Origin of the sequence: Hydrogenophaga sp. (assembly GCF_018780385.1) — a bacterium.
GTDB lineage: Bacteria > Pseudomonadota > Gammaproteobacteria > Burkholderiales > Burkholderiaceae_C > Hydrogenophaga.
The window spans coordinates 1-57,671 of sequence record NZ_JADMJO010000048.1 but is presented as its reverse complement, the minus strand read 5'-3'; the positions used below and the strand labels follow the sequence as shown (position 1 = coordinate 57,671).

General features: G+C 61.4%; 50 protein-coding genes and 1 pseudogene (1 of these 51 running past the window's edge). 35 read left to right on the top strand and 16 right to left on the bottom strand.

From position 1 onward, the window contains the following. Positions 1-622, top strand: the 3' portion of a protein-coding gene (locus tag IV113_RS16055; RefSeq protein ID WP_291086917.1) for a hypothetical protein. 332 nt of this gene lie to the left of the window's left edge; only the last 622 of its 954 coding nucleotides appear in the window; the start codon falls outside the window, past its left edge; its stop codon occupies positions 620-622. Positions 623-992: 370 nt separating this feature from the next. On the opposite strand, the gene IV113_RS16050 is transcribed toward IV113_RS16055, so the two are convergent. Then, entirely contained in the window at positions 993-1,616 is a 624-nt protein-coding gene (locus IV113_RS16050) for a tyrosine-type recombinase/integrase (protein WP_291086916.1), read from the bottom strand. A gap of 543 nt (positions 1,617-2,159) precedes the next feature. Here IV113_RS16050 and IV113_RS16045 point away from each other — a divergent pair. The 9 genes from IV113_RS16045 to IV113_RS16005 all read left to right on the top strand — a co-directional run bounded on the left by IV113_RS16045 (position 2,160) and on the right by IV113_RS16005 (position 15,443). After that, positions 2,160-3,380: a hypothetical protein gene (locus tag IV113_RS16045; RefSeq protein WP_291086915.1), complete on the top strand. Its 1,221-nt coding sequence runs from the start codon at positions 2,160-2,162 to the stop codon at positions 3,378-3,380. Further along, positions 3,380-4,462: a CsgG/HfaB family protein gene (locus IV113_RS16040; RefSeq protein WP_291086914.1), complete on the top strand. Its 1,083-nt coding sequence runs from the start codon at positions 3,380-3,382 to the stop codon at positions 4,460-4,462. The genes IV113_RS16045 and IV113_RS16040 overlap by 1 nt, the downstream gene beginning before the upstream one ends. Before the next feature lie 185 nt (positions 4,463-4,647). Next, a complete protein-coding gene (locus IV113_RS16035) occupies positions 4,648-4,824 on the top strand; it encodes a hypothetical protein (RefSeq protein WP_291086912.1) in 177 nt (58 codons plus the stop codon). A 664-nt stretch (positions 4,825-5,488) separates the two neighbouring features. Further along, positions 5,489-6,262, top strand: a complete 774-nt coding sequence (locus tag IV113_RS16030; protein ID WP_291086910.1) for a TIGR02594 family protein — start codon at positions 5,489-5,491, stop codon at positions 6,260-6,262. 693 nt (positions 6,263-6,955) lie between these two features. Further along, complete coding sequence (locus IV113_RS16025) at positions 6,956-8,860, top strand: patatin-like phospholipase family protein (RefSeq protein ID WP_291086908.1); 1,905 nt, start codon at positions 6,956-6,958, stop codon at positions 8,858-8,860. A gap of 175 nt (positions 8,861-9,035) precedes the next feature. After that, positions 9,036-9,893 (top strand): hypothetical protein, encoded by an 858-nt coding sequence (locus IV113_RS16020; RefSeq protein WP_291086906.1) that lies wholly within the window; start codon positions 9,036-9,038, stop codon positions 9,891-9,893. A gap of 230 nt (positions 9,894-10,123) precedes the next feature. Then, positions 10,124-11,203 (top strand): hypothetical protein, encoded by a 1,080-nt coding sequence (locus IV113_RS16015; RefSeq protein WP_291086904.1) that lies wholly within the window; start codon positions 10,124-10,126, stop codon positions 11,201-11,203. Positions 11,204-11,215: 12 nt separating this feature from the next. After that, the gene (locus tag IV113_RS16010; protein ID WP_291086902.1) at positions 11,216-12,232 is read left to right on the top strand and encodes a hypothetical protein; all 1,017 of its coding nucleotides are present in this window, start codon (positions 11,216-11,218) and stop codon (positions 12,230-12,232) included. Positions 12,233-13,442: 1,210 nt separating this feature from the next. Next, positions 13,443-15,443: a hypothetical protein gene (locus tag IV113_RS16005; RefSeq protein WP_291086900.1), complete on the top strand. Its 2,001-nt coding sequence runs from the start codon at positions 13,443-13,445 to the stop codon at positions 15,441-15,443. A 1,128-nt stretch (positions 15,444-16,571) separates the two neighbouring features. Here the strand turns inward: IV113_RS16005 and IV113_RS16000 are convergent. From IV113_RS16000 to IV113_RS15990, 3 genes and pseudogenes are all read right to left on the bottom strand, one after another. Beyond that, positions 16,572-16,937, bottom strand: a pseudogene (locus IV113_RS16000) (IS3 family transposase); the annotation flags it as partial. Positions 16,938-17,048: 111 nt separating this feature from the next. After that, a complete protein-coding gene (locus IV113_RS15995; RefSeq protein WP_291086898.1) occupies positions 17,049-19,823 on the bottom strand; it encodes a reverse transcriptase domain-containing protein in 2,775 nt (924 codons plus the stop codon). A 193-nt stretch (positions 19,824-20,016) separates the two neighbouring features. After that, positions 20,017-22,188 carry a hypothetical protein gene (locus IV113_RS15990; RefSeq protein WP_291086896.1) on the bottom strand — a complete coding sequence of 724 codons (2,172 nt, stop codon included), beginning with the start codon at positions 22,186-22,188 and terminating at the stop codon, positions 20,017-20,019. Positions 22,189-22,428: 240 nt separating this feature from the next. Here IV113_RS15990 and IV113_RS15985 point away from each other — a divergent pair, with 240 nt between their 5' ends. Continuing rightward, positions 22,429-23,802 carry a DUF2235 domain-containing protein gene (locus tag IV113_RS15985; RefSeq protein WP_291086894.1) on the top strand — a complete coding sequence of 458 codons (1,374 nt, stop codon included), beginning with the start codon at positions 22,429-22,431 and terminating at the stop codon, positions 23,800-23,802. A gap of 365 nt (positions 23,803-24,167) precedes the next feature. Here the strand turns inward: IV113_RS15985 and IV113_RS15980 are convergent, their stop codons facing one another. Next, the gene (locus IV113_RS15980; RefSeq protein WP_291086892.1) at positions 24,168-24,449 is read right to left on the bottom strand and encodes a transposase; all 282 of its coding nucleotides are present in this window, start codon (positions 24,447-24,449) and stop codon (positions 24,168-24,170) included. A gap of 78 nt (positions 24,450-24,527) precedes the next feature. Beyond that, positions 24,528-25,013 carry a hypothetical protein gene (locus IV113_RS15975; protein ID WP_291086890.1) on the bottom strand — a complete coding sequence of 162 codons (486 nt, stop codon included), beginning with the start codon at positions 25,011-25,013 and terminating at the stop codon, positions 24,528-24,530. Between the two features lie 849 nt (positions 25,014-25,862). Here IV113_RS15975 and IV113_RS15970 point away from each other — a divergent pair. After that, entirely contained in the window at positions 25,863-26,000 is a 138-nt protein-coding gene (locus IV113_RS15970; RefSeq protein WP_291086888.1) for a hypothetical protein, read from the top strand. Between the two features lie 22 nt (positions 26,001-26,022). Here the strand turns inward: IV113_RS15970 and IV113_RS15965 are convergent, their stop codons facing one another. Continuing rightward, complete coding sequence (locus tag IV113_RS15965) at positions 26,023-26,685, bottom strand: hypothetical protein (RefSeq protein WP_291086886.1); 663 nt, start codon at positions 26,683-26,685, stop codon at positions 26,023-26,025. A gap of 278 nt (positions 26,686-26,963) precedes the next feature. On the opposite strand from IV113_RS15965, the gene IV113_RS15960 reads away from it, so the two are divergent. Together IV113_RS15960 and IV113_RS15955 are read left to right on the top strand one after the other, a co-directional pair. Beyond that, on the top strand, positions 26,964-27,170 hold the full coding sequence (locus tag IV113_RS15960; protein WP_291086884.1) for a hypothetical protein: 207 nt from the start codon (positions 26,964-26,966) through the stop codon (positions 27,168-27,170). A 43-nt stretch (positions 27,171-27,213) separates the two neighbouring features. After that, complete coding sequence (locus IV113_RS15955; RefSeq protein ID WP_291086882.1) at positions 27,214-27,696, top strand: GreA/GreB family elongation factor; 483 nt, start codon at positions 27,214-27,216, stop codon at positions 27,694-27,696. Positions 27,697-28,180: 484 nt separating this feature from the next. Here IV113_RS15955 and glmS read toward each other — a convergent pair whose 3' ends face one another. After that, positions 28,181-30,049, bottom strand: coding sequence for a glutamine--fructose-6-phosphate transaminase (isomerizing) (gene glmS, locus IV113_RS15950; RefSeq protein ID WP_291086880.1), 1,869 nt, complete (start codon positions 30,047-30,049; stop codon positions 28,181-28,183). A gap of 136 nt (positions 30,050-30,185) precedes the next feature. Between glmS and IV113_RS15945 the strand changes: the two genes are divergently transcribed. Together IV113_RS15945 and IV113_RS15940 are read left to right on the top strand one after the other, a co-directional pair. After that, on the top strand, positions 30,186-30,683 hold the full coding sequence (locus IV113_RS15945; RefSeq protein ID WP_291086878.1) for an Lrp/AsnC family transcriptional regulator: 498 nt from the start codon (positions 30,186-30,188) through the stop codon (positions 30,681-30,683). A 163-nt stretch (positions 30,684-30,846) separates the two neighbouring features. After that, positions 30,847-31,635 carry a DUF2726 domain-containing protein gene (locus IV113_RS15940; RefSeq protein ID WP_291086876.1) on the top strand — a complete coding sequence of 263 codons (789 nt, stop codon included), beginning with the start codon at positions 30,847-30,849 and terminating at the stop codon, positions 31,633-31,635. A 27-nt stretch (positions 31,636-31,662) separates the two neighbouring features. On the opposite strand, the gene glmU is transcribed toward IV113_RS15940, so the two are convergent. Continuing rightward, the gene (gene glmU, locus IV113_RS15935) at positions 31,663-33,063 is read right to left on the bottom strand and encodes a bifunctional UDP-N-acetylglucosamine diphosphorylase/glucosamine-1-phosphate N-acetyltransferase GlmU (RefSeq protein WP_291086874.1); all 1,401 of its coding nucleotides are present in this window, start codon (positions 33,061-33,063) and stop codon (positions 31,663-31,665) included. Between glmU and IV113_RS15930 the strand changes: the two genes are divergently transcribed. The 6 genes from IV113_RS15930 (at position 33,062) to IV113_RS15905 (ending at position 37,823) form a co-directional block, all read left to right on the top strand. Then, on the top strand, positions 33,062-33,982 hold the full coding sequence (locus tag IV113_RS15930; protein ID WP_291086872.1) for a DUF6279 family lipoprotein: 921 nt from the start codon (positions 33,062-33,064) through the stop codon (positions 33,980-33,982). The genes glmU and IV113_RS15930 overlap by 2 nt on opposite strands. A 177-nt stretch (positions 33,983-34,159) precedes the next feature. Continuing rightward, complete coding sequence (locus IV113_RS15925; protein WP_291086870.1) at positions 34,160-34,921, top strand: GntR family transcriptional regulator; 762 nt, start codon at positions 34,160-34,162, stop codon at positions 34,919-34,921. Beyond that, positions 34,918-35,712, top strand: a complete 795-nt coding sequence (locus IV113_RS15920) for a transporter substrate-binding domain-containing protein (RefSeq protein WP_291086868.1) — start codon at positions 34,918-34,920, stop codon at positions 35,710-35,712. Before IV113_RS15925 ends, IV113_RS15920 begins: the two co-directional genes overlap by 4 nt. A 27-nt stretch (positions 35,713-35,739) precedes the next feature. Further along, positions 35,740-36,411, top strand: coding sequence for an amino acid ABC transporter permease (locus tag IV113_RS15915; RefSeq protein WP_291086866.1), 672 nt, complete (start codon positions 35,740-35,742; stop codon positions 36,409-36,411). Beyond that, entirely contained in the window at positions 36,404-37,054 is a 651-nt protein-coding gene (locus IV113_RS15910; protein WP_291086864.1) for an amino acid ABC transporter permease, read from the top strand. The genes IV113_RS15915 and IV113_RS15910 overlap by 8 nt, the downstream gene beginning before the upstream one ends. After that, on the top strand, positions 37,041-37,823 hold the full coding sequence (locus IV113_RS15905; RefSeq protein WP_291086862.1) for an amino acid ABC transporter ATP-binding protein: 783 nt from the start codon (positions 37,041-37,043) through the stop codon (positions 37,821-37,823). The genes IV113_RS15910 and IV113_RS15905 overlap by 14 nt, the downstream gene beginning before the upstream one ends. Here IV113_RS15905 and IV113_RS15900 read toward each other — a convergent pair. From IV113_RS15900 to IV113_RS15890, 3 genes are all read right to left on the bottom strand, one after another. After that, on the bottom strand, positions 37,820-39,109 hold the full coding sequence (locus IV113_RS15900) for an anion transporter (protein WP_291086860.1): 1,290 nt from the start codon (positions 39,107-39,109) through the stop codon (positions 37,820-37,822). The two genes, IV113_RS15905 and IV113_RS15900, sit on opposite strands and share 4 nt — an antisense overlap. 90 nt (positions 39,110-39,199) lie before the next feature. Next, positions 39,200-40,180 carry an MBL fold metallo-hydrolase gene (locus tag IV113_RS15895; RefSeq protein WP_291086858.1) on the bottom strand — a complete coding sequence of 327 codons (981 nt, stop codon included), beginning with the start codon at positions 40,178-40,180 and terminating at the stop codon, positions 39,200-39,202. A 69-nt stretch (positions 40,181-40,249) separates the two neighbouring features. Continuing rightward, entirely contained in the window at positions 40,250-40,861 is a 612-nt protein-coding gene (locus IV113_RS15890; protein ID WP_291086856.1) for a TetR/AcrR family transcriptional regulator, read from the bottom strand. Between IV113_RS15890 and IV113_RS15885 the strand changes: the two genes are divergently transcribed. Next, positions 40,860-41,258, top strand: a complete 399-nt coding sequence (locus tag IV113_RS15885) for a TfoX/Sxy family protein (RefSeq protein ID WP_291086854.1) — start codon at positions 40,860-40,862, stop codon at positions 41,256-41,258. The two genes, IV113_RS15890 and IV113_RS15885, sit on opposite strands and share 2 nt — an antisense overlap. A gap of 6 nt (positions 41,259-41,264) precedes the next feature. Here the strand turns inward: IV113_RS15885 and IV113_RS15880 are convergent, their stop codons facing one another. After that, complete coding sequence (locus tag IV113_RS15880) at positions 41,265-41,768, bottom strand: DUF2917 domain-containing protein (RefSeq protein WP_291086852.1); 504 nt, start codon at positions 41,766-41,768, stop codon at positions 41,265-41,267. A gap of 126 nt (positions 41,769-41,894) precedes the next feature. Between IV113_RS15880 and IV113_RS15875 the strand changes: the two genes are divergently transcribed. Continuing rightward, positions 41,895-42,926, top strand: a complete 1,032-nt coding sequence (locus IV113_RS15875; RefSeq protein WP_291086850.1) for a LysR substrate-binding domain-containing protein — start codon at positions 41,895-41,897, stop codon at positions 42,924-42,926. A 69-nt stretch (positions 42,927-42,995) separates the two neighbouring features. After that, entirely contained in the window at positions 42,996-43,913 is a 918-nt protein-coding gene (locus IV113_RS15870; RefSeq protein ID WP_291086848.1) for a DMT family transporter, read from the top strand. Between the two features lie 31 nt (positions 43,914-43,944). On the opposite strand, the gene IV113_RS15865 is transcribed toward IV113_RS15870, so the two are convergent. Beyond that, on the bottom strand, positions 43,945-44,904 hold the full coding sequence (locus IV113_RS15865) for a tripartite tricarboxylate transporter substrate binding protein (protein WP_291086846.1): 960 nt from the start codon (positions 44,902-44,904) through the stop codon (positions 43,945-43,947). A 121-nt stretch (positions 44,905-45,025) separates the two neighbouring features. Then, the gene (locus IV113_RS15860; RefSeq protein WP_291086844.1) at positions 45,026-45,778 is read right to left on the bottom strand and encodes a FadR/GntR family transcriptional regulator; all 753 of its coding nucleotides are present in this window, start codon (positions 45,776-45,778) and stop codon (positions 45,026-45,028) included. A gap of 136 nt (positions 45,779-45,914) precedes the next feature. Between IV113_RS15860 and IV113_RS15855 the strand changes: the two genes are divergently transcribed. Further along, on the top strand, positions 45,915-47,018 hold the full coding sequence (locus tag IV113_RS15855) for a lactonase family protein (RefSeq protein WP_291086842.1): 1,104 nt from the start codon (positions 45,915-45,917) through the stop codon (positions 47,016-47,018). A 55-nt stretch (positions 47,019-47,073) separates the two neighbouring features. On the opposite strand, the gene IV113_RS15850 is transcribed toward IV113_RS15855, so the two are convergent. After that, a complete protein-coding gene (locus IV113_RS15850; RefSeq protein WP_291086840.1) occupies positions 47,074-47,727 on the bottom strand; it encodes a 5-formyltetrahydrofolate cyclo-ligase in 654 nt (217 codons plus the stop codon). Positions 47,728-47,823: 96 nt separating this feature from the next. Between IV113_RS15850 and IV113_RS15845 the strand changes: the two genes are divergently transcribed. The 9 genes from IV113_RS15845 to IV113_RS15805 form a co-directional block, all read left to right on the top strand. Further along, the gene (locus IV113_RS15845) at positions 47,824-49,782 is read left to right on the top strand and encodes a lytic transglycosylase domain-containing protein (RefSeq protein ID WP_291087163.1); all 1,959 of its coding nucleotides are present in this window, start codon (positions 47,824-47,826) and stop codon (positions 49,780-49,782) included. Between the two features lie 23 nt (positions 49,783-49,805). Further along, on the top strand, positions 49,806-50,759 hold the full coding sequence (locus IV113_RS15840) for a complex I NDUFA9 subunit family protein (protein WP_291086838.1): 954 nt from the start codon (positions 49,806-49,808) through the stop codon (positions 50,757-50,759). Positions 50,760-50,885: 126 nt separating this feature from the next. Further along, a complete protein-coding gene (locus IV113_RS15835) occupies positions 50,886-51,212 on the top strand; it encodes a metal-sensitive transcriptional regulator (RefSeq protein WP_291086836.1) in 327 nt (108 codons plus the stop codon). Between the two features lie 107 nt (positions 51,213-51,319). After that, positions 51,320-52,009, top strand: coding sequence for a glutathione S-transferase family protein (locus tag IV113_RS15830; protein WP_291086834.1), 690 nt, complete (start codon positions 51,320-51,322; stop codon positions 52,007-52,009). A 17-nt stretch (positions 52,010-52,026) separates the two neighbouring features. Then, entirely contained in the window at positions 52,027-52,533 is a 507-nt protein-coding gene (locus tag IV113_RS15825; protein ID WP_291087161.1) for a DinB family protein, read from the top strand. A 60-nt stretch (positions 52,534-52,593) separates the two neighbouring features. Beyond that, positions 52,594-53,886, top strand: coding sequence for a multifunctional CCA addition/repair protein (locus tag IV113_RS15820; protein ID WP_291086832.1), 1,293 nt, complete (start codon positions 52,594-52,596; stop codon positions 53,884-53,886). Between the two features lie 105 nt (positions 53,887-53,991). Beyond that, entirely contained in the window at positions 53,992-54,732 is a 741-nt protein-coding gene (gene otsB, locus IV113_RS15815; RefSeq protein ID WP_291086830.1) for a trehalose-phosphatase, read from the top strand. Then, positions 54,729-56,558, top strand: coding sequence for a glycoside hydrolase family 15 protein (locus IV113_RS15810; protein WP_291086828.1), 1,830 nt, complete (start codon positions 54,729-54,731; stop codon positions 56,556-56,558). Before otsB ends, IV113_RS15810 begins: the two co-directional genes overlap by 4 nt. 11 nt (positions 56,559-56,569) lie before the next feature. Continuing rightward, positions 56,570-57,671: trehalose-6-phosphate synthase (locus IV113_RS15805; RefSeq protein ID WP_291086827.1), on the top strand; the 1,102-nt coding region annotated here is incomplete at its 3' end.

Below are 57,671 nucleotides of genomic sequence, written 5' to 3'. Positions count from 1 at the left end.
GCTTCGTATGAATCTTGTGACGGCTGTGCCCAGAGTTTCAGGTGCGACAAACGCTTGGTTGAAAACTGCCGATATGCACCTCAAGCACATTGCCGAGGCTAGAGGGTTAAAAAACCTTCAGGGAATCAACGACAAGCGGCTTAGCAGCGAGGAACAGCAGGCCGTTGTCTCAATGACAAACAAGCGCGTGGGCCCTCTGTTTAGTGAAATCGCTGATTGGATCGAGTCCGACGTCCTCTCGAAAATCAATGCCGTGACGCCCTTTTTGCTAGCACACCTCGGCTCTGAGGATTTGCGCGGCGACAAGTCACGCATAAGGCAGTGGCTACAGGCACAAGGCGGCGTCATCTTCGCTTTGGGCCCGCTTCGTGCGTGCAATCACATCGAGGCTATGGGCAACGTAGCGCAATCGTGCGGCCGGCTAGAGGAGCTCCTAGGCGACAAACACCTAGCGGAATACGAATACGTTTTGGGACTCGTGAAGATGCTTTCGCGGAACGCGGAGTCAGTAATGGAGGCGGTCAAAGGGCACATCGATTTCCAGGGAGTCGTCGACACCTGGGGGAACCCTGCATACATGAAGGGTCAGGTAGAGCCGGGAGTGAGCGTCGTCTCCGCTTGACCAATCGCCGCGTGGCAGCCTCACGGTTGGGTATGGCTGACTCTGGAACCCCGAATAAATCGCGATAGTGGGCGCGCTCGCTGCGAAGTACCTGCCGGAAATCTCTACCACGAGGCTTTGCTTATGTGGGTACTGAGTCATTCAGCCGTTACTTGGTGCGGTGTGGTGGCGGGCATGACCGCTTAAGACTGGTCTCAGTCATTCGTTGTCGAGGCATTGATGCGAAAGGGCGGCGCCTTCCGGTCGTTGCGGCAAGCGGCGCTCGAACGGCGGCAGGTCCTTCGAAACCTGTCCTTCAACGGGCTCGATCTACTGGGACATCCGAGCACGGCTTGCGACGATGGATCACTGCGGCGTGCGCCGCAACTGATTAGATCTCCGTCTGCTCGGAGATCTCGAGCGCGTCATCAACCTCGATGCCTAGGTATCTCACGGTCGACTCCAGTTTGGAGTGTCCAAGAAGCAGCTGGACCGCGCGAAGGTTCCTGGTGCGCTTGTAGATCAACGTCGCCTTAGTTCTGCGCATCGAATGAGTTCCGTAGTCGGCGCGGTCGAGCCCAAGGTCATTTACCCAGTGTCCGAGGATTCGTGCGTATTGCCGGGTTCCAAGGTGGGGCGAATCGTGCAAGCGACTGGGGAACAGGAAGTTCTCCGGCTTCAACCCAGCTTGCTTGACCCAAGCCTGCACGGCCTCCCTGGCGGCTGGTGTGATTTCGAATTGAACCGGGCGCTGGGTCTTGAGTTGCATGACGGTGGCTCGCGTCGCGACTTGGTCGCCGTGACAGACATCCCGGACCTTGAGGTTCACGAGATCGCATCCACGCAGCTTGCTGTCGATTCCGAGGTTGAAGAGGGCGAGCTCGCGGACCCGTCCCTCCATCTGCAGACGCACGCGTAACGCCCAAATATCCTTGACATTGAACGGCGCCTTCTGGCCAACGATCTTGCCTTTGTTCCACGGCTCGCGATGAATACCATTTGCTGCGGTTTCCATGATGGTCTCCCATCTAGTTGAGGGCCATACAGCATGCGCTTGGAATCCGCGGATCGGTGGTTCAACTTACCCCATTTGGAGTGGACACAACTCTCGGGTAGAACGTATCCTGCTCCCGTGAAGCGCTGAACTGGCGCTTTCGGCCAGAAGCGAAAGTTGCGCAGGAAGGAAACATGCGGGTATTGCCTCTGAATCATCGCGCGTCAGTGCCCAGTGCGGCGGGTGTTGTGCAGACCTTCCCTAAGCGGTCGCGGCACCTCTGAACAGTTGGTGCTATTCAATGGCGGCTGACGAAGTCAATGAAACAAGCAACTCCGCCAAAAAAAGTGTCCTCGCCAACTGTAGATTACGTATCATCATGTAACGACGCGCATGTCGTGACGTGAAAGGCACCATGAAATCAGCAATGCTTATTCAGATACTGGAAGTGTTGGCTGGCCTCTTGTTCGTTGCAGTTGCTGCATGGCGATTGATCATCTTGGCACGGCGATCTGAGCGCACCAATACGTCCGGCCCCTCAAAAAAGCCAACCGAGCTTGATAGATGAACGCAAGACTCGGCGCATGGATTCTTCTTGGTCTTGGTGGGCTCTTGCTCGCGTGGGGCGTAGTGCCCATCTTTGCCAAAGTGGCGGGCATGAACATGGGCGAAAGCGTCGTCGGGGAAATCAAGCTTGCCACCGACCTGAATCCATGGGTAGAAAAGATCCTACTTACGACAATCGGCGTTGTCGCCGCCACAATCTTCGTCAAGTGCAACCTGACTCTATCTTGGCGGAAGCAGTTGATCGGCATGGCTGCCACAGGCGTCATCTGGATTGCCGCATACGGATTCCTAGCCTTTAAGACCAGTGACCCTGTTGACGGTCCGTGGTTCAACACCGAGGGCGAGCCGCTGCGCTGCTACGTTCTGGACACGGACGGAGTGCGGTTGCTGTACATCGTTAAAAGAGATCCGCGCACGGGTCAACCATGCAAGCCGGTAACGCCGGAACTCGAGCCCCGGTTGCGCCCTTGGATGGTGGCCCAACGCGACGCTGGCGGGAAGTTGCGTCTGAAGCCCGTAGCGGAGCCCGCTGATTTTTTCGGCGCCAACGGCGGACCACTTTTGTGGTTCTATAAAAGGCCGAACAGCACTTGCGAGTACTTCGAACTTCCTGGCGTTCACCCGATGATTGGGGAGGTGCTAAGGCCAATTACCAAAGAGGATGGCGCGCTATGTCGTGCCGCGGAGGAGCGTGTAAAGCGAGAGAGAGACCGCGAGAACGCCACTAAAGCTGCTGCGGAAGAACAAGTCGCACGCCGGTCGAAATATGTAGGCGTGCCAGTTCAGAGGGGGTCGACGATTGTGGCCACTTCCGAACTGGGAGGGCTTGACGATTTGGTCCTTGAAGTTTTGCGAGAGCGCGGCAACGTAATAGCGCTTAAACCATCATTCGTTGCTGAGGGACGGTTCAACGCGGTGTGGAACGGTGGTCACGATTTGGCGACGCTGGGCTTGGAGCAGAGTGGTGGTGCGGTCCTGTTGCGCCCTGCGTCTGCAGTTCATGTAGTACGTAGCCCGGATCTCGGAGGACTAACGTTTTTTCAGCAGAAGTTTTCCCTGCTGGTCATCCGTCCTCCCTACACCGTACATGTGCAGTCTGCAGGGTTTTCGGCAGAAGGGCGGGGCTTCAGTGACGAGGCTGCGCGTGCCAAGTTTCGCACCGATTTCGCCACCAAACTGCGTAGTTCATTAGGCGACAAGCTTCAGAAAGGAAAGTGATGTCTTCTCCCATGCTAAGAAGTTATTGGGTGTCACCGCTTTTGTTGTTGACAGTAGTCGGAATGATTGCCGGATGCGCGGCGCCCGTGACGAAGGTGGGCGTCAATGTGCTCGAGCCAGCAAAAAGCTCAGAGGCCACCCGAATTCGGCGTGTGGCGGTCATGCAGTTTGAAGCCAAGGATCGCGTGGACGTTACGGGCGACATTGAAACAATGCTTGCAGGAATCTTGGTCGATGAGCGGCGCTACTTCGAAGTGGTCGAGCGACGTCAGCTCAACGCCCTGCTTGGGGAGTTAAGGCTGGGCGAACGCGGCCTTCTGGAGAATTCCACGGTGTCGCAGGTGGGGAAAATGCTTGGCGCCAACGGTGTTTACCTGGGCAAAGTCACAAGCGCTTCGTGGTCCGATCAACGCAGCAACGAGCGTCGCTCCGTCTGCTCGCAGCGCGAGATAAAGCGGGACAAGAAGGGCAAATCCTACGACGCCGGTTGTGCTCGTTGGAGGGAGACGTCCGCGAGCTGCACGACCCGTATCGCTACCTTTGAATTCCTTCCCAAGCTAGTCTCGATAGAGACGGGAACGATCGTGTACTCGCGCGCCCACTCTGGCGAGGTGACCTCCAAATCTTGTCGCGAACCCGATACAGGCGCTAGCGCACCAATTACTAGCGGAGAGCAACTCCTTCTGAATGCCAAGATGGTTGCAATGGATAGCTTTAGACGGGATGTTGCACCTATGGCGACTGCACGCACGCTTGATGTGCTTGGGCCAGGCGAACGCATCGGTGCGCCGCAAATGAGGGAGCGCTTCAACAATGCCTCAGCCTTCGCGAAGGAGGGGAGATTGGACCGTGCGTGCGAGATGTGGCGAGATGTCGCCGTTTCTGAGCAGAATTCACCGGAGCTTTTCTATAACCTGGGGGTCTGCGCTGAGGTGACAGGTGACTTGGAAAGCGCTAGCAATTTCTACGCAAGAGCCGACAGATTGTTGACTCAGCCCAACAAATCCATCAGTGCGGCCTTGGTTCGTGTTCAAGCCGATCAAGCTTCGCGAGCAAAATTAAGAACTCAGCTGCAGCGATGATTGAGCTCATGATTCTTGGTCCTGACGAGCGGAGAGCGTGAAGGGCTAGGACTGATAAGCATTCGGAGAGACATCTTCGCCGAGTCTGTGTATGAACCACTAGACAGCTTCCCATGTTTCAACACTATGTATACCTCAACGTTGTCGTTACACCCCAGCGTTTTAATCTCGAGAAAAGGACTGAAATGAAATCAACCGAAAACCTTGTTGACATGGCCGTCGCATCGATGGAGTCTGCTTCTGATGACGATAACACCTTAGATCGAACAGTTTACTTTAGTAACAAGGCGATCTTAACAATGCTCTCCGCAGTAGTCGTTGAATTGCGAAATATTCGTCAGGCGATTGAGAATGTGAAATGAGCGGAGTTGTCTCCTCGGTTAACTCAAGCGCGGGTCTACTTGCTTCAACAAGTCGATGGAAGGTTGTTGAAGACCTAATCTTGCTGCCTAACCCATTGGAGTTTAATCTAGGACAGGGGTGTAGGTAGATTCGCGTCTCATCACTGAATTTCTTGCCAATCACATCCGTTTCCACGGGCAGTTGCCCGTCGTCTGCGAAGCGGATTGGCGCTACCAAGCGTTTGAGGCCCCACCATGCAGAACGATTCACGCCTTCGGTTCGGCTGAGAGCGCAAGATCTATTCAGAGTGAAGTCAAAGAAGTTGCCTTGAACTTAACTCGGGAGGTCAAGGTCACGACTAGGTGAGAGATGCCCAGCGCGAGGGGCACCGATATCGATCGGTGCGTGATTGCGAAAGTAAGGGCTGTTGATATCCAGTGCAGCACTGACGTAGTAAGAAGACTTGGCTGCTTGATCCCGGCGGCCCAGCGCAAGCCTCTGACGGAAACGCCCGCCACGAAGCGGTCCAAGGGTGGAGGGGCCTGGTTCAAGGTGCTCGAACTGCAGCCGGCCGACAGCTACCCCCCGCAACTGCGCGGATCACTCGGGACCGGGGAGTCCCTTTGTTTCGTTAGGCGTCAAGTCACAGTTTATTGGCGAAACTTTATGTTTTCAGGAGAAACCATGGCAACAGAACAGCCTCGCGCCGATGGGGACTTGCGTAATTCGTCTAAGGGCCTAATAGTCGCAATAGCCAGTGTCGTCGCGGCTCTTGCTTTGTTCATTGGAAACGTAGATAAAATCTGGACGGTTTTGTCCGGGTGGGTCAGTGGCAAGAATGAGCCGTTGCCCCCAGCCATCATCATTCAGATATCAGCCCAGACTCTAGTAGACGCCGCAGCGGAGGCCTCTGCGGTCGCAAGTGCGGCTTCTGGCTCGGTGAGCGTAGAGGCGGCCCGCGAGGCAGCCAATCTCAAAACTGCAGCAGAGAATCTCAAGGCACCGATTGCCCTTGGCTCATCATTAAATCCAATACCCCCATGGCTTGCTATTACCTTCAGGGAAATTGGACAGAAAGAGATTGAAGGATCCCAGCATAATCCTCGAATTCTCGAATACATAGCGTCTGTGGACCCAAGTGCAGTCAGTCACGGTGATGAGCTTCCATGGAGCACTTACTTCGTCAATTGGGCCCTAACCCAAGCCGGCAAAACAGGAACAAGGAGTGGAGCTGGTCGAACGTTTTTGCAGTGGGGTATGGAATTACAAGTTCCAAAGCCAGGTGCGATCGCACTCTTTGGGCGATCTGGACGGTCAACGGCAACCCACGCATGCCTTTACGTCGGCGATGCTGGCGATCAGATTCTTTGCTTGTCTGGCAACGTTAGCAACTCCGTGCAGATTTCAGCTATGCCGAAGGCAGGATTGCTCGGTTATCGCTGGCCTAAGGACGCCTGACTACAGCCTGCAGCCGACTGGCCCGCCGTTAGACCTTAGATGAAAGACGGATCGCTGATAGCTTTTTTAAGTAAAGTGAAACTGACCGACGCCATAGCTGCCGTGACTGCAACATCCGACCAAACAGGCGGATCGTGCCAAGATGTAAGGTGATGGCGTCCATTACGCCATCAGGGAGGCGCGCGCTACATGGAGCTCGGGTACCTACGTTCTGCAGCAGAAGCTCGCCGGCAAAGCTAAAGTTTTCACGTCCCTCGGTGTTGGAGACGGAGTTCCTCAAGTGGCACAGCGGGGTAGCCGGTCTGGCAAGAGCAAGGGCGAACACAGTCCGTCAAACGAGATAGAGAGGTAGATTTTAGGGTTGCCCTGAGTCGCCCTGGTAATGGAGGCACCAGATCGGTCTGCGGCCAGAGCGCAGGTTCGTTCTGCGCGTGTTGACGGTGCAGGAGGTGCAGGTCATGCTGGGCTTGTGCCTCGCCAGATCGGCGAGTCCGAGGCAATTTACTACTCATGGAAGAAAAGGTTCGGTGACCTTGGAGTGACCGAGCTCAAGCGCCGTTCCACACCCTTTTCGGGGCGCTGAAGGCAGGTATGCCTCAAAAAGGGGATGACGAAAATCAACCGATCCGAAATGATGGGTTTACGTCTTTGTTGATACAAGCTCAGAAGGCCCGGGTCTTTAGGAGGAAGCAGATGAACACGACCGCCAACTCGAACCAACCGCCTGTCGACCGCTATTGCGACTTGATCATGAAGGGCGGAATTACTAGCGGTGTTGTTTATCCAGTGGCGATCAACCGGCTCTCGCGTAAGTATCGTTTCAAGAGTATCGGCGGCACCTCTGCAGGTGCCATTGCAGCAGCAGTAACGGCTGCGGCCGAGTACCAGCGACGGAACAACGACTCAAGCTCAGGTTTTGAACGCTTGGCCCGCCTTCCTGACGAATTAGGACAAGATATCCCCGAAGCGGGTGCACGCCGACTCCTAAGCCTGTTCCAGCCCCAAGATGGAACTCACCGGCTTTTTTCGGTGCTGGTCAATGTGCTCAACAGCAGGAGCACCTCAAGTCGTATTGGCAACATCGTGCTGGGCTTGCTCAAGGCATATTGGCCTGCGGCTTTGCTGAGCGCATTGATCGCCGTTGCCGTCGGCTACTTATTCGCAGCTTGGCTCGCATCGCTTCTGCTAGGTGTAATCCTGGTTTTTGTTAGTGTAGGAATGTGGCTTTATCGAGATGTGGCGGGCCCATTGGTGGTTAACGGCTTTGGCATGTGCAACGGAATGCCTGGTAAGGCCAGCCGCACAGAAGCGATAACTCCATGGCTGCACAGATTGATACAGGAGGCTGCTGGGCGCCCCAACGGCGCCCCTCTAACTTTCGGTGACCTCTGGCGCCCTAAGGGGGCGACGGAGACACCGAAAGCACCAGGCGAAGACGCGATAGTCCTGAAGATGTTCTCAACCAATCTTGCGCATGGACGACCTTACGTTTTTCCGCTGAACGAACTGGTCGACAATGCTGATAGGGAAACTAGCTTTCGATCTAGTGAGCGTCTGTTCTTCAATCCTGACGAGTTACGCCCTTATCTGCCACAAGACGTGCATAAGTGGTTAGTTGACCACGCACGCAACTACACAGCGGAACCGCACCGAAAGGGGAAAGACCCCAGCGACGCCCGGGCTAAAGCGCTAGGCCTTATGGAACTTCCACCGCCGCACGAGTTTCCGATTCTGCTGGCCGCGCGAATGAGCTTGAGTTTTCCATTGCTTTTTTCAGCTGTGCCACTTTGGGCCATCAACTATGACCTCCCACCGGGAAGGCGAGATTTTCACCGCTGCTGGTTCTCAGATGGGGGAGTCAGTTCAAACTTTCCTATGCATTTGTTCGATGGACTTGTTCCCAGGTGGCCGACATTCGGGATCACTCTTGAGCCAGAGATCGAAGGCCGCTTAAACATGATTTACCTTCCTCAGTCTTATCGCGAAGGGTATGGAGAGCGCTGGGACTTGTTTGACAACAAGGTTGACGGAATTGGCCGCTTTGGCGGCTTCATAGGTGCGCTTGTCAGCACGATGCAGAACTGGAGCGACAACTCGCTCTCTCGTATGCCTGGCTTCCGTGATCGAGTGGTGCGGTTGCGATTGAAGCCCAATGAAGGAGGCATGAACTTAAACATGGAGCCAGAAAATATTGAAGCGATGGCAACTCGTGGTGCAGAAGCGGCCGAGGCATTGCTTGCGCGGTTCTCAAACGCTTCCGAGTCCTGCGCGCAAGCAACCGGCTGGGACGAACATCGCTTGGTGCGCCTTAACGTTCTCTTGAAGATGGTTGAAGCTCGTGCCGCAGGCGTAGTGCATGCGCTGTCGCCTCAATGTCCTCACGCCACGCCGATAGAAACTCTCATCGACGCCATGCTGGGCACCAATGCGCCAGGGTACGAATACCCCCTCGCTAGCGAGCAAGTTCAAAACTTGCGTGATTTGATAAATACGCTGCATTCGCAGATGGCAACATTGGACAAAATCTCACACAGACCGAATCCCAACCCTTTTGTACCATTGCCCAGTCCGGAGTTGCGCGTTCGCCCACCACTTTAGTATCTGCGGAAGAATCTGCAAAGCATCTCCCGTCGCGTCAAGGGCAAACCGAATGGTTATCAAGGTTAGTTCCAGATTTTAGTTGCGCTATTTCTTCCTCCGGTCTATATAGATACTGATTAATTGGCGGCATGGTTTAATTTGGATATATTTTGAATTGAAGGACAAATGTACTATGTCCAGTATTATTATGTATGGAAACGAATACGATGGTCAATTGGCCAATGGGTTGGCTCCTCAGCAGTTCAAATATCGATTCCTTGTTGAGGGTGACTCTTGGATGGATCGAAGTTCTATGTTCCATACATCTCTTTTACAGTGTTTGGCGCCTGAATTTGATAGAGTCCATGAGGATGTGATGTTCATCAATATTTCCATGTTTGGCGACACAATGCGGCGGATCGGCACTCAAGCGAGGCGCGATTTTGCCAGTTGGTTGAACACTGATTTCCCATGGAGGTTCGACGCAATACTGTTGAGTGCTGGAGGCAACGACTTCATTGATGCGGCGCGTGATCCAAATCCGGGTAAGGGGATACTGAAAAATCTAGCTGGGCAGACTGCACCTAACACGGGTCACGAATGTGTCAACCCTGATGCGGTCGGCGAATTAGTCACCCAATGGTTGGATCCAAATTTTCAACGTATTTATGAAGTTGTACAGAGAAGCCGATTCTATACAGATATCCCTATTTTTATCAATAATTACGATACTCCTGTAGCGCGAAATGCACCAGCATTCGTAAATGGCAGGGCTTGGCTTTATGATGCATACCGAAAGAATAGCATTCCAGTCGGTTTGTGGCCAGAAATAACTGACAGTATCTTCAGTAGTCTGCAAACCACTATTGCCGGCTGGACAGTCGGGCGTCCGAATGTCTTTAGCGTCCCTACAGATGGCATCCTATCGGCCGCTGCGGCAGATTCAAAAGGTGATGATGGGGACTGGTTAAACGAAATTCACCCGAACGCATCCGGCTGGAGAAAATTGTCGAAGGTTTGGCATAGTAAGATTAAAGAAGTATTGATATAAGTTATTTCTTTCCAAATCCCGTGCCGCCCTATCTGCGACGTCAGTCCGATCGAGGTGTGTGTATCTAGCTTCCTCTTTGAAGCGGCCACCTAGTGCGTAACCATTAGCGCGGATGCCCAACCATAGGCCCACTCTTACGATTTCATCCCGATGTAAAGCGAGCGTGCAACATGTGTACCAAGCGACTCCTAACCCTATCGGTCTCTCTCATCCTCGGAGGATGCGCCGGAGTGCCAAAGCCCCAGCTGCAGGCCTACGCGACGACCTTCGATGAGGTCAAAGCGTCGGCAACTCTCGTGTATGGAGATGCGGCGCCGGCGCTTGCGCAAGCACGCGGTACCAGCGCGACGTCGCTCGAGTTCCCTTTGACGCTGGGCCCCGGAAGTTTTGACCGAGAAGGGTGTGGAAGGCTTATTGCGTCCGATGTCGACCTGAGGACGCGTTGCCAGGCTTTGCTGGCAATCAAGGGGTACAACCAGGCACTCCTCGATATCAGCAGCGGCAAGAGTCAGGAGAAAACAAAGAGTCTGATCTCCAACGCCATGAAAAGCGCTCAGACGGTGCTCGACTTGGTGCCCGCAAGCGTTGCGGTTGGATTGCCTGTAGCGGCGATCGGAGCAGCCTTTGGGCCGATCCAGATCATCCTTGGCGAAGCACTCAAGGCTCAGGACCGTGAGACACTGCTTGCGATATTGCTCAAGGGTAAGCCCCAGGTGAAAACTGCTATCGAGGCGCTGCGCAAAGACGTCAACGGTCTTTACAAGCTTCAGCGTGCCTACGCGGTTCAGCAGCTTGTCCGCATTAGCAACGGCATGAACTCGCAGCTGCAGCTAATCGTGAGGCGAGTTGAGGGGGCCGCGCCACCGACAGATCCTCTCGCGATCGGTCTATATGGCGCGTTGAGCGAGAAGTTTGAGCGTGTGTTCTCCACGCCTGAGCCGAGCGTTCGTAGTGAATATCGGATCAAGAATCTGCGCTTCAACTCTCAAGCGCCTGCTGCACATGTTGGTCCTCTTGGCCCCGCCCCCGTTCTTGATGCCGCCGCAATCCAGCTTATGGATAGCCAGCTGGGTAATGCGGCCGAGTACGTAACCAGCTTCAAGGAGGTTGGAACTCGTTACGGAGCTAGTGTTCAGGCCTTGGCGGGCTTCGATGCGCTCCTGACGAGTTGGGATCAATCCTTCGAGGCGCTAGTGACCGCGTCGCAGCAGGTTTTTGCAACCGGTGGCGGCACTGAACAGGCGTTGCAGAGCCTTGCCGTTTTAAAGGATCAAGCCCGCGCGATACGCGACATTCTCGACAACAAGTAAGGAGGCCGGACCATGGCCACAGAACTTTCACCCGAGCTCCGCGCTCAGATTGAGTCCTTGCAAAAGCTCGGCCTCGCGCAATTGATGGCAATTTCCGAGGACTTCTCGCATCCAGACGAAGTCTTGAATGCTGCCCGAGTGCTGGCGGAAAAGCTGGCTCAGAGCAAGCTGGAGGCGGCAGCTGGAGTTTTCCAGGAAAACACATCTGCTTTTGCTGGACTCGTTACGGATTTTGTTGCCGTTACCACGATCGCGCGCAAGCACCCTGGCGGCGATGCTGTGGCGCTGCTAACGCCGACGCTGCGTAAACTAGGGCAGATCCAAGCGACGCTATCTGATTTCGCTTCCGAAGTCGCACCAAGTGCAGGGACCTCTGTCGCGGATCCTGAAGTACCTGTGGCCCACATCAAAGCCGCTGCCGGAGCGCCGGCTCCGAACACAGCCAGCACGAGCAAGAGCCTTAAAGACATCGCTAGCGAGTACCTGGCGATGTTTGACGCGGCTGTTGTCGCGCCAGCTCGATTGGCAGAGGCTGATAGGCGCGCGAAAACCTTAGCGTCTTTTCGTAGCACCTATGAATCGCTAGGCCTGACGGTTAAGGTGCCCTGGTACTTCATCGGACTGATCCACTGCATGGAGTCGAATTTCAACTTCGGCACCCATCTTCACAATGGCGACACTCTAATGCACCGCACCAGCCATGTCCCGGCGGGCCGGCCACTTTCGGATGTCGCCGATCCCCCGTTCTCCTGGGTGACAAGCGCGACGGACGCGTTGACCATGTTGGGATTCAATATCCATTCTGACTGGTCGCTGGCTGCGGTGCTTTACCGACTTGAACGCTACAACGGTTTTGGCTACCGTATCCGAGGACTTGCGACTCCGTACCTATGGAGTTTCTCAGATCGGTACAGCAGTGGGAAGTTCGTTCAAGATGGCGTATTCTCTTTTGAGGTGGTGTCCAAGCAGTGCGGTGCCGCCGTCATCTTGAAGCGTCTGATTGCCTTGGGGATAGTTCAGCGGCCCTGAGTCTCATGAGCGCGGTAGGCCCGCGGCTCTCCTTGGATTGATGCCGCCACTTGCGCATCCGTAGGTTTTAGTCTTTTGAAGGAAAGTAGAGGGTCGCCGGCTGAGATCCAGAGGAATGGGTTCTGCCAGCTGCGGTCCTGTTGACCCTTGGCTTCCGGTTAAAGCCTGCTCCCGGGCAGCGATTGCAATCTGCTTATGAGGTCAAAGGAAGTTGGGCATATTGGACTGGCGAACCAATCCCGAAGAGTTTCGGCACGTCGAAATGTGGCGGTGCGTTTACGTGGAAACATCGTCGTCCAATCCTTGTTGGCATTGAGGGGTGTCATGACAGACAAGACCAATCAAGGTGAGCGGCCAAAGAGAAGTGGCATGCCTGACCCGAATTCTTCAGCGAGGGCTGAGCCACCAGGGGATGCGCAGCCCGCGTACGGTACGGCCAAACCAGATTCGCCTTCGTTTCCCGGCCAGCAGGTGGAGCCGGAAGCTTCACGACCTGAAGGGACGACCCAGATTGCTCCGCGTACTGAGTCATTGCTCGCAATAAAAGCTACACCCTCCACCAACCCGCTAATTGAGCAGACCGCTCAGTCACCTGAAGCTGCGCCCACTAAGAAGCCTCTGCTTGAATCAAGCGGGCAGGCAGCACTGGACAACCCGGCGGCCGTCGATGCGCTAGTGGCAGACGTCCCTCCGACCTCTATTCAAGAACTGTCCCCGGCGGATGCCATGGAGTCTGAAGTGCAGGTGCACGACTCGCCCGCCAAGGCTTTGCCCCTAGAAGACCTCGACGCCACAGCTTTTCGAAAGTCTGAGCAAGCCGGGCAGCGTATCCTCAGCGATACGTCAGCGTCGGATGTGCAAGTTAATCTTGCGGAGCAACGCGCTAAGGAGGCCGCGACAGACCAAGCAGCACAACCGGCCCTTGTGCAACCGATCGCGAAGCCGCTTGGTGCTTTCAAACTTTGGACTGTCGACCACAACGGCATTTTCGTAAATGCCAAGCCAGACGTGAATGGCGTCAGGGTAAAGCCCACGCCAGATCCTGATGCTCCTGAAGCGGTAGACGCAGCACCTGGCCAAATCGGTCGTGTATTGTTCCTACGGCACCGAACGAATCCACGAAGTTGTGGATCCATGCGCCCGCCTTTAGGCGATTTCGACTCCGGCGGTAGATACTGGAATGTGAGTACCAAAGCGAGGAGAGCTCGAAATGCAAATATTTGGCTGGATGTTGCGCGCGGTCGGGTTAGTGTTGCTATGTGTGCTTCTGCTGCTGGGCCTGATCGGGCTGTCAGAGCTGCTATCGGAGGACCCAAAGCTTGCACTGCTGTCTGCGACCGCGGCTCGCGTCTGGTTTGTCGTGCTCACTGTGGTCGTAGCACTGGTTCTATTCTGGTTGGTCTGGCGATTGCTTCGCGCAGTGGTTGTGACAGTGGCGACGGGTTCGCTCTTCGGTGACACCGCTGCTGCGCGTCTCATTGGCCTAGGTGTCACAGCGCTCCTGTTTCAGCAAGCTACCTTAGCTCTGCTCAGTGCCCCGCTGATCGCGCTTACCGAACTCCTCCGCAACCTGCCGGAAAACACACGCGCCGTTATCTCGTCACTGTATAGGAGCGGTGACAGCGAGTCGATAAGGCTCGAAGCGGTGTTCATCCGCCTGACTGATCTGCTGGTTCTGATCGGCTCTGAATTAGCTCGGACCCTGGACCGCGCAGTGCAGCCAGTGCCGCTTATTGAAGCCGCACTTGCGTTGGCGTTGTGGGCGCTGATTGGCCAGTTGCTACGCTCCGTCCCGAAGCCCAGCGATGGCTCCTCCGGCGCGGCGACCCAATCTCCCCGGCTGCTACAGGCATGGCGCCACATGACCGAAGAACGACGGTGGCAGGTCGGGTTGGGCGTCGTCTTTGTGGCCGGCGGCTTCTTGAGCATCACGTCGATCGTGGCCATCCCATGGCTAAAGGAGGACAAAGTCCCCGCTGGACTAACGCTTGAGAGCCTTCAGAAAGCGTTGGCTGGGCAGTCCCTGAGTGCAGAGGAACTGAGCCAGATTCTGCCGCAGGACTTCGCTAAGATGTCCTCGCCGTTTGAGGCTCTAGAGGCGGCGCTTCTCAAGTCGCCAAGCAGTCAAGCAGCAACACCCGGAGTATCCGGAGCGTCAGCGGCGTTGACGAAGGCCAACGCAGCCGTTGAAGACCCGATGTCGGGCTACGCACTGGAGGTGCTTGCGCGAACGAAAGACTCGCGCGCTAGGGCGATCGGGCGCGCCGTCGCGCAGCGCGACGAACTGCCGCCACTGCAAGAGCGCGTTGTCAAGAGCGCGCTGCGCGCCTTCGAAACGGAGAGCACGCAGCCAATGAGTGCGCAGGAGCGGCTGTTCTTCTACCGTGCAATCCAGCGCCAAGTCGCCGAAACGCTGGTTGATCGTCAGCAAGCGCTAGGTCAGTGCCGAAGCGACGTGGAGAACGCGGATCGCGATGCGCAATTCCTTGCGCAGGATGCGGCAAACGCTCTGACCGCTTCACAGGAGGATGCTGCGTTGCGCTGGAATCGCGTGTCGGGTGTCTCGAAGATCTCGTCCTTGTATGGACGTGCCTGCGCGCGAGTCAGCGTGCGCAGCTCAGAGTTCGTTCCACCAGAGGCTGGCTCAGGCTGGGGGCCGTTTGGCAAGATGGCCAACTGGTTGCTGCGTACGAAGTCGTTCGCGCTCGCACTGATTTCAGGGATGCTCGGCTTCGGCCTTCTCGGTGCTGCGATTGCCGCCTACATCCGAACCGGCAGTTCGACGGATGCGAGGGCCGAGGGGGGACACGAGCTGGGCCGCGTCGTTGTTCGAGGGCTGTCCGCAGCGGTGGTGCTGTTCCTCGCGGTCAAAGGCGGTCTGGCGGTGCTTGCCGTCGGCGAACAGGACCCCAATGCCTACGTGCTGTTCTTCCTGTGCTTGGTTGGCGCGGTCTACAGCGAGGACGTGTGGCTCTGGGCGCGAGCGAAGTTTCTCAGCCGCATTGGCAATGGAAGCGATGACGGGGGCAAGAAGGGTGGTGCGCCTGGTGGCCAAGAGAGAAGCGCTGGCGACCGTGGGCAGGAGTCCCAGGCCGGGTCGAAGACGGGCGCTCCGCCGAAAGCACCAACACCGGTACCAGTGGCCGCGCCCAAGGTGTCGGTCGCACCACCGAGCGAGGACCCTGCCTCGGCGCCGCCGTCTGCGGTCTAAGTCGAAGGTCCCTAGGCCCAGCGTCCGAGCAGAAGCTGACTTGCAACTAGGTCGAGCCTCGGAAGCACTTCGGGTGTCACACGCCGCGATGCACGGGTCTTTGTTTCACCACCTTGGGAGGAGATCTACAACACGGACTCCGAGCGAGATCACTCCTTTGGACAGGCGCTGCGAGGCTGTGCGCCCACCAGCAAGTCGGCCGTCTCTAAGGCTTGCATATCGTCCTCTAGATGGACATGTTACCTCGCCGTCGGTTTCACCTCGGTAAGTGACGAAGATCGTCCGAGGCCATCACTGCAGGAGTTCCGGCCCGAGAGCACGGGACCGATCTGCCGCAAGGTTGGCTCGTGTCTCTGGGCGTCCGCTTCGGGCGAAGCCGCCTAGCGCACTCAACGACCGCGACGGGTAAACAGCGTGAGTTCGACCCTTCGTGCAGCGGACATTCGACCGCGATCTGGCGGATCAGCCGGTAGCCTGCCGATCTGGATGACTGCAGCCCTCTCGATACCTGTCATTGATTCTGCCGTGTTGCCTGGTGTGCCGGCGACCGCTTCGTGCAAGGCACCGTGAATTCAGCTCCCGGGCGCGACTGGCGGCTGTCGCCGCGAAGCGGGTCTCGGGATCTAGATGGCAGCTCAAGACTGGGTGCTGACGGCTGAGTTAGCTCCGTGAACGTGCGATCTGCGCCACGTTGCAGTCATTCAGAGCGGGTCTTCGATCTTGACCGCTTGCACGCAAGGATGCGATGGCTAGACTGCCGCAATCGACCAGAGCGGTTAGCCGATAAACAGGGATGCAGTCATTCAACGTTTGAGCTCAGGCCGCGGCCCGTCAGGGCGGTCGCGCCTACAGCGAATTGCTAGGTGAGGTCATCCCCACCCCCAAAGATGCTGGCTTGCTCAATATAGAAAAGATCGCCTCGCTTCACAAAAACTGCAAAGTCGCTCTTGTGCGCATCAACAAACTTGGGACCAAAGGAGCTTTCGTTAACCTTTTGCAATTCCTGAACACTTAGCCCCTTGTACGTCCAGGCTTTGCTGACGGGATCACGAAACAAGAGGGTGTGGGCTTGTTGAATTCCACTGTTTTCTGACCCGACGGGGGTGCAGCGTAATTCTTGGACTGGTTTCAGTTGATTAGGCCCAGACTTTCGCGGTACTCGATGGGGCTGAGGGAACCCAACGACATCTTGATCCGTTTTTCGTTGTACCAGAGGATGTACTCGTGCACCGCTCGGATGAACACCTCGATGGTGGTCGACTTCCAATCCCGCGGGTAGAACATCTCATTCTTCAGGCGCCCAAAGAAACCTTCGCAGGCCGCGTTGTCCGGTGAGCACCCCTAACGCGACATCGACCGCGTCAGGTTCGCACTGTGCATCCGATCAAGCCAACCTGGCCAGCGGTAATGGGCGCCACGGTCGGAGTGAATGATCGGCTTGCTGTCGCACGATTGCACCGTGTCAATGACTGCATCGCAGCGGGATCCTACCAATGCACCATCCGCCACGAGTGTCCTCCACAGCAGCTCTACTAACGCCAATGCGTTGGGTCCGCTCCTCCCTCCGACGATCAGCCTAGGCGTGTCGACTCGTCAGTATGGACATCAGAAGGGAATGTCGTCATCGTGCTCAAGCAGAGGGCTATGCTTCTTGGGTTCAGCCAATACGGCGGTAACGTCCGGCAGACCTTTCGAGGGAGGCTTTGGAAGGCCCAGGTCTCTCGCTTTGAGCTGCGAAAGGATGTCCGGTTTCGACAGCAGGTGCTGGCACGCGTCGACGGCCATCTCCATCGCAAACAACTGAGCGCTGTCGTCCTTGTCTCCATCCGCCCAATCACAGATCGCCTTGACAAGGATGATTTCCACTTTGGTGAGCTGGGCGGCTGCGTACGTGGCGTGCCCCTCCATCTCACCGCCCACAGGCTTCAAGCCCTTGAATTGCTCGAGCAGCTGATCTCGGAACGGCTTGCTGTTGACCAACTTGGCACCAGAAAGCACTACGCCCTGATGCAACTTCACGCGAGTAACGGCGCGGCTCTTCCTCCAAGTGCTCATTCGGCTTCGAAATCGTTCAGACAGCACGGTCCCGCACGGCATGGATGTGCCTCGGGCCTTGTTCACTTGGGCATCCCCTTCGATCTTGGCGTGTTCATATGGTTGCACTTGCTCGGCGATCAGGACGTCTCCAAGCCGTTGCTCCTTTCGGTCAAAGCCGAATGCGATGCCGATCACCAGGCATGCTTTGAACTTCATGCCGGCAAGGGCTTGAAACGTTGTGAGGGTCGCACCGTGCCTGCCATCAGGGCCCTGGGTCGTATGGACGTGCGCTGCGGAATAGCGGCCAAATTGGCCGCAGCGAATGGTGATCCCTTGGTGGTTGCCCACGACGATCGCCTTCTCACCTTGGAGAGGGAAAAATCGGGCTAGCACGGCGCGCTTCTCGATCTCGGCGCTAGTCACAATCAGGATGTCCGTGCTCTTCAGAGCTCTCTTCAGCTCCTTGTCATCAACGTCGGTCTCAGCATGAGATGCCACAGTGACATCAGGCAACTTCTCAAAAACACACTCACCGTCGGCGAGCATGATTTCTACAACATCTCGTATTCGCCCATTACCGTCCAGTTTTCCAGCCCTCGCATCGGTGAGAAGCCGAACCAAGTCGACTCCGCTTAGCGTGATCTTGTCTCCGCCAGTCGACTTGACCTTGCCGCCGTAAAGCTTGAGCTGTGGGGGCGGTAGGGTGTCGCTGGACAAAGTTAACGTCACATCGGACTCGGCCGCGGCACGAATGACCTCTGGTGCAAGAAGCGCGTCCGCAATCGCACTCGCAGCTGGGCTTGCCGGGTCGTCAAACAGCCAGGTAGGCCCCAGAATTTTCTCGGCTCGCGCCCTGAGCGCGCGACGATCGTCGTCCTTCAGGCACTTTGCTGCTTCACTAAGCGCACGAAGGAACCATGGATCAATGTTGTTGGGTTTCGCGGCCAACATCTTGATCCAGGGGGTCTTGCGAAGCTTGCCAGCCAACAGAACGATCTCGCGCTGCGCCGCCGGGAGCACGTTCGCCCAGTACAACCGCACTGTCTTGAAATCAGCATTTTTGGCAAACTGGACGCACGTAGCCAGCAGGAGCGTCTGCATGTGTTCAGACCGCTCAATGATCGGAAGCTCCAGCGATTCAACCAGGACGCTCAACACATACGACGGGTCGCCCTCATAGCGAGGCAATGTGCTGTGCAGATACTCGATGGCTTGAGGTAGCGCGGGCAGGATGTCGTGGAGGTTCTCGACAACCCAGTCCACTGCCCCAGGAGCATGGAGGTTCATCAGACCTCGCAAGTGCTTCCGCAGCTTAACTTGCGCATTGCTATCGAGTAAGCCGCTGAGAGCTACGCGGATGTTCTCTGGGCTGAGGGACTCCTGCGACTCCTCGTCCAGACCAGTGATGTCGATTTCCTCATCGTCTCCTGCCGATGTGTGTTCCTCAACGATCTCATCGAACTTTGTTCGAGAGTCATCGTCCGAAGTCGCTTCGGCGGGGCCTAAGGCCGTACGCGCGTATGCGCGCATCTGTTGCCCATTCAGAACCTGCGTCTTGTGCCGCGAGAGCGAGAGTTGCAAGTTGCGATGCATGTAGTCAGCAATCTCATACAGCACCTCCCGCGCCTCGTCCTCAGATTTGCAGGCCACATGGATATCGTCGACGAACCGCATATACGGGATCTCACGGTCGAGCATGTGCTCGTCGAACGGCGTAAGAACCAACTCGGCCAGCAGATGCGCCGAATGAGGTCCGACCGGAACTCCGACTTCACTGTTTCCTTGCACGGCTCGCAGCGCGTTCATAAGCACATCTGAGTGCTCTTTGCCAACGGTCGCGTCTAAATCGCTCCTGAGTGACGCGTGTCGAATCTGGTTGTAGAAATCAGCTATATCCGTCGTCAGCAGCCACGCGCCCTTTTTCTTGCACTCGTCCGCAGTGTGGGTCCAGAAGGCTTGCTTGGCCCTAAAGGGCGCAAACAGTTGCCCTGTTGAAGAGGCTTCAAATCGGTAGCTGAAGACGGCGTTCAGTGCGCGCGCTGGCCGGCGCGCCTCAATCTCTGGTGCAACGGTCCAGATCAGCGCCCCAAATAGGATCGAGTCCACCGGATCGAATTGGGTGGCGCGGCGGAAGGACACCTGATCCTTCATGAACAGCATGGAACGCCCCTCCCGCCATGCGTATGTCGCGAGATCAATTACCGCAAGCATCTTGCGGTACTCCGCCCACCGCGTCTCGATGACCTCGAACTCAAACGCTCGTGGGAAGAGATCTGTGTCACCGTAGCGTCGGTGATGCTTCAGACTCCAGTCCAGCGCCTCGATCGATAGGTTTACTGCCATCATCTCTCCAAATCCCAATGCGTCAAGGAAGCATGTTAACTAGGTACAAGTGGTGTCATGAGTTGGTCGGTGGACTTGGCTGTATCAATAGCAGTAACTGTTGCGGAGCAGAAGGCCGGAGGACTTCAGCATCAGACTGGCTGGAGCTATTCCCGTATTGAGGCCAGTGTCGGCTGCTGAAGATATCTGACACTCATTGGCCAGCGGGGCGGTCGACGGCTTCCAGCACACCGAATCGCAATCCGGCTGACTTGTCTATGCGTCCGACAAGCACAGCGGCCCGGAAGCCCAGGCTATCAGGCAGCTGTGCGATTTGTACCAAGTCGGGCACGTGGTCTCCCGTTATGTCTGCCAACACCATCTGCCCACCACGCACGCGCTCGGCAAACCTGCCGAGAGGGGCCTTTTTTGCCTCCTCGGGATTGGAGTGGAAGCTTGGATCGAGTTTTGGCTCATCAAGCTCTGCAAAGTCGTAAAAGAAAGCGTCAAAGGTGGTGGTCTCACTCGCCCCTTCCGGGCAATTGCCATCGGTCAGCGTGGCCACTTTAACCTCCAGTGCTGCATTCGGTGCAGATGGCAAGTTCGCCGCTAAGTCGAGGCATACGCGGGTTAAGACAATGTAGCTTCGACTCGCGTTGTACTTGTCCGGCACCATAGCTGGAGGCCGCTGCAGCCACGAAGGATCAACGTTGCGCAAGCACTTTAATGGGACCGTCGGTGACTGCTTGCCAACGGCAATAGCAGTCTTCGCCACCAGGTTGAATCTCTTCTTGTCCTTCACGAAGCTCACAAAGGTAGGACTCGCCGACCCGGCGTCGGTGATGAAAGACGGCTCCCAGGTCTCGGGAAACTCGGACAGCGCCATGTCACCCAAATGAATCGCCACGTCACTTCGCGTTTTGCCGATTGCATAGCGGCGTACAGTCGCGCCGCTCTCGTAGCCGGCGCCTTGGCCTGGGGAGCCACGCCACAGCCAGATTAGGCATGGTCGGTCTTCGTGTGTCACCACAAATGGCGAGGCGACGTAGTTTCGGTAACGGTCATGCGCGACCGCGTTCTTCTTTGGCTTTTGCTGTATCGCATTCAGGTCGCAGCCGTCCAAAGGCTGGTCCTGCGGTCGTGTACTGGGGTTTTGGGCGCGGTACATGGTGGGCTTGGCCGTGTCCCCATGAAACTTCCGTTGCGTGGTGTCGAACACCACGTCCACGAGGCATGGCGAAAGGTCTTTCATTTCCCTGTCGCACGAATGAGCGCTCAATCCAATCAGACGCAAGATGCCAGGCGTGTTCAGGCCTCTAACAGGGTGCAACTCCGAAAACTTCAGAGCTTCGTGAGACGCCAGGAAGGCCACGGGCGACCTTCCTGGCGTATCGCCGTCGTTGCTCCAGGGTGTTTTCTCCCCGCATCCCTCAAGTGTTTTGAGCGGCACAACAAAGCCACCCGCAGCTTCCACCCAGTCGCGCCGCGTCGCGCGGCCCGGTGGCAGCAAGGCGAAGTGACCTTCCGTGGAGGTCAGTTCGGCCCGCTTCCACCAAACGAACCAGTCTTCGCCTTTGCCTTCGTCACGCACCACCATCGGTGGGCCGTTGATGGCGCCGTACGATCCGGGCAGCTCGAAGCTGGTACACACCACGCCGCCAGCTTTGCGCCACCCCATGACGTGGACCAAGCTGCCTGAGGGCCGAATGTCGAAGTGATAGGCGGCCTTCTTGTGTATGCCGGCACGCACCCACTGTCCTGGCGCATCCGCAATCCGCACCACCCGTACGGATCGGGCCCGCACAGGATAAGGATCGAACTCAAAGAAAGTGGAGGCGTTTTCGTTCTCAAAGGCGCGCGCGCGTTTGAAGCTTCCGAAACCGCCAAGGCGCACGCCGAGGGTCACCTTGCGCGCATTGGTCTCGCAGTCGCCGACAGTGCTTGACTCGTTGATGAACTTGCATAGCCGGAAGGCTTGCTGTTGCAGCATGAAGTCGCAATCGGCCTGGCTGTAGCCGTAGGTCGCGTTGCCGTGGCGGTAGCAATAGTCATGGAAGGCGCACGCCTGGCGCATCTGCAGTGCGATGGGCGCCGGCACCTTTGAACCGTGCTTCCGTTCATCAGAGTCGAAAGCTAACATCTGAGCGCCGAGCGGCAGGCTGCAACTGAGTCCCTCGCCTTGCCCACCCACCATTTGCACCCTATCGCCCGACGCCATGATGGCGTGTGCCGTGTGGGGAGGCTCACGGTCGTCGGAGCGCACCTCGTTCGCCAGCACTGTATCCGCAATCCTGTCGAACAGAGAAGTGCAGCCAGTGATGTAAACGCTGGTCACCACAACCGCAAGAGTGGCGAGACTGACGATAGAACGTTGGCGCCTGACCATGGTGACTCCCCCACAAGACCATCATGTAACGGGCATTTTCGCTGATACGGCCGAGAAATTGGGCACATCGGCGGTCAATTGCGCCGCCGTCTCCAACGGTTGTCTCCCTCTCGCCCGCAGTGCGCTCCAGTCGAGACATCCCAACAATCTTGGGGAGCATTGCACTTCAGGTGGACTAGTGGGTGTTCCTTGTGCGAATGTGGTGCTAATGTGCAAATCCGGCCCTGACCAAGGAACGATATGAGCGGAAAAATGACCGTTGGATGGTGGCTTAGGTACTGCGTCCTGCTGCTCGTTTCGCTGGCTGGCGGGTGTTCTGCGCTTGACCCCAAGCCCACCCCACCACCTGCGTCCGCTGACGCACGCAATATAGCTGTCTTCTTCGACGGCACTGCCAACGACCTAGGAAGTGGTACCAACACTTCAGATTTGTACCAGCTGGTGCTAGCTCAAGGTCATATTGGAACCTTTTACATCGAAGGCGTTGGCGCAAAAGGCAAGCCCGTCGGACTGGCAATGGCATGGGGGATCGGCCAGAGGGTGCGACTCGCCTACGCCTACCTAGCAGAACACTATCGGGAAGGGGACCAGGTCTACCTTTTCGGGTTTAGTCGAGGCGCAGACTCCGCCCGGATCTTGGCATCCTTGCTTTATCACGCCGGCCTTCCAGGTCGTCCGCTTCCAAGCGCTACGCCTGACGCTCTTGCCGAGCTCGTGTTCGATGCCTATAAGTGCGGGACCTATGAGCGCAATGCTGTCTGTGCAAGCCACGAATGGGGAAGCGCCAAGCGAATCGAACGTGTCAACGCAGCTCTTGCCATACGTCATGTTGACCCGATGAAGCCGGTCCCGGTTCGGTTCTTGGGCCTATGGGACACCGTCGAGGCGCTCGGTTGGCCAGATTACGAGGAGAACGTCGACGTTCCCAACCACCGCTATGCCGACCAGTTGTGCAACGTAGAGCAGGCTGCCCATGCACTATCACTGGACGACAACAGGGCTAGGATTTTTACCCCAATCTTGCTCACTCGAGTTCACTTGCTGTCGGATTGCGGCCGAGGGGACACCAGAGATATTAGTGACACCAGAGTCAGGGCACAGATCAAAGCCGAGGTCTCTGCGAAAGTGGAAGAGATCTATTTTGCTGGCGCTCATGCGGATGTCGGAGGAGGCTATGAGGGACAACAAGGCAGGCTCAGCGGCGTCTCGCTCAACTGGATGATTCGCAAGGCTATAGAGGCAGGGTTACCGCTAAGAGCCGACTCGCATGCGTCGCTGCCGCGCCCGGAGGATCCACTTGCTGATGGCAACGATGCCGAGGGCGAGTTTCCGAACTTCTTGATGTACAAGCGCATGTACCGAAACATCGACGCATATGCCGAGCATGACGAGTCGGTAACCCCAGTCGTGAAGTTCCATCACTCATTGCGGAAGCGTCTTGCCCAGAGGCCCCGAAGCGGCGCAGAGTACGGAGGGCCTGATCCGGTATACCAACAACGATTGCGCGCCTTGGTTAAGGACGGTCGCTTCGAATCGTGCTTTCCTGCCAACGGCGATGGACTAAGACCGCTCTCGGAAGTGACATGCAGGAACCTAATTATCTCAAACCCGTGACGGCACTTCCTTGATGACATCCTGCGTCTTGCAGCGCCAGTCCTGAAGGGCATTTCGGGGACCTCGATACAAATCGTGGTTTCATATTGAGGACTAAAGCCCTCGATGATCTCCCCTCGTCTTCGAGTGGCGACCCCATGGGACATCTGGCATAGGCGCTCTCTTTCAAAAACGGGTAGGTGATTGGCGAACAGGTAGGCGTGGTGCGGGCGCGCTGCGCCGAAGACCGACACCACACGGGCCCAGCGCCGTTTCGGTGCCCGCTCGCATGTCCAGCGGCTCGGTGGCCAGCCACAGGGCATCAACCCGGATCACTTGAGCAGCTCTCGCATCCACACGGCGCACTGTTCGGCCGCCTCCAAGGGCTAGGTCACATCGAGACGGTGGTGGCGCCACGGCGCAGTGCGGATGTCCGGCGCAGGTGCACACGCCGCGGGCGGCAGCGGCAGTGGAACAAATGCGGGAGCCTGGATTGCAGGCAGCGCGCCGCAGGCCTGGCGGCGCCATTTGTGAACTACGTTGGCGTTGATGCCGTGCGACAGGGCAATGCTGGCCACCGAAGCGCCTGGCTCAGCGCACTCTGCGAGGATCTGCTGCTTGAGCTCGGCGCCGTACCGCCGGCGGGTCTTCTTCTTGGATTCATTCATGGTGTCCACCTAATCTCTTTGGTGGACACCATCGTTGCCGCTTAGGCCAATACCATCAAGGGTGGGATAGGCGTCTGGTTAGTTGATGGCATTGAGCTTCTCGACCATTTCACGAAGCTCTTCGAGCGCCTTGTGGCGCTTGGTGCGCAGTTGCTCTTCTGGGCCACGGACGTAGCGGCGGCCCATAAACGTAAACAGCGCGCCAACAAGAAAGCAGCTAACGAAGAGCAAAGCCCGTGTAAGCAGCAACTCGCCATTAGATGCGGCCATGGCAGAAAGCGCGGACTGAGCCACAGCATCAACCTTCGCAACAAGGAAGCCAGATACGACTGCTGTGACCGCCTTCGCGTACTCAGAGAACTGCTTCTTCTCTCCTTCGTTTAGTGGCGTGATGAGGATGCCCATAACCCATCCGAGTAACCCACCAAATATGCAGAGGAGGACTTGGAGGATGGGCTGTGTGCCGACTGTCGATGCGGCATAAACGCAGAAGCCGAAGCCAAGTGCGCCAAGGGCATACCCGCTACCGATCTTGAAGAAGTCCGCATGGCTGTCGAAAATCATCGCTCACTCCTTGATCGGCGCTTGAGACGCCTAACGTGATGTATCCCGCAGAACCTGCGGGATATCCATTTCAGTATTTCGACTATTGCCCAAGTAGCCTTTCGATCCCCACAACGCTTCCGGCGATCATTAAAAAGAATCCAACATAAGTGGCAGCCCACCCACGAGGCCAAGAGGGAGCATAGGTCGGACTCACACCCATACGTCTAGCCCATACCTGGTGCCTTCTCATGCGCCACTGCATGAGCAATTGCACACAGTAGTACGGGTACACAAAGAACACCAGCAGCAGTACAAGCCCCGCAAACTCAAAGCCAAAAAGGTTTCTCGCACACCAAGCGGCTGCGATCAGAGCTGCGAAGATGGGATGCCCGATCTCGGCCTCATTGGGCGCCTTGTGATCTTCTCGATCACTTGCTCGTAAGGATCCGCCGAGATCTTTTCCATGTTTTGTGACTGTCGGCACTTGGCCGATTCCTGAAGTCTAGCTTTGGAGATAGCGAGCGGCTACCCATCAAGATGGGATCGCCGGCCGCTACCACCCGGCGTACAACTACAACGACGACCTAGACAATGACGTCAAGTTCACCGGCCAGCGCAACAAAGACCTGCCTGACACCCACAAGGGCAGATCATCAGGAATAGTGAATAAGCACGAATGACACCAAGTCACACGCGTACTCGCTGCCTGTTTCTGAGGCAAAAAACCCGTTTACGGGCGAAACCTGCGCCCACCGTACGTCACCATCGTGTTTTACCGGACTTGTCCACAGACTTGTCCCATGACTTCACGAAGCTCGTGCAGTACGCTTCTTTTATCGGATCATTGTCCCTGTTCAGGAAGAAGTCATGCAGATCAGTTTTCAGTTTCTAGTTGATCTCATCAAGACCATGGATCAGCATCCGACTGGTGCTGCCCTGTTCGTGGTTGCATTGGCGATCTGTTCAGTGGCTGCGGTGGCATTCACATGGGTGACAAACCATTGAATCGGTTCGGACAGTCTATTTTTCACCGATTTTCAAGCGGTGTACTGAACTCGTATTTGGTTGACAGTTCTCCGCGCGTTACGGCGAAATGATAATTATCTAAAGCCGCACATACTTTAAACGAAAAGATTGAAGTCAGTTTGTGCATGCAAGACAGATAGGCAATCTTACCAGCATCGCCCTCCAGCATTGAAAGAAATGTGGTGTTGATATAGATGGCACCCCAAGTTGGCATTATTTTGGGGTGTTGTTGATCAAAGAGCTTTGCTTTTTCTCTGAACTCTTCGGAGTTGAGAACATCGAGAGCATCAGCTTGAAACTGCATTAATATTAGTTGACTGATCTCTCGATTTGGTAAATCCTTTTCGCCGACATGTTTTTCAAGTCGATCTGCAAAGAAGCTGAACTCCTCGACCGCACGATCGATCCGACTCTCGTAAAGCTGCTGCTGCGCCAACTGGCGTTGCAATTTGAATTGCTGCCTTAGCACCAACAAGGTAAATGCCCCAATGATTGGTGAATAAACACCTGCCATAAAGGACCCGAACTCTGCCCATCGAACATGGTCGGTTGACAGTGGTGCTGCGAACATGAAAGCGTAAGCGGCCAATGGTGCAACCAAAATGAAAATCAGGACTTTGCCCCGGGTTGTGACACGCCCTTTTAAAATCGTTGGAAAATTCATGCTGGATGTTCCCCTTACTTTGCGTTGATTGCTTACTCAAAAAGTGTATGACAGCCATGATCATGGCCCTCTCGAGCTTTCGGTAAACCTGACCGAGCTAATGACGCCTTGGTCAACAGCGCCTGACACGATAATGATTATCGACGGACGGTGCATTCGTAACCTTTCAGCAAAAGGTTACGAATCACATTTCCGGTTCTGCCAATGACTTCAAGGACTTGGGTCTACTAGCACCAGACCGGTTCGCGCCATGAGATGAACATGATCTGCACGCCGACGTGTTTCCCATCGTCGTCCCAGTCCCTGTCATTGTGGAGTACGGGGTTATCCAGCGTCTGCCGGGTAAGGAGCTGCTAGCTTGGGGCGCGCCGGAAGTACTCAGCAAGAATGCCGACATCAAAGTGCGTGCGCTGAAGCCCACCTTGAAGCAGCGCCTGGAATCAGCAGCCATCAGAAGGCTTGAAGGCTGGTGGAGCCCTTCATAATCAAGCCCAGCCCACCGCTTGTTCGAGATGCCCACACTTCATCATGGATAAATTCTTGTTGCAGCAGCAGGTGCTGGAACGGCTCGCCGAAGACCTGCTGCAAGCCGAACTGGCATTGCGGGCGGCGCATGAAACGGCGACTCACGAAGAAAACATCGCCGAAAACAAATACGACACATTGGGACTCGAAGCCGCCTACCTGGCCACCGGCCAAGCTCGTCGCGCCGAAGCCATCCGCCAGGCGATGGCCAATTGGCGCCAATTCCGCCCGCGCCCCTACGACGCCAGCAAAGGTATACAGCTCGGCGCGCTGGTCTGCCTGGTCGATTCCGACGACAAGCAGCAACAGCTCTTTCTCGGTCCGGATGGAGGAAGCATGAGGCTGGTCAGCGGCGCTCACTTCGTGCAGGTCATCAGCAGCAAAGCCCCTTTGGGCAGGGCCATGCTGGGCAAATGCGAGGGTGATGAGGTGTCGATACAGGGCGCTCCCATCCGACAGCAGTTTGAGGTGTTGCGGGTTCATTAAGCCGCAAGCGAGTTCACGCCGAATTGATCAGAAGTTACTCGCCTTGACCCCTTTAGGACACTCCGCACTTCCAAGGTAAATGCAGATGGCCAAAGCCAGGCCGACGACAACCGGCGGACTGCCAAGCAGAATGACTGCATTCCCCTCAATAGCCGTCGTTGTTGCCGTGACGCTGACGGGTGAGTCGATGACCGCTTCATGCCAGCCAGCGTGAACCCAGCTCGCGACCACGACCGACGGCTGTCGCTGCATACCGATCCTTCGCGATGTCAGGCCACGGATCACCTCCACTTGTCACCTCGTTCAGCGATCACACGAGCGCTGTTACAAGTCACAGAGGCGACCCGACCCACTTTATTCCAGCCCGACGCACTCTATTCCCGAAGATCAATTGGTTTTCGACTCTTTTTTCCGGTTTTCGACTTTATTGACTAGTTTTCGACTTTATTGGGTCGGAACACTGACTGAGCCGCACTGGGGTGGTTCACTCCACCGTGACACTTTTTGCCAGGTTTCTGGGCTTGTCCACATCCGTTCCCTTCGCCAGCGCCGTGTGATACGCGAGCATCTGCAGCGGCACCACATGCAGGATCGGTGAGAGCGCGCCGTAGTGCTCGGGCATGCGGATCACGTGGATGCCTTCGCTGCTGGTGATGCGGGTGTCGGCGTCGGCCAGCACATACAGCACGCCGCCGCGCGCACGCACTTCCTGCATGTTGCTCTTGAGCTTTTCCAGCAGGGTGTCGTTGGGCGCCACCGTCACCACCGGCATGGCCGCCGTCACCAGCGCCAGCGGGCCGTGTTTGAGTTCACCAGCCGGGTAGGCCTCGGCGTGGATGTAGCTGATCTCCTTGAGCTTCAAGGCACCTTCAAGCGCGATGGGGTAGTGCAGTCCGCGGCCGAGGAAGAGCGCGTTGTCCATGCGCGCGAAGTCTTCGGCCCAGCTGATGACCTGCGGCTCCAGCGCCAGCACGGCTTGCAGTGCCATGGGCAGGTGGCGCATGGCCTTGATGTGATTCGCTTCGTCTTCCTCGCTCAGGTTGCCGCGCACCTGGGCCAGTGCGAGTGTGAGCAGGAACAGGCCGGCGAGCTGGGTGGTGAAGGCTTTGGTGGAGGCCACGCCGATCTCGACGCCGGCGCGCGTGATGTAGGCCAGCTCGCACTCGCGCACCATGGCGGAGGTCGCCACGTTGCAGATGGTCAGCGTGTGTTTCATGCCCAGGCCCTGCGCGTGGCGCAGTGCGGCCAGGGTGTCGGCGGTCTCACCGCTTTGCGTGATGGTCACCACCAGGGTGCGTGGGTTGGGCACGCTGGTGCGGTAGCGGTACTCACTGGCCACTTCCACCTGCGTGGGGATCTTCGCGATGCTCTCCAGCCAGTACTTGGCGGTGCAGCCGCTGTAGTAACTCGTGCCGCAAGCCAGGATGAGCACGTTGTCGATGTCCTTGAAGATGCGGTACGCACCATCACCAAACAGCTCCGGCGTGATGCCTTCCAGGCCTTCGAGCGTGTCACCGATGGCGCGCGGCTGCTCGAAGATTTCCTTCTGCATGTAGTGACGGTAGGGGCCGAGTTCGGCCGCACCGCTGTGGGCCTGCACGGTCTTCACGGGGCGCTGCGTCGCATCGAGCGCGCGACCCTGGGCGTCGAGCACCCAGTAGCGGCCGAGCTGCAGGTCGACCAGGTCGCCCTCTTCCAGATAGACGATCTGATCGGTGACGCCGGCCAGGGCCATGGCGTCGCTGGCCAGGAAATGTTCACCGCCGCGCACCCCGTCAAGGTTGCCCACGCCCAGCACCAGGGGCGACCCGGCGCGTGCGCCCACCACGCGGTGCGGCTCGTCCTTGTGGAACACCGCGAGCGCATAGGCACCGTGCAGTTGCACCACGGCGGCCTGCAGCGCCGTGAACACGTCGCCTTCGTACAGGGAGTCGATCAGGTGGGCGATGACTTCGGTGTCGGTCTGGCTTTCGAACACATAGCCCTTGGCCTGCAGCGCAGCGCGCAGTTCGTCGTGGTTTTCAATGATGCCGTTGTGCACCAGCGCCACGCGCCCCACCGTGCCCGCCACCGCACCGGGGCCGTGGCTGAAGTGGGGATGGGCGTTGTGCACCACAGGCGCACCGTGGGTGGCCCAGCGGGTGTGAGCGATGCCGGTACCGCTGGCGATGCCGTCCGTCTGCACCTGCTGCGCCAGCTCCGCCACCCGCGCCGTGCTGCGCGCGCGCTGCAAACCACCGGTGTGCACCGCCACGCCACATGAGTCGTAGCCGCGGTACTCCAGCCGCTGCAGGCCCTGAACCAACACGGGCACGACGTTGCGCCCCGAAACCCCTGCGACGATGCCACACATATTGCTGCTCCCGAAAATGGATGAACGCCGATGCTAGTGACAAGATGCTGAAATAAAAGCCCAAAATCTCACGATTCATCGAGAATAATTTCTCGACGCAAATATCAAGTCCGTTTACTTCATAAACTCATAGATAATGGAACAAATCATCATCGATGAGGCCGACCTCCGCTTGCTGGACCTCCTGCAAACCGATGCATCCCTGAGCAACCAGGCCCTGGCCGAACAGGCGCATCTCTCGCCACCCACCAGTCTCAGGCGCGTCAAACGCCTGCGCCAGCTCGGTCTGATCGAGCGGGAAGTGGCGCTGCTCAGTGCCGATCGCATGGCCCCCCTGCTCGGTCACGGGCTCACGGCGCTGGTGGAAATCACATTGGAACGCCAGGGCGCCGAACTCCTGGAGGCCTTTGAAGAGCGCGTGCTTCCTGTTGTTCAGGTTCAACAGTGTTACCGCGTGAGCCCAGGCCCCGACTTCATCCTGGTGGTGCACTGCCTGGACATGCCGGACTACCTCGCGCTGGCTCAGCGTCTGTTCACCAGCGACGCGAACGTGCGCAACATCAAGGCATTCTTCAGTCTGAAACGCGCCAAATTCGAGCCGCGTCTGGCGCTTCCGAGCAAGCTTCACCCATGAGTCGAATTGACGACATTGGTACTCAATGCGGCGAAAAACTGCATACATACCGCACATTTGTGGCGCGGCACCCCCCCTCGAAGAGTTGACGAAACATACTTTATGTAACAACCTTCGTTTTTGGCCAAACTGAAATTGGCGGGTTGGACCCAGGAGGTTTTGGATGAATACGACGTGGATTGCAGTGCTTGGAGCGCTGGCCCTGCTGGGCTTGTGCGCGCTGGGCTACTGGCGCTACCGAATGACAAGCGAATCGTCGGGACGCGACGACCGTTACAGCCCCGAACGCCTGATGACGCCCGAGCAGGCCCAGATGCTGGACTACCTGCAAGACACGTTTCCCGGCCAGGTGGTGCTGCCCAACATGATGCTGAGCAACATGCTGGCCGTGCGCCGCGCGACGAACCGAAAACGCGCTGAAGAGCGGTTGAATCAGCAGCGGGTGGATTTCGTGGTGTGCGGCGATGACGGCAAACCGACTTTTGCGTTCGACATTGAACAGCACCCCTTGAGCAACGCCAAGCACAAGGCCCACATGGTGAAGATGAAGAACCGCATCCTCAAGACCGCAGGCGTGCGGTTTGTCTTCTTGAAGAACGGCTTGCACCGCATGCCGTCGCCGTCGGACTTTCGCAAGCAGCTCAATCTGGCCGAATTGGCCAAACCCAAGACGAAAGAGAAGGAAAACGTGGGGGAAAACCGTCGCCAGCAACTGGAGAGCCAGTTCTCGGAATTCGATTCGATGAACACCACCAACACCGCCTTCCGCGATTCCGAGGTGATGGGCCTGAGCGGCCTGATGGACCTGGATCAGGAAGGCCGGCGCGGTGGCTTCAGCAGTGCCTACAGCAACAGCGGTTTCAACCAGCGCCGCCCCAGCAGCGGCGACCCCAACAGCAAGTCGCCCGGCGACAGTCGCTTCGATTCGCTGGACGTGCGCGGCGGCCGTTGAATCGTCCGCCCCATCCCGCCAGGCCCCTCACGGGGCCTTTTTCACTTTCTGGGGCCGTTGCCAGTTGGCGATGCCGACCTGTTTGCCGCGCGCCACCGACAGTGCACCGGGCGCTGTGTCCTTGGTGATGGTGGAGCCTCCGCCCACCGTGCCACCCGCGCCGATGGTCACGGGTGCCACGAGCACGCAGTTGCTGCCCACGTGCACGTCGGCCTCGATCACCGTGCGGTGCTTGTTGGCGCCGTCGTAATTGGCGGTGATGCTGCCGGCACCGTAGTTCACCCGCTCGCCCACCGTTGCGTCACCCAGGTAGGCCAGGTGATTGGCTTTGGCGCCGGCGGCCAGGGTGCTGTTTTTCACTTCCACGAAGTTGCCGATGTGAACCTCGGCGCCCAGATCGGCACCGGGCCGCAGCCGTGCAAACGGACCCACCAGCGCGCCTGGCCCCACCTTCACGCCCAGCTTCTCGCCGTCGATGTGGGTGAACGGATGGATCACCGCACCGGCCTCGATCACGGCGTTGGCGATCACGCAGTTCGCGCCGATGCGCACGCCATTGCCGAGCTGCACGCGCCCCTCGAACACGCAGTTCACGTCGATCTCCACGTCCTGGCCGCACAGCAGTTCGCCACGCACATCCAGGCGTGCCGGGTCGGCCAGGCGTGTGCCTTGTTCCATCAAGGTATCGGCCACGCGCCGCTGGTGGGCGCGCTCCAGCTCGGCGAGTTGCACCGGGCTGTTGACGCCGGCCACCTGCACCGCATCAACGATGCGGTGCGCCGCCACGCTCAGGCCATCGGCCACGGCGAACTTCACCACGTCGGTGAGGTAGTACTCGCCCTGGGCATTGCGGTTGTCCAGCCGCGACAGCCAGCCGCGCAGCAGCTGTGTGGGCACGGCCATGATGCCGCTGTAAATCTCGGTGATGGCGCGTTGCGCCTCGCTCGCGTCCTTGTGCTCCACGATGGCCTGCACCGACGCATCGGGCGCGCGCACGATGCGCCCGTAGCCCGTCGGGTCGGGCATGTCGAGCGTGAGCAGGGCCAGGCGAGTGCCGGCGCACAGGTCCAGCAGGGTTTGCAAGGTTTCCGGCCGGGTGAGCGGCACGTCGCCCGAGAGCACCAGCGTCACGCCATCGTCAGGCAACACGGGCGCCGCCTGCTGCACCGCGTGGCCGGTGCCGAGTTGAGGCTCCTGGCGCACGAACCGCAGCGCGGTGGTGGCGGGCGCCTGCAAACCGGCTTCCACCTGCTCGGCGCCGTGACCGGTGATCACCACCACCGAGCGCGCCGATAACCGCGCGGCGCAGTCGATCACGTGCTGCGCCAGTGCGCGACCGCCCAAACGGTGCAACACTTTGGGTCGCTGACTTTTCATGCGCGTGCCCTTGCCGGCCGCCATCACCACCACATCCACTGGGAACGACATGAACACCTCTTTCGGGGAATCGTTGCTCGGCGTTCTTGCCGGGCTTCACGTGCGCCGGATTATCGCCCTCAGGGTGACCCGGGTCTGTGCGTTGGTGATCATGGCCACCAGCCTCATGGCCTGCACCGCCACGCGCCTGGCCTACAACCAGGCGCACAACGCCACCTACTGGTGGCTGGACAGCCATGTGGACTTCAGCAACGTCCAGTCAACCCCCGTGCGCGGCGACATCAACGCCTTCTTTCAATGGCACCGCACCAACGAGCTGCCGGTGTATGCCGGGCTGCTGCAGCGCTGGCAGACCCTGGCCGCCCAAGACCTCACCGGCGCGCAGGTGTGCGCCGAGTTCGACGTGGTTCGCCAGCGCATCGATCGCGCGGCGGACGCCAGTGTGCAGCCCATGGCGCGCCTGGCACTCCAGCTCGATGCGGCCCAACTCGAACACCTCAGAAACCGGCAGGCCAAGAGCAATGAGGAATTTGCCGACGATTACCTCCAGACATCCGTGGACAAGCGCCTGGACAAACGCTACGAGCGCGCGCTGAGCCGCAGTGAAATGCTGTACGGCCGGCTCGACAACCACCAGAAAGACCTGTTGCGCAACAACCTCAAGGCGTCGGGCTTCGATCCGCAGCGCACCCAGGCCGAGCGGCTGCGCCGCCAGGCCGATCTGCTGCAAACGGTGAAAGAGGCACAGGCCGCACCCGCGACCGCCGCCGAGCGCGTGCGCGGCCACATGGCACGCATCAGCCAGTCGCCCACGCCGGGTTTCGACGCCTACACCAACGACATCGTGCGCCAGGGCTGCGCGCAGTTTGCCCAGTTGCACAACACCACCACGTCCGAGCAGCGCGCCAACGCCGTGCGCGTGCTCAAGGGCTACGAAGACGACCTGCGCGTGCTCAGCGCACAGCGCTGACAAACGCGGCGCCGGCCGCACCAAAACCACACCCGCCACATCCGGGCGCCGCGCCTTTTGGTGCAGTCATCTGCTGCAGAGCCGCGTCTGCGCACACAGCTGGTGCATCAATCTTGCATACAAGCCTTGTATGGACGTGGCATGGAATTCGCATGGAGTTGAGCCCAAAGGTTCCTCATGGTCAGCTCCACCGACATCGCCCAACGCATCATCGAAGCCGTGCTGGCCCAGCGCCTGGCGCCGGGCACGCGCCTGGGTGAACAAAGCCTTTCGATGCTGTTCGACTGCAGCCGCACCCTGGTGCGCGAGGCGCTGGTGCGCCTGGCCGCGCGCGGCATCGTCACGGTGAGTTCGCGCCGCGGCTGGTATGTGGTGCAGCCGTCTCACGACGAGGCGCGCGAAGCCTTCGAGGCACGCCGCGTGATCGAAACCGGCTTGATCCGCAGCACGAAAGGCATGGACAAAAACGCATTCAAGCGCCTGCGCCAGCACCTCAAACAGGAACAGGCCGCCCTCAAAGGCGACGATGTGGGCCAACGCAGCTACTTGCTGGGCGACTTCCACGTGTGCCTCGCCGAATGCCTGGGCAACCAGCTCCTGGCCGACACGCTGCGCGACTTCACCGCGCGCACCACCCTCATTGCCATGCTCTACCAGAGCAACCACGACGCGGTGCAGTCGTGCCAGGACCATGTGGACATCGTCGCGGCCCTGGAGCGTGGCGACACCGACACCGCCGAACGCCTGATGGAAGCCCACATCGGTCAGGTCCAGGCCGCGCTGCGGCTGGGCACGCTCAACGACCCGTTGGCCGATCTGCGGGAAGCGTTGGCGCCCGTGCGCGAAGCCAGCGACGGCGCGGCTGCGGCCCGCAAGCGCAAGTCCCGACCCGATACCCCACCCACCCCCAACGACACCTACCTAGGAGCCCTGCTATGACCCCGACCAAACGCGCCTTGCTCACCTCCACCATCGCCCTCGCCGCCGCCCTGGGCCTGGGCCATGCCCACGCGCAGTCCGCCCTTGATGGCGTGATGAAGGCCAAGCTGATCAAGATCGCCATCCCGACCGACTTCCCGCCCTATGGCTTCGTCGGCATCGACCTCAAGCCCCAGGGCCTGGACATCGACACCGCCAACTACATCGGTGCCAAGCTGGGCGTGAAGGTTGAACTGGTGCCGGTGACCAGCGCCAACCGCATCGCCTATCTGCAAACGAAAAAGGCGGACCTCGTGATCTCCACGCTGGGCAAGAACCCCGAGCGCGAAAAGGTGATCGACTTCACCGCCGCCTACTCGCCGTTCTTCCAGGCCGTGTATGGCCCCAAGAGCGCGGCGCTGGCTGACTTCAATGCCCTCGGCGGCAAGTCGATCGCGGTGACGCGCGGCGCCATCGAAGACCAGGAACTCACCAAGGTCGCGCCCGCCAACACCGACATCAAGCGTTTCGAAGACAACAACGCCACCGTCTCGGCCTTCGTCTCCGGCCAGACGCAGTTCGTTGCCACCGGTGTCTCGGTGGCCGACAACATGATCAAGCGCAACCCGGCGCTCGCCGCCGAATACAAGCTGCTGCTGAAAGACAGCCCCAACTTCATCGGCGTGGCCAAGGGCGAGGACGCGCTGCGTTTGAAGGTCAACGAGATCCTGGCCGCCGGCAAGAAAGCCGGGGACCTCGACACCATGGCCAAGAAGTGGCTCGGCCGTCCTGCTGGCAATCTCCCTGAATAAGCCAACACTGCCACGCAGGGCCATCCCATGGGCATCGAACTCGACTTCCCCGCCGTGCTCGTGCAGTGGCCGCTGCTGGCCAGGGGCGTGCTCTGGACACTGGGCCTGACCGCCATCTCGGCCGTGATCGGCCTGCTCGTGGGCACGGCCTGTGCCTGGGCGCGCAGCAGCGGGCCCCTGGCACTGCGCTGGCTCGCGGGCACCTATGTGGAGCTGATCCGCAACACGCCCTTCATCGTGCAGCTGTTCTTCGTGTTCTTCGGCCTGCCGGCCGCGGGTGTGAAGCTCACGCCCGAGATCGCGTCGGTCATCGCCATGGTGATCAACCTCGGCGCCTACGCGGCCGAGATCATCCGCGCCGGCATCGAGGCCACGCCCAAGGGGCAGTTCGAGGCGGCGGCCAGCCTGGCGCTCTCGCGCATGCAGACCTTCCTGCATGTGGTGCTGCCACCGGCGCTCAAGAAAGTCTGGCCCGCGCTCACCAGCCAGATCATCATCGTGATGCTCGGCTCGGCCGTGTGCGGCCAGATTTCCACGCAGGAACTCAGCTACGCCGCCAACCTGATCCAGAGCCGCAACTTCCGCGCGTTCGAGGCCTTCATCGTGGCCACCGGCATCTACCTGCTGCTGTCCATCGGCGTTCGCGGCTTGCTGAACTGGGTCGGCCCCAGGTACCTGTTCGGAGGCCGTCGTGGTTGATTTCTCTCTCTGGGACATCGTGCGCAACCTGCTGCTGGCCGCGCGCTGGACGGTGGCGCTCTCGCTGATCGCCTTCATCGGCGGCGGCCTCGTCGGCCTGGCGTTGCTGGTGGCGCGCACCGCGAAGTGGCCCGGCGCCGAGACCTTCGTGAGCGGCTACGTGCAGCTCTTCCAGGGCACGCCGCTGCTGATGCAACTCTTCCTGGCCTACTTCGGCCTGGCCCTGTTCGGCTACGAGACCTCGGCCTGGACGGCGGCCGCGGTCGCGCTCACGCTCTACACCAGCGCCTTCCTCGTGGAGATCTGGCGCGGCTGCGTAGCGGCCGTGCCCAAGGGCCAATGGGAAGCGGCGCAAAGCCTGGCACTGAACTTCGGCGAACAGCTGCGCTACGTGGTGCTGCCGCAGGCCACGCGCATCGCGATTGCGCCCACGGTGGGTTTTCTGGTGCAGGTGGTCAAGGGCACCGCGCTGGCATCGGTGATCGGCTTCGTCGAACTCACCAAGGCCGGCACCATGATCACCAACGCCACCTTCGCGCCCTTCCTGGTCTACAGCTGTGTGGCCCTGATGTATTTCGCGCTGTGCTTCCCCGTGAGCCTGTATGCGCGCACTCTGGAGAGGAAACTCAATGCAAGTCGCTGAACCCGCCGTGGCCGAGACCGCTCTGGCCAACGCCCGCACCATCGTCGACATCCGCCAACTGCGCAAGTCCTACGGCAGCAACGAGGTGCTCAAGGGCATCGACCTGCAGGTGAAAGCCGGCGAGGTCATCGCCATCATCGGCAAGAGCGGTTCGGGCAAGAGCACGCTGCTGCGTTGCATCAACGGGCTGGAGGTGTTCCAGGCCGGCTCGCTGAGCGTGGACGACAAGCCCCTGCTGCACAAGGACGCCGCCGCGATGCGCGAGCTGCGCCAGCACGTGGGCATGATCTTCCAGAACTTCAACCTGTTTCCGCACCTGAGCGTGGGCCGCAACGTGATGCTCGCGCCCAGCCTGGTGAAGAAGACCGCCACCGCCGAAGGCGCCGAGATTGCGCGCCAGTTGCTGCACCGCGTGGGCCTGGGCGAGAAGTTCGACGCGTTTCCCGACCAGCTCTCGGGCGGCCAGCAGCAGCGCGTGGCGATCGCGCGCGCGCTGGCCATGCAGCCCAGCGTGCTGCTGTGCGACGAGATCACCTCGGCGCTCGACCCCGAACTCGTGGGCGAGGTGCTGCGCGTGGTGGAGTCGCTGGCCGACGAGGGCATGACCTTGCTGATGGTGACGCACGAGATGAGCTTTGCGCGCAAGGTGAGCGACCGCGTGATCTTCATGCACCAGGGCCGTGTGCACGAGATGGGGCCACCTGCGAAGCTGTTCGGTTCGCCCGAGACGCCGGAACTGCAGCAGTTCCTGTCGTCGATCAACGACTAAGCGACGAAGCGCATCCACGCCCACACCACGGCCAGCGTGAGCAGCGTCACCGGGATGCCGGTGATGGCGTGGCGCTTCCAGTCGATCACGATGCCCTGTTGGCGCGCGAGGTCGGCGACGATCAGGTTGGCGATCGAACCCACCAGCAGCAGATTGCCCGCGAAGGTGGTCACAAGCGCGAGCATCACGCCGGCCCGCTCGGCGCTGCCGCCCAGGTGCGGCAGCAGCAACATCACCGCCGGTACGTTGGACACCAGGTTGGACAACACCGCACTGGCCACCAGCAACGGCCCGGGGTCGGCCAGATGCACACCCTGCGCGCCCAGCCAGGCCACGGCCTGCGCGGCCAGACCCGTTGTCTCGAAAGCGTGGTTCACCACGAACAGGCCCATGAACAGGATCAGCAGCGGCCAGTCCACCAGCCCCATGAAATGCGAGGTGTGCAGCCGCCGGCTCAGCAGCAACAGCCCCGCGCCCACCAGCGCGGCCACGTCGCGCGGCCAGTCGGTGAACAGGAAGATCAGCATGAGCGCGGCAGCGACCACCAGGCCTTTGGCGGTCTGCCAGCTGTCGAACGGTGGCTCTTCCGCAACGACCTCTCCCCGCATGGCCCCCTCTCCCTCTGGGAGAGGGCGGGAGTGAGGGCTCCCCGTCCCCGCATCCGCCCCCGGTCCATAAACCAACCACACCCACAACAACACCAGCCCGATCAACACCGGCGGCAAGGCCTGCCGCACATAACCTGCAAACGGCATCTGCAGCACCGAACCGATCAACATGTTCTGCGGGTTGCCGATCAGCGTGGCGGCCGAGCCGATGTTGGCCGCGCAGGCCAGGCCGATCAGGAAAGGCAGCGGGTTGAGGCCGCGCTGCAGGCACAAGCGCGCGACCACCGGCGTCATCGCCAGGCAGACGATGTCGTTGGAGAACACCGCCGACAGCGCACCCGAGACCACGATCAGCGCAGCCAGCAAACCGTTGCGCGACAGCGGCATGGCGCCGACGCGGCGCGTGACAGCGCCATAGAAGCCGCCCAGCCGCATCTGCGCCGACACCACCATGAAGGCGAACAGCAGCACGATGGTGGGCAGGTCGATGGCGCGCGCGGCATCTTCCACCGGCAGCCCGCTCAGGCCGATCACCGCGATCGCGCCGAGCAGGGCCACGCCCGAGCGGTCCAGCTTCAGGCGCGGCAGGCCGCCGAGGAACATGCCCAGGTAGACGATGGCAAAGACCGCGACGATGCCCCAGTCGGTGGCGGTGTGGTGCAGGGGGGTGGTGGGCATGGGCGGTGGGGTGGGACGCCGTGGATCGTAGCGTGCGTCCCAACAAAAAGCCGCCCGAAGGCGGCTCATGAGGCATGCGGCGCTGCGCGCTCAGGCCTGCAGCGCGCCCCACATCTCCTTGTCCCGCTCAGCAGTCCAGATGCGTGGGTTCTTGATGCCCTTGGCCTCGTCGTAGGCGCGGCTCACGTCGAACGGCAGGCAGTGCTCGTAGATGAACACGTGGCCGAACACCGGGTCCATGCTCTTGCGGGTGTGAGCCATCGCGGTCTTGAGGTCCATGCCGGCGGCAGCGGCTTCCTTGCCGGCCTGGAACAGCGTGGTGACCCAGCGCTGCGTGTAGTCCAGCGCCTTGTTGACGTCGTCCTTGCCCTTCATGGCTTCGCCGCGACCCGGCACGATGGCTTCAGCACCCAGGGCCCGCAGGGCTTCCAGCGTGGCGGGCCATTCTTCCAGTTGCGCGTCGCCGGTGTAGACGCCGGCTTCGTACTCCACGAGGTCGCCGCTGAACAGCACCTTCTCTTCTTCCACCCAGGCAATCGTGTCGCCGCGCGTGTGGCCCGGGCCCGGGTGCCAGATGCTGACCTTCACGCCGCCCAGATCCACCTCCAGGCTGCCCTGGCGGCCCGGCTTGCCGTCGCCGATCACGAGCGTCGGCCAGGTCAGGCCGGGCACGCTGTCGGCGCCGCGGAACAGGCGCGGGAAGCGCTCCATCTCGCTCTGCATGTCCTGCGCGCCGCGTTCGACGATGAGCTCAAAGGTGCCGCGGCTGGCGATGACTTCGGTGGCACCTTCGGCCACGTAGGCGCTCGCGCCCAGCACGCGCACCGCGTGGTAATGGGTCAGCAGCACGTACTTGATCGGTTTGTCGGAGACGGTGCGGATGTGTTTGATCAGGTCTTGCGCCATGGCCGGCGTGGCGGTCGCATCGCTGACCATGATGAACTTCTCGCCAATGATCACGCCCGAATTCGGGTCGCCTTCGGCGGTGTAGGCCCAGCAGTGCGGGCTGAGCTGTTCGAAGGTGGTTTTTTTGTCGTCCAGGTCGGCCTGGGAGGCGAATGCTTTGCTCATGGCGGTCTCCGTGTGGGGAAGTGGCGGATTTTACCTAAACGAAATCCGTTTCGCATAGTTAAACTTTAGTCACCGCGTCACCGGACCGGAAAGCCCACCTTCGATCACCGCCACCACCTCGTCCGCAAAGGCGCTGTAGCTCATGGGGCCACCCGGGCGCAGCCAGGTGAAGGTCCAGTTGATCATGCCGAAGAGCATCATGGTCAACGCGGTCTGGTTGACCGGCGTCACGCGATCGGGGTAGGCGCGTTTGAGGAAACGGGTGAAGGCGGCGACCACGTCGCGCTGGCGGTTCAGGATGAGCTCGCGCTGCAGTTCGCCGAGGAATTTGGTGTCGGACACCAGCGCCACATGGCGTGTGGCCGAGGTTTCGTATTCGGCCAGGAAGGCGCGCACCAGTTCGCTCAGGGCGTCGCGTTCGCTCAGGTTCTTGCGCTGCGCACGCGCCTCCGATTCGCCGATGAGCGCGAGCAGGCGCTGGGTGTAGCGATCGAGCAGGTCGAACAGGATCGCTTCCTTGCTCTCGTAGTAGTGGTAGAGCCGCGCCTTGCTGGTGCCGCAGGCGGCAGCGATGTCGTTCATGCTGGCGGCCGGGAAGCTCTGGCGCGCAAAACAGTTGGCTGCAACGTCGAGAATTTCGTCGCGTTTGAGATCGTGGGAAGCTGACTTGGGTCTGGCCATGGGCTGGATTGTCACCCGCGCCGGGCCTTACCATGCCGCCATGGTCAAACCGGTCGATCCCTTCGCGCTGCACGCCTGTGAGTTGCTTTCGGGCGTGGGGCCGTGCGTGCCCAAACGCATGTTTGGTGGCTGGGGCATATCCACCGACGGCATGAACATCGCGATCATTGCCTGGGACACGCTGTTCCTGAAGACCAACGCCGACACCGAGCCGCGGTGGTTGGCCGCAGGCGGGCGACCTTTCGTCTACGAGGCCAAGGGCAAGGCCATGAAGCTGAACTACCACACGCCGCCGGACGAGGCCCTGGAGTCGCCCGCACTCATGTTGCCCTGGGCGCGGCTGGCACTGGAAGCCGCGGTGGCCGCGCGCACGCCGAAACGGCGAACGCGCGGATAGCCCAACTCAGGGTTGGTTCGATTCGTAAGGGGTCAGCACGCGGCCCCGGCCTGCCACCAGGAACTCGCTGTAGCCGAGCAGTCCACGCATCAACCGCGCGAACGCCAGACCCGCTTGCCCCAGCGCCACCCCGAGTTCGCGTGAGGGTGTCACCACCTCGCGGCTGAAGCGGTCGGGCCGCTCGACGGCTCCAACCTCGTGCTCGGCGCACCACTCGAAGCGCACTGGCGCGGCGCTGGCCGGCTGCCAGGGCTCCATGACCAGGCGCGCGCCGGCCGGTACGGACAGGCTTTCGCCCGCGCCCAGCATCACGTCACCCGACTCGTTGCCCGCGCCCTGGTGCGGCAATCCCAGCGTCACCCACGCTCGTCCCTGGGTGATGTGCAGACGGCTGGGCACATGCGGGCGCAGGGTCATGGCGCGGCGCACGTCGAGGCGCCAGCCGCGCGCCGAAGCGGCGCAGGCAACACGGTCGGACGAAGCGGCAATGGGGGCGGAACGGGTGTTCATGAGAATCTCCTGAAGGGGGACGAAGGCTCATCCTGGGAATGAATGTTCGCGCCTCAGCCCCTCTCCGTCCAATGAATACGCGGTAAGCTATTGATTCGATAACCGCATCAATGCCCGGAGCCCCGCATGCAGCTCACCAGCAGCCACCCCCGCACCCGACCCATCGCCGCCGGCCACCTGCGCGCCTTTGAAGCGGTGGCGCGCCACCTCAACTTTCGCGCGGCGGCCGAGGAGCTTTCTCTCACGCAGAGCGCGGTGAGTCGGCAGATCCAGGCGCTGGAAGACGAGGTCGGCACCGCCCTGTTCCTGCGCCACACCCGTGCGGTCGAGCTCACCAGCGCAGGCTCGCAGCTGCTGCGCGCCGCAGCCTCCGCGCTGGAGCGCATTGATGCGAGCGTGCGGCAGATCCGCCAGAGCGCGGGGCGCAAGAGCGTGGCCATCACCACCTGGGCCTCCTTCGCTTCGATGTGGCTGATCCCGCGGCTCGAGGCCTTCCAGCGCGACCACCCCGACATCGACATCCGCATCGACGCCACCGACAACGCGGTCGACCTCGCCACCTCCGACGTGGACCTGGCCCTGCGCTACGCGGTGCCGCAAGGCATACCGGCCAGCGCACAGCGGCTCTTTGGCGAACAGCTCACGCCGGTGGCCAGCCCCTGGTTGCTCAAGACACAGCCGATCCGGAGCATCGAAGACCTCTCCAAGTGCGCCTTGATCGAGGCCGGTGACGCGCACCGCACGCGCCACCTCGAGTGGCTCACCTGGCAGCGCTGGCTCGACACCTTCGGCGCGCAGCCCCTCGCGGCCACTGGCAAACGCACACGCGCCAGCGCGCCGTCGGCCAAGCTCTCGCCACAGCGCTGGATGTACTTCAACTACGCCAACCAGATCGTGCAGGCCGCGCTCACCGGCCAGGGCGTGGCGCTCGCGCGCCTGCCGCTGGTGGCCGAGAGCCTGGCCAGCGGCGCGCTGGTGGAGCCGCTGCCCCACACCCGGCTGGACTCGCCACTGGTCTACTGGCTCATGGTGGCGCCGCGCAGCGCGCAGCGGCCCGAGGTGAAAGCCTTCTGCGACTGGTTGCTGCTGCAGGCTGCGGCCACGCGCGAAGCCATTGGAGACGTGCCCGACCCCGACACGGTGGACCAGATGGATTGACCGGCGGTGGTGCCACGGCGTCGCGTTCGCTGAGGCACACTCCGGCGCTTCGCCGCCCATCTTCCACCCATGCCGTCTTCGAAGCTCCTCGCCTCCGGCAACCTGCGCAGCATCGTCTTCATGCTCGTCGCCGTGGGCTTCTTCGCGCTCATGGACGCGGTGCTCAAGACGCTGTCCGCGCGTTACCCGGTGCTGCAGATCGCGGCGCTGCGGGGCATGACCGCGATGCCGCTGGTGCTGATCTACATCGCGTGGCGAGGCGCATGGCACACAGTGTTCAAGGTCCGCTGGCCGCTGCACCTGTTGCGCGGCCTGCTCGGCATTGCCATGCTCTCGCTGTTCACCATGGGTGTGCGCGAACTGCCGTTGTCGGCCGCGTACACGCTGTTCTTCATCTCACCGCTGCTCATCACCATGCTGTCGGTACCGGTGCTCAAGGAGCGCGTGCCGGCCGCGCATTGGTGGGCGATTGGTGTAGGTTTCATCGGCGTGCTCATTGCGCTGCGGCCCAGCGGTGAAGACCTGCAGAGCGGCTTCGTCACCGTGGGCGGCTTGGCCACGCTGGGCGCTGCGCTGTGTTACGCGGTGGCCGCCGTCACAGGCCGTCTGGCCAGCCGCACCGACAGCAGCGAGAGCATGGTGCTGTGGATGATGGTGTTGATGTCACTGGGTGCAGGCGCGCTCGCCTGGTCCGACTGGGTGGCCATCGAGCGCCGTGACGCACCGCTGCTGGTGGCTCTGGCGATCACCGGCTTTTGTGGCCAGCTCGCCATCACCGAGGCCTTCCGCCACGGTCAGGCCTCTGCGGTGGCGCCGTTCGAATACAGCGCGCTGGCCTGGGGCCTGGGGCTGGACTGGATGATCTGGCACACGCTGCCGAGCTCACACACCTGGCTGGGTGCGGCCATCATCATCGGCAGCGGGCTCTACCTGGTGCGGCGCGAGAAGCGCATCACCGAGGTGCACGCGAACGCCGAGCATCCCTAGGGCTTGTCAACACCAACAGCGCGAGATCGCTTCAGTCGGCCGTGATCTTGCGGTTGTCGATGAGCTGCTTCCAGCGGGCGAACTCCGCCTGCTGGAAAGCCGTGAACTGCGCGGGCGTGTTGGCCACCACTTCGAAGCCCAACTCGAGCAGCTTCGGCTTGAGTTGCGGGTCGTTCAAACCGGCAACGATGGCGGCGTGCAGTTTGGCCTTGATGTCGGCGGGCAGACCACGCGGCGCGGCAATCGCCTGCCAGGAATAGACATTGGCCTCCTTGATGCCCGACTCCTCCAGCGTGGGCACACTGGGCAGCTGGGGTGAACGCTGAGCGCTGGTGATGGCCAGCGCCTTCAGCTTGCCGGCCTTGATCTGCGGCATCGCGGTGTTGAGGTTCATGAAGGACGAATCCACCTGGTTGCCCAGCAAGTCCGACATCACGGGCCCGCCTCCCTTGTAGGGGACGTGGATGCCGGTGGTCTTGGTCTGCTGCCAGAACAGCTCGGCCGTGAGGTGGTCGCTGCTGCCGTTGCCCGCCGACGCGAAGGTCATCTTGTCGGGATTGGCGCGCAGCCAGGTCATCACGTCGGTCAGCGAGTTGTGCGGCGAGGCGGCCGGCACCACCAGCACATTGGGGGCCTGCACCGCCACGCTGATGTAGTCAAAGTCCTTGAGCGCGTCATAGGGCACGCCACCCTTGATCAGATGCGGAGCGATCACGAAGGGGCCGAGCGAGGACACCAGAAGGGTGTGGCCGTCCGGCGCCGAGCGCACCACCTGGGCCGCCCCGATTGTCCCGGTCGCGCCCGCCTTGTTGTCGACAACAAAGCTTCCTCCCAGCTTCTCCTGCAGCCTGGGTGCCAGGAAGCGCGCGATCTGGTCGGTGGACCCCCCCGGTGGGAACGGAACGACCAAGGTCACCGGCTTTTCGGGCCAGGCCCAGGCGGCGCTGGCAAAGGCGAGGGACGCCACGGCGGTGGCGAGTGTTTTTTTCATGCTTGTCTCCTGTGATGTGATGCAACCGGGCGCGGGAGGCCTTGTCATCAGTCATCGTACAAGTTGATCGAAGCTTGTCAATCGGCAAATCCCGGAGGCGCCTGCGCGAGGCGCTTCTCACTCACTTGGGTTGGTCAGCGTCCGCAGCCAGCTGAGCAGCGCGGCGGCGGCGCTCCCGGCTGTTGGCCAGGTGGGTGCGCATGGCCGCACGGGCCGCATCCGGATCCCGGCCGACGATCGCGTCATAGATGCTTTCGTGCTCGGTGTGGGCACGCTGGAGGTAGCTGTGCTGCGCCTCGGCGGGCGCAGGCCCCACGCCCAGACGCGCGCGGGGAATGATCATCGAACCCAACGCCCCCATCAGTTCGATGAAATGAGGGTTGCCAGTCGCACGGGCCACTTCGAGGTGGAACTGGAAATCAGGACCCACCGTGTCGCGCCCTTCGGCCAGGGCCAGCGAGAACGCGTCCAGTGCCGCACGCATGTCTTCCAGATGGCGCTCATTGCGGCGCGTGGCCGCCAGAGCGGCGGCCTCGGTCTCCATGCCGATGCGCAACTCCAGCACGGCAATGACGTCGTGCAGGGTGGCCAACTGCTCGGGCGCAATGCGGAACACCGCGCTGTCGCCCAAGCCCACGGCGAACGTCCCGATGCCATGCCGAGTCTCCACAAGCCCCCCCGCCTGCAGCTTGGACAGTGCTTCGCGCACCACGGTGCGGCTGACACCGAACTCTTCCATGATGGCGGCCTCTGTCGGCAGCTTGTCACCCGTCGCAATGCGGCCATCACGGATGCGCCCGCCGATGGATTCGACAAGTTCCAGAGCCAGGGAGCGCGGGCGACGGCGGGTGGCTGGGGAGGAGGATGGAGGCAAGGTGGCGTTCACTCGGGAATACCCTATCGGGATGGCATTGACATGCCCAGATGGAGATCGGAAGATCGTTGTACGACAACTGACAACAAGCCGTCGCCCTCTTCACACTTTAGCCGATCCACCTCTGCTGACCTCCATGAACATCCGAACACTCCTCCTTGCAACGAGCCTGATCGCGATCCTGATTCTGCAAGGCTGTGCGACCGCGCCCTCGATACCCAGGACGACCATCGCCTACGTGGCCAACGCCGACAGCCGGGAGATCAGCGTGCTCGCGATCGACCGCTCGCAAGGCACGCTTCGCACACTGCAAACCGTTGCGGTGGGCGGCACCGTGATGCCACTGGCCTTGAGCCCCGATCGACGTGTGCTCTACGCGGCATTGCGCTCCGAACCGTTCACCGTGGCGGCCTTCTCGATCGAACCTGCGACCGGTCAGCTCAGCCCCCTGGGCAGCGCGCCTTTGCCTGACAGCATGGCCAACATCGCCACCGACCGCAGCGGGCGCTGGCTCTTTGCGGCCTCCTACGGGGGTCACCGCATCAGCGTCTCACCACTGGGCACCGACGGCAGCCCTGGCCCCGCGAGCCAGGTGCTGCCGACGGGAAAGAACGCCCATGCCGCGATTCCCGACACGGCCAACCGCCACCTCTATGTCACCAACCTCGGCAGTGACCAGGTGATGCAATGGCGTTTCAACGCCGCGACTGGACAACTCATCCCCAACGCCACGCCCGCCATGAAGGCGCGTGCAGGCACTGGCCCGCGCCACTTCGTGCTGCACCCCAACGGCCGCCATGCCTACCTGCTCAACGAGCTCGACGGAAGTGTGGATCTGCTCGATGTCGACAACGCACAGGGCACACTCACGCCGCGCGCGCACTGGTCCTCCCTGCCCCCAGGCTTCACCGGCAAACCGTGGGCGGCCGACATGCACCTGACCCCTGACGGCCGTTTCCTCTACACCAGCGAGCGCACCTCCAGCACGCTGGCCATCTGGCGCGTCGATGCCAGCTCCGGCTCGCTCACGCTGGTGGGACACCAGGCCACGGAGCAACAACCCCGGGGATTCCAGATCGATTCAGCAGGGCAATGGCTGCTCGCGGCCGGACAACTCTCGCACTCGGTCACGCTCTACCGCATTGATCGCGACAGTGGCCGCCTCACCCCTGGCGCGAAGCAGGCCTTGGGCAAAGGGCCGAACTGGATCGAGATGCTGGATCTGCCGGCCAAACCGTGACCACGGTTCGCGCAGGGCGGCCCATGAAGATGCGCCGCTCTCGTGAATCCGGAAGCTAGCGTTCAGGCCACATGACGCCGGTGTCCGACAGGATGGCGTCCAGCGGCACGTCGTGGATCTCGGGCTTCAAGTACGGAAGCCAGCCGAAGTCGTAGCCCAGCCCCACGGTGAAGGGTTTGGGGTTCAGGCTGGCGAGCGTGCGGTCGTAGAAACCGCCCCCGTAGCCCAGACGAAAACCACCCGGCCCGTAGCCCACGCAGGGCACGAAGATCAGCGTGGGTTCCACGATCTCGGTGTCCTTCGGCTTCGGAATGCCATAGGCATCTTCTTCCATCGGGCAGCCCGGGTACCAGGTGTAGAAGGTCAGCGTCTTGTCGATCTTGTTGACCACCGGCAGGCTGATGCGCCGGTGGCGCTGCGCGCCCTGCGCGTCTTCCTCCAGGCCGGCCTCCTGCCAGCGGAACAGCGCCGGCAGCGGATCGAACTCGCCCTTGATCGGCCAGTAGGCGCCGATCACCGCATCGGGCCGCTCGATCAACCAAACGCGCATGACCCGTTGCAGCAGGTCGTTGCGCAGGTTGCGGTCGGCCAGGCCCTGGCGCTTCTCGATCAGCGACTTGCGCCACTCGGTTTTCAGCGCAGCCGCCGTTGATCCTTCGGCCTGTTTCCTGTGGGGTGGTGGGGCATTCGGGCCGTCTTTGGTGTCCATAATCAACGCATGAAACAGGTTGGTGTGAAACAGGAATCAAAAGCGCAGACCACGGTGGCCATGCAAGGCAGGCACCGATGGGCTCTGCGTTTCATTATGGCCGTGCTGATGTTGCCAGGGCTGGCGCACGCACAAAGCAGCGCCGGGGGCGATGCCACCTTGCTGGAAATGCGCGAGGCCTTCCGCCGCAACAACACCACCCAGCTCGCCAACCTGCTGCCCGCCGTGCGCGGCCACACACTGGAGCCGCTGGCCATCTATTGGGAGATGAAAGCCCGGCTGGAAAGCGCCAGCCCGGCCGACATCCGCGCGGCCATGGACCGCATGGCCGGCACCTACTGGGAAGACCGGCTGCGCAACGACTGGCTGCTGCTGCTGGGCCGCGCGCGCGACTGGACCAACTTTTCAACCGAGCTGCCGCGCTTTCGCATGAACGACGATCGGCAGGTGAGCTGCTACGCCCTCATGCTCGACGCCGCCAGCGGCCGCATACCGGCCGAACTCGCCGCCGAGCGGGTGCGCACGCTCTGGCACGCCCAGCGCGAGGCCGACGATGGCTGCGCGATCGCAGCGCAGTCCTTGCTGACCAGCAGGCATCTCAAGCCCGAGGTCGCCTGGCAACGCGCGCGCCTGGCCGTGGACGCCAACCGCCCGCGCGTGGCCAGTCAGGCCGTGGGTCTGCTCGACCCGGATTGGGCCGGCATGGTGGACACCGCCACCAGCGACCCAGCCAGGTACCTGGACGAGAAGATCACCGCCATCCGCCCGCGCACCAAGGAGCTGGTGACCCTGGCCATCATCAAGCTGGCCTTCAACGACCCGACCGCCGCGGCGCAGGAGATGGACCGCACGCGCTGGAAAACCCAGCTCACCAAGGAAGAACGCAGTTGGGTGTGGGGCGTGATCGGCAAACGCTCGGCTCAAAAGCTGGAATCCCAGGCCCTGACCTACTTCGCCAATGGCGAAGACCACTTCATGCACGACGACCACCTGGCCTGGAAGGCCCGCGCCGGCATGCGCGCGGGCGCCTGGGGTCATGTGCGCGATGCCGTGGCCGCCATGAGCGAATCGCAGCAGGGTCAGCCCGACTGGGTCTACTGGAAGGCACGCGCCCTGCAGGCGCTCAAGCTGCCCGACGCGCCCACGGCCTCGGCGCATGCCCGCGCGCTGCTCGAATCCATCGCCTCCGAGCGTGGTTTCTACGAACAGCTCGCACTCGAAGACCTGGGCCGGCAGATCACCACACCGCCCGCCCCTGCACCATTGAGCGTCGAAGAAACCGCGGCTGCGCAGCGCAACCCGGGCCTGCGCCGCGCGCTGATCGCCATGCGCTTGGGCCTGCGCAGCGAAGGCATGCGCGAATGGAACTACACCACCAACCTGCACGATGCCGGGGGCATGGGGGAGCGTGAACTGCTCGCCGCCGCCGCCCTGGCCTGCGAAGCCGAACTCTGGGACCGCTGCATCAACACCAGCCTGCGCACGCACACCTCGCAAGACCACGCCCAGCGCTTTCCCACGCCGCACCGCACGGCGGTGGTGACCCGCTCACGCGAGATTGGCCTGGACCCGGCCTACGTGTATGGCCTGATCCGCCAGGAGAGCCGCTTCGTCACCGACGCACGATCGGGTGTGGGCGCCTCGGGTCTCATGCAGGTGATGCCGGCCACCGCGCGCTGGACCGCCCGCAAGATCGGCCTGACCGATTTCAGGCCCGCCCAGATCACCGAGCGCGACACCAACATCCTCATCGGAACGGCCTACCTCAAACTCGCGCTCGACGACTTCGAGGGCTCGTTGCCCATGGCCGCGGCCGCCTACAACGCCGGGCCAGGCCGCCCGCGAAACTGGCGCAACGGCCCGGTGCTGCCGGGTGAAATCTGGGCTGAAAACATCCCGTTTGAAGAGACACGTGACTACGTCAAGCGCGTTCTCGCCAACACCACCAGCTATGCCGCGCTGCTCACCGGCCAGCCGCAGTCCCTGCGAGCGCGCCTGGGCACCGTCGGTCCGCGCGTGGGCGGTGAAGCCACCATCAACCGCGATCTCCCCTGAACATCCTGGCGCCGGCACACCTCATGAAAAACATCCTCGTTCTGGGCGGCACCGGTTTTGTCGGCCGCCATGTCTGTGAAAAGCTGCACCGCCAGGGTTGGCGCATCACCGTGCCCACGCGCCGCGCCATCAAGGCGGCCGCCGTGCAACACCTTCCGCGGGTCACCGTGATCGAGGCCGATGTGCACGACCCTGCCCAGCTGCTGGGGCTGGTGACGGGCCACGACGCGGTGGTCAACCTCATCGCCATCCTGCACGGCAGCGAAGAGGCGTTTGAGCGCGTGCACGTGGAACTGCCTCTGGCCTTGTCGGAAGCCTGCCTGGCCGACGGCGTGCGCCGTCTGGTGCACATCAGCGCGCTCGGGGTGAGCCTGGACGGACCCTCGCGCTACCAGCGCAGCAAAGCACGTGGCGAAGAGCTGCTGCGCGCTGCCGGACTGGACCTGACCGTGCTGCGGCCCAGCGTCATCTTCGGCGCAGGCGATCGCTTGCTCAACGTGTTTGCCGGCCTGCAATCGATCTTTCCCGTGGTGCCACTGGCCAGCGCGCAGGCCCGTTTTCAGCCGGTGTGGGTGGAGGACGTGGCCAACGCCGTGGCTGCCTGCATCGCAGACCACGGCCTGCCGCAAAGCACGGTCGGCCAGACCTTCGAGTGCGCTGGCCCCGATGTGCTGACGCTGGCCGAGCTTGTGGGCATCGCCGGGCGGTACGGCAGCAAGCAGCGTCCCGTGCTGCCACTGCCCGCTGTCCTGGGACGGTTGCAAGCCAGCGTGATGGAACTCATGCCCGGCGAACCGCTGATGAGCCGCGACAACCTCGATGCCATGTCGGTCGACAACGTGGCCACCCAACAGTGGCCCGGCCTCTCCTCACTGGGCATTGTTCCCACCAGCGTGCACACGATTGCTCCCGCTTACCTGGGGCAGCGCGGGGGACGCAGCAAGCTGTTGGAGTTCCGGCAGGGCGAACGGTCTTGAAGGCGCTGCAATTGTGACTTTTGTCTTGCAAATTTAGACACAAATAACACCAAGGTGTCATTTTTCATCGGGTTTCTCGGGGTTATATTAAACCGTACACAGTACAACACCAACCCAGGAACCCAGATGACAGTCTCCAACCTGAAGCCCCCCATCAGCCGCAGAGCCGGCGCCCCTGCTGCCCCCGGTTACCGCACCGAACACCAGCGTGACGTGATCAACCGCCTGAAACGCATCGAAGGCCAGGTCCGCGGTCTGATCGACATGGTCGAGGATGGTCGTTCCTGCGAAGACGTGGCCCAGCAGATGTCTGCCGCACGCAAGGCCATGGACAAGGCCTTCTACCGCATGATGGCCACCTCGGTGATGGAAGCCGTGTCCACCTCTGATTCCGAAGTCCACACCTTTCGAGAGGTCGAGCGCTCCACCCGCATCCTGGAAAAATATGCCTGACCAGACGCCGCCACCGCCCCCGGAGCGCAGCGGATCAATCGGCGCACTTTTCGGCATCAATCAGCAGGCGCGAAGTCCTTACCATGGGGCACTTTCAAGGAGGCCTCATGGCGCTGCAACTCTACGTCGGCAACAAGAACTATTCCTCGTGGTCCATGCGACCCTGGGTGCTCATGAAACAGGCAGGCATCCCGTTTGAGGAAGTGATGGTGCGTTTCGACTCGTTCGATATCGATTCCACCTTCAAGAAGAGTCTGCGTGTCGTCAACCCCTTGGGCAAGGTGCCGGTGCTGGTCGACGACGGCTTTGCCATCTGGGACACGCTCGCGATTGCCGAGTACCTCGCCGAGCGCTTCCCCGACCAGCAACTGTGGCCGAAGGACGTGAAAGCCCGGGCCCGCGCACGCAGCGTCTGCGCCGAGATGCACAGCAGCTTCACCGCGCTGCGCAACCATTGCCCCATGAACATCGAGGCCTCGCTGCCCGACATCGGCAGGCTGGTCTGGCGCGACAAGCCGGCGGTGCGCGCCGACATGGCGCGCCTGGGTGGCCTGTGGAGCGAACTGCTCGCGGCGCAGCCAGCCGGTGCCCTGCTGTTCGGCGAGTTCACCATCGCCGACGCGTACTTCGCGCCGGTGTGCATGCGCATCAAGACCTACGAGCTGCCGCTGCCCGCCGATCTGCTGGCGTATGTTGAGCGTGTGTGTGCGCTGCCGGGTGTGAAAGCCTGGATCGATGAAGCGCTGGCCGAGCACGACTTCATCGACTTCGACGAACCGTACCGCCTGGGCCGGTGAGCACCGATCTCGCGGGCATGAACCGCACCACGCTCGACGCGCTGACAGCCTTTCCCGACCAGCTTGAAGCGCACTACGCTGCCATTCCCGACGGGTTCACGCACTGGGCACCACCGTCGTGGGAAGGTGTTCCCAGCGAAGCGCTCACCGCGCTGGAGCAGGTCTGTCATGTGCGCGACATCGAGATCGAGGGGTATCACGTGCGCTTCCACCGCACGCTGAACGAAGACCACCCGACGCTGGTGTCCATCGACACCGACGCGCTGGTCCGGGAACGTGCGTATGACACCGCCGACGCCGCGGCGGCGCTGGCGGCCTTTCGTGCAGCGCGGGCCCGAACGGTTGCCCTCATCGCCGGGCTGGCGCCCGGGCAATTCGACCGAACCGCGGTGTTCGAGGGTTATGGTCCCCTGACCTTGCGCAGCCTGGTGCACTACCTCTGCAGCCACGACCAGCAGCACCTGGCCGGGCTGCAATGGCTGCTCGGCAAGATCGACGCTTCACGCGCAGCCGTGCGCCACTGAGCCTCTACTGGGCGGGGGCTGGGCTCGGCGGCAGATGGCCGCACCGCCTAAACTTCGACCATGAAAACCTATCTCGTGGGCGGCGCGGTGCGCGACGCGCTGATGGCGCGTGCCGCCGGCACGCCTGAAGCCTCGCACGTGGATCGCGACTGGGTGGTCGTGGGCGCCACGCCCGAGGCCATGGTGCAGAAAGGCTTTTTGCCCGTGGGCCGGGACTTCCCGGTGTTCCTGCACCCCACCACACGCGAGGAATACGCGCTGGCCCGCACCGAGCGCAAGACCTCTCCCGGCTACCGCGGTTTCGTCGTGCATGCCGAGCCGGGCGTGACGTTGGAAGACGACCTTGCCCGGCGCGACCTCACCATCAATGCCATGGCCGTGACAGCCGATGAGGCGAACGATCCCGTTCACGCCCAGCTCATCGACCCGCACAAGGGTCTGCAGGATCTGCAGGACCGCGTGCTGCGCCACGTGACCGACGCCTTCACCGAAGACCCTGTGCGCATCCTGCGGCTGGCGCGCTTCGCTGCTCGCTTCCCCGACTTTTCCGTGGCGCCCGAAACGCTGGCATTGATGCAACACATGGTGGAGCACGGCGAAGTCGACCATCTCGTGGCCGAGCGCGTGTGGCAGGAGCTCGCGCGCGGGCTGATGGAGCAACGCCCCAGCCGCATGTTCGACGTGTTGCGCGACTGCGGCGCGTTGAAGCGCCTGCTGCCCGAAGTGGATCGTCTTTGGGGCGTGCCGCAGCGTGCGGAGTACCACCCCGAAATCGACACCGGCGTGCACTTGATGATGGTGCTCGACATGAGCGCGCGCCTGAATGCACCTCTCACCGTGCGCTTCGCCTGCCTGGGCCACGACCTCGGCAAAGGCACGACGCCAGCCGACGTCCTGCCGCGTCACATTGGTCACGAGGAGCGCAGCGCTCGCCTGCTCAAGGGCGTTTGCGAGCGGCTGCGTGTGCCGGCGGACTGCCGTGAACTGGCCGATGTGGTGGCGCGCGAGCACGGCAACATCCACCGAAGCGAATCGCTGGGTGCCGCAGCACGGGTGCGCCTGCTGGAACGCTGTGACGCGCTGCGCAAGCCGGCCCGCTTTCACGAAGTGCTGCTGGCCTGCGAATGCGATGCGCGCGGGCGGCTGGGCATGAGTGACATGGCCTACCCGCAGCGCGAGCAACTCGCCCAGGCGCTGATGTGGGCGCAGGCGGTGGACACAGCCCACATTGCGGCCCAGGCCCAGGCCGATGGCCTGAGCGGGCCGAAAGTGGGCGAGCAGATTCACAAGGCCCGAGTGGCTGCGGTCGCGCAAGGCCTCGGCGCTGCGGGGCCCGCCGTTGCTGCCGATTGAGCACCACCCCTTCCGGCAAGCGGATTGAAAAACTTCGCACCTTGAAGGTGGGTCTTGGCGCGACGGGTACCACGCCAACGCTCATCGTGTTACGGTGGACCGCTCATGAGTACCTTACCCAAGCTGCTGACGCAAGGGTCAGCACTTTTCCTGGACTTTGATGGCACGCTGGCTGATCTGGCGCACCGGCCCGATGCGGTGGATGTGCCCGGCGATCTGGCGCGCCTGCTCGATCGGCTGCACGAGCAGTTGAACGGTGCGCTGGCGGTGGTCACCGGCCGCGCACGCGAGGACATCGAGCCCATGCTCTCCCCCTGGCGGTGGCCGGCTGCATTCGAGCACGGCGCCCTGCGCATTTCGGCGCACGGTGACGTGTCCGCACACCGTCCACAGGGAATAGACCGCGCCGTGGCCGCTGCGCAGCACCTGGCGGGGCGCCACACCGGGCTGTTGCTGGAGATCAAACAGACGTCAATGGCTCTGCACTTCCGGCTCGCCCCCTCACTCGAGGCCTTGTGCGTGCAGACCCTCTCGCGGGCCATCGAAAACGCAGGCGGTCTGCAGTTGCTGCGTGGCAAGGCGGTGATCGAAGTGAAATCGGTCGGTGTGAACAAAGGCCTGGCGATTCAAGCCTTCATGAACGAGGCGCCGTTTGCCGGCCGCCTGCCTGTGTTCGCCGGCGACGACGTGACCGATGAAGCCGGCTTCGCCGTCGTGCAGCGCCTCGGTGGCGCGGGCATCAAGGTCGGAGCGGGCACGAGCATTGCCCTGCACCGTTGCGACAACCCGCAAGCCCTGCGCGCCTGGTTGACCGAAGCCACCCTAACCCCCCTGATCCACGCATGACGACTTTCCCGAACGGCTTCGCGCCTCCCGCCACCCCATCACTCTCGCTCGGTATGGTGGGCAACTGTGCCTTCAGCGCATTGATCGATCCGCACGGTCGTGTGGTCTGGTGCTGCCTGCCGCGCTTCGACGGCGACCCCGTGTTTCATGCATTGCTCGGCGGCACCGACGCGGAATCTGGATCGTGGGCGATCGAGCTCGAAGACATGGTGGAAGCCACCCAGCGCTACGAACCCAACACCGCCGTGCTGGTAACCGAGCTCTGGGACAGCCAGGGTCATGGCATTGCCATCACCGACTTCGCGCCGCGTTTCCTCTCGCGCGGTCGTTACTTCCGGCCCACCCAGTTGGTGCGCCGCGTGCGCCCGCTCAAGGGGGCGCCGCGCATCCGCGTGACGCTCACGCCGCGCTTCGACTGGGGCGCGCAAGCCCCGAGCATCACCTCAGGCAGCCACCACGTCCGCTTTGTGGGTGACCAGCAGACGCTGCGGCTGCACACCGACGCCTCCATCAGCCACATGTTGGCGCGCGAGCCCTTCCTGCTCACCCGCGAACTCAATTTCATACTCGGCCCGGACGAAACCCTCGAGGGCGGCATCGGCGACACAGCGCGCCATTTCGAGCAGGAGACACTGGCCTACTGGCGGGGCTGGAGCCAGCGTCTGGCGGTGCCGCTGGAGTGGCAGGACGCGGTGATTCGCGCGGCCATCACGCTCAAGCTCTCGATGTTCGAGGACACCGGCGCCATCGTGGCGGCCATGACCACCAGCATCCCGGAAGCGCCGGGCAGCGAGCGCAACTGGGACTACCGCTACTGCTGGCTGCGCGACGCGTTCTTTGTGGTGCGCGCGCTCAACAGCCTGTCCGAGGTGGGCACACTGGAAGACTACCTGCGCTGGCTGTCCAACGTGGTGGTCGGGGCCAAAGACGGTGACGCCAGTGGACACATCCAGCCCTTGCACGGCATCGGGCTGGAGCGCGAGTTGCCCGAGCGCATCTGCGACACCCTGCCCGGCTACCGCGACATGGGCCCGGTGCGCGTGGGCAATCAGGCGCAGGAGCACTTCCAGCACGACGTGTACGGCAACATCGTGCTGGCCGCCGCCCAGGCCTTTCACGACCGGCGCCTGCTGCACCCGGCGGGGCTGGCCGAGTTCGAGCGGCTGGAGGCGGTGGGTGAACAGGCGGTGCGCGTCTTTGACAAACCCGACGCCGGCATGTGGGAACTGCGCACCCGCGCCCGCGTGCACACCAGTTCGGCGCTGATGTGCTGGGCCGCCTGTGACCGCCTTGCCAAGATCGCGCGCACGCTCGACCTGCCGGGCCGCGCGGCGCACTGGGGCGATCGCGCCGCCGCCATGCGCGATCGCATCCTGCGCGAATCGTGGAGCGAGGAGCGCCAGGCGTTTGTCGAGAGTTTCGGCGGCCACGACCTCGATGCCAGCGTGCTGCTCATGGTCGAGGTGGGCTTCATCGAACCGATGGACCCGCGTTTCGTCGCCACCCTCAAGGCGCTCGAAGAACACCTGTGCGACGGCCCCTACATGCGCCGCTACGAAGCGGCCGACGACTTCGGCAAGCCCGAGACCGCGTTCAACATCTGCACCTTCTGGCGCATCGACGCGCTGGCCCGCACCGGTCGCAAGGACGAGGCACGCGCCATCTTCGAGACCATGCTGGCCGCGCGCAACCCGCTGGGCATGCTGTCCGAGGACACCCACGCCACCACCGGCGAAATGTGGGGCAACTACCCACAGACCTATTCGATGGTGGGCATCATCAACGCAGCCGTGCGCCTGTCGGCCGCATGGGACACGGTGATCTGAAGGACCAAGACATGGGCAGACTCGTCGTCGTCTCCAACCGCGTGGCCGATCCGCGCAAAGCCGCCTCCGGCGGGCTCGCCGTGGCCGTGGGCCAGGCGCTGGAAGCCTCGGGCGGGCTGTGGTTCGGCTGGAGCGGCAAGATCGACGAAGACGGCACGCCGGGCGAAGGCGACCTGCACCTGCAGACCGCGGGCAACGTGCAGCTGGCCACGGTGGACCTGAGCCGTGAAGACCACGACAGCTACTACCTGGGCTACAGCAACGGCGTGCTCTGGCCGGTGTTTCACTACCGCCTTGACCTCGCCGACTTCGACGCCGGCTACATCGGCGGCTACCGGCGTGTGAACCAGATGATGGCGCACAAGCTGGCTGGCCTGCTGCGCCCCGACGACGTGATCTGGGTGCACGACTACCACCTGATTCCGCTGGCCGCCGAACTGCGGGCCATGGGCTGTGAGCAGCGCATGGGCTTCTTTCTGCACATCCCGATGCCGCCGCCGTTGATCCTGGCGGCCGTTCCCGAGCACGACTGGCTCATCCGCTCGTTGTTCGCCTACGACCTGGTGGGTCTGCAGTGCGAGGCCGATGTGGCGCACTTCTCGCGCTACGTGGGCACCGAGACGCAGGCCGATGTGCTCGGCGAGCACGAATTCCGCGCGTTTGGCAAAACATTGCAGGTGCAGGCCTTCCCGATCGGCATCGACGTGGACGAGTTCATCGAACTCGGGGAGGCGCGCGAAGCACAGGAGATGTACACCCAGATGCGTGAGGAGTATTCGCGCCGGCGCCTGCTGCTCGGTGTCGAGCGCATGGACTACTCCAAGGGTCTCCCGCAGCGCCTCAAGGCATTTCGCCAACTCTTGCAGGCCTACCCGGAAAACCTGGGCAGCGCCACTTTGATCCAGATCGCAGCGCCCAGCCGCGAATCGGTAGACGCCTACGCCGCGCTGCGCCAGGAGCTGGAGAGCCTGTGCGGCGCCATCAACGGCAACTTCGGCCAACTCGACTGGATGCCGGTGCGCTACATCCACCGCAACGTGGCGCGCAAGCGTTTGCCGGGCCTGTACCGCGCGGCCAGCGTGGCGCTGGTCACGCCGCTGCGCGACGGCATGA

Bases quoted from the DNA above. Each gene is read 5' to 3' on its own strand.
- IV113_RS15925 (WP_291086870.1), top strand. From the start codon at position 34,160: ATGGTCAGCTCCACCGACATCGCCCAACGCATCATCGAAGCCGTGCTG.
- IV113_RS15825 (WP_291087161.1), top strand. From the start codon at position 52,027: ATGAACCGCACCACGCTCGACGCGCTGACAGCCTTTCCCGACCAGCTT.
- IV113_RS15830 (WP_291086834.1), top strand. From the start codon at position 51,320: ATGGCGCTGCAACTCTACGTCGGCAACAAGAACTATTCCTCGTGGTCC.
- IV113_RS15945 (WP_291086878.1), top strand. From the start codon at position 30,186: ATGGAACAAATCATCATCGATGAGGCCGACCTCCGCTTGCTGGACCTC.
- otsB (WP_291086830.1), top strand. From the start codon at position 53,992: ATGAGTACCTTACCCAAGCTGCTGACGCAAGGGTCAGCACTTTTCCTG.
- IV113_RS15835 (WP_291086836.1), top strand. From the start codon at position 50,886: ATGACAGTCTCCAACCTGAAGCCCCCCATCAGCCGCAGAGCCGGCGCC.
- IV113_RS15980 (WP_291086892.1), bottom strand. From the start codon at position 24,449: ATGAATGAATCCAAGAAGAAGACCCGCCGGCGGTACGGCGCCGAGCTC.
- IV113_RS15880 (WP_291086852.1), bottom strand. From the start codon at position 41,768: ATGAACACCCGTTCCGCCCCCATTGCCGCTTCGTCCGACCGTGTTGCC.
- IV113_RS15900 (WP_291086860.1), bottom strand. From the start codon at position 39,109: ATGCCCACCACCCCCCTGCACCACACCGCCACCGACTGGGGCATCGTC.
- IV113_RS15870 (WP_291086848.1), top strand. From the start codon at position 42,996: ATGCCGTCTTCGAAGCTCCTCGCCTCCGGCAACCTGCGCAGCATCGTC.
- IV113_RS15840 (WP_291086838.1), top strand. From the start codon at position 49,806: ATGAAAAACATCCTCGTTCTGGGCGGCACCGGTTTTGTCGGCCGCCAT.
- IV113_RS16025 (WP_291086908.1), top strand. From the start codon at position 6,956: ATGAACACGACCGCCAACTCGAACCAACCGCCTGTCGACCGCTATTGC.
- IV113_RS15885 (WP_291086854.1), top strand. From the start codon at position 40,860: ATGGGCTGGATTGTCACCCGCGCCGGGCCTTACCATGCCGCCATGGTC.
- IV113_RS15855 (WP_291086842.1), top strand. From the start codon at position 45,915: ATGAACATCCGAACACTCCTCCTTGCAACGAGCCTGATCGCGATCCTG.
- IV113_RS15890 (WP_291086856.1), bottom strand. From the start codon at position 40,861: ATGGCCAGACCCAAGTCAGCTTCCCACGATCTCAAACGCGACGAAATT.
- IV113_RS16040 (WP_291086914.1), top strand. From the start codon at position 3,380: ATGTCTTCTCCCATGCTAAGAAGTTATTGGGTGTCACCGCTTTTGTTG.
- IV113_RS15965 (WP_291086886.1), bottom strand. From the start codon at position 26,685: ATGAATTTTCCAACGATTTTAAAAGGGCGTGTCACAACCCGGGGCAAA.
- glmU (WP_291086874.1), bottom strand. From the start codon at position 33,063: ATGTCGTTCCCAGTGGATGTGGTGGTGATGGCGGCCGGCAAGGGCACG.
- IV113_RS15930 (WP_291086872.1), top strand. From the start codon at position 33,062: ATGAACACCTCTTTCGGGGAATCGTTGCTCGGCGTTCTTGCCGGGCTT.
- IV113_RS15920 (WP_291086868.1), top strand. From the start codon at position 34,918: ATGACCCCGACCAAACGCGCCTTGCTCACCTCCACCATCGCCCTCGCC.
- IV113_RS16010 (WP_291086902.1), top strand. From the start codon at position 11,216: ATGGCCACAGAACTTTCACCCGAGCTCCGCGCTCAGATTGAGTCCTTG.
- IV113_RS15940 (WP_291086876.1), top strand. From the start codon at position 30,847: ATGAATACGACGTGGATTGCAGTGCTTGGAGCGCTGGCCCTGCTGGGC.
- IV113_RS16045 (WP_291086915.1), top strand. From the start codon at position 2,160: ATGAACGCAAGACTCGGCGCATGGATTCTTCTTGGTCTTGGTGGGCTC.
- glmS (WP_291086880.1), bottom strand. From the start codon at position 30,049: ATGTGTGGCATCGTCGCAGGGGTTTCGGGGCGCAACGTCGTGCCCGTG.
- IV113_RS15985 (WP_291086894.1), top strand. From the start codon at position 22,429: ATGAGCGGAAAAATGACCGTTGGATGGTGGCTTAGGTACTGCGTCCTG.
- IV113_RS15915 (WP_291086866.1), top strand. From the start codon at position 35,740: ATGGGCATCGAACTCGACTTCCCCGCCGTGCTCGTGCAGTGGCCGCTG.
- IV113_RS15905 (WP_291086862.1), top strand. From the start codon at position 37,041: ATGCAAGTCGCTGAACCCGCCGTGGCCGAGACCGCTCTGGCCAACGCC.
- IV113_RS15970 (WP_291086888.1), top strand. From the start codon at position 25,863: ATGCAGATCAGTTTTCAGTTTCTAGTTGATCTCATCAAGACCATGGAT.
- IV113_RS16050 (WP_291086916.1), bottom strand. From the start codon at position 1,616: ATGGAAACCGCAGCAAATGGTATTCATCGCGAGCCGTGGAACAAAGGC.
- IV113_RS15820 (WP_291086832.1), top strand. From the start codon at position 52,594: ATGAAAACCTATCTCGTGGGCGGCGCGGTGCGCGACGCGCTGATGGCG.
- IV113_RS15955 (WP_291086882.1), top strand. From the start codon at position 27,214: ATGGATAAATTCTTGTTGCAGCAGCAGGTGCTGGAACGGCTCGCCGAA.
- IV113_RS15850 (WP_291086840.1), bottom strand. From the start codon at position 47,727: ATGGACACCAAAGACGGCCCGAATGCCCCACCACCCCACAGGAAACAG.
- IV113_RS16035 (WP_291086912.1), top strand. From the start codon at position 4,648: ATGAAATCAACCGAAAACCTTGTTGACATGGCCGTCGCATCGATGGAG.
- IV113_RS15865 (WP_291086846.1), bottom strand. From the start codon at position 44,904: ATGAAAAAAACACTCGCCACCGCCGTGGCGTCCCTCGCCTTTGCCAGC.
- IV113_RS15975 (WP_291086890.1), bottom strand. From the start codon at position 25,013: ATGATTTTCGACAGCCATGCGGACTTCTTCAAGATCGGTAGCGGGTAT.
- IV113_RS16005 (WP_291086900.1), top strand. From the start codon at position 13,443: ATGCAAATATTTGGCTGGATGTTGCGCGCGGTCGGGTTAGTGTTGCTA.
- IV113_RS15895 (WP_291086858.1), bottom strand. From the start codon at position 40,180: ATGAGCAAAGCATTCGCCTCCCAGGCCGACCTGGACGACAAAAAAACC.
- IV113_RS16020 (WP_291086906.1), top strand. From the start codon at position 9,036: ATGTCCAGTATTATTATGTATGGAAACGAATACGATGGTCAATTGGCC.
- IV113_RS16030 (WP_291086910.1), top strand. From the start codon at position 5,489: ATGGCAACAGAACAGCCTCGCGCCGATGGGGACTTGCGTAATTCGTCT.
- IV113_RS15995 (WP_291086898.1), bottom strand. From the start codon at position 19,823: ATGGCAGTAAACCTATCGATCGAGGCGCTGGACTGGAGTCTGAAGCAT.
- IV113_RS15875 (WP_291086850.1), top strand. From the start codon at position 41,895: ATGCAGCTCACCAGCAGCCACCCCCGCACCCGACCCATCGCCGCCGGC.
- IV113_RS15990 (WP_291086896.1), bottom strand. From the start codon at position 22,188: ATGGTCAGGCGCCAACGTTCTATCGTCAGTCTCGCCACTCTTGCGGTT.
- IV113_RS15845 (WP_291087163.1), top strand. From the start codon at position 47,824: ATGGCCGTGCTGATGTTGCCAGGGCTGGCGCACGCACAAAGCAGCGCC.
- IV113_RS15810 (WP_291086828.1), top strand. From the start codon at position 54,729: ATGACGACTTTCCCGAACGGCTTCGCGCCTCCCGCCACCCCATCACTC.